The 55475-nt window shown below is 70.0% G+C and carries 54 protein-coding genes, 1 tRNA gene and 4 pseudogenes (2 of these 59 running past the window's edge); 34 read left to right on the forward strand and 25 right to left on the reverse strand.

Annotated features, from left to right (window positions below; all coding sequences use genetic code 11):
- Nucleotides 1-475, forward strand: the 3' portion of a protein-coding gene (locus tag PS467_RS24965) for an O-methyltransferase (protein WP_311037106.1). Its footprint begins 185 nt before the window's first position; 475 of the gene's 660 nt are visible here — the last part of the coding sequence; its start codon lies off the left edge, out of view; it ends in the stop codon at nt 473-475.
- 70 nt (nt 476-545) lie between these two features.
- A complete protein-coding gene (locus PS467_RS24970) occupies nt 546-1442 on the forward strand; it encodes an SDR family oxidoreductase (protein WP_311037107.1) in 897 nt (298 codons plus the stop codon).
- 115 nt (nt 1443-1557) lie between these two features.
- Here the strand turns inward: PS467_RS24970 and PS467_RS24975 are convergent, their stop codons facing one another.
- Together PS467_RS24975 and PS467_RS24980 are read right to left on the reverse strand one after the other, a co-directional pair.
- Nucleotides 1558-2034, reverse strand: a complete 477-nt coding sequence (locus PS467_RS24975; RefSeq protein ID WP_311037108.1) for a hypothetical protein — start codon at nt 2032-2034, stop codon at nt 1558-1560.
- A gap of 257 nt (nt 2035-2291) precedes the next feature.
- Nucleotides 2292-3050 carry a hypothetical protein gene (locus tag PS467_RS24980; RefSeq protein ID WP_311037109.1) on the reverse strand — a complete coding sequence of 253 codons (759 nt, stop codon included), beginning with the start codon at nt 3048-3050 and terminating at the stop codon, nt 2292-2294.
- A 210-nt stretch (nt 3051-3260) separates the two neighbouring features.
- Here PS467_RS24980 and PS467_RS24985 point away from each other — a divergent pair, with 210 nt between their 5' ends.
- From PS467_RS24985 to PS467_RS24995, 3 genes are all read left to right on the forward strand, one after another.
- Entirely contained in the window at nt 3261-4460 is a 1200-nt protein-coding gene (locus PS467_RS24985) for a sensor histidine kinase (RefSeq protein ID WP_311037110.1), read from the forward strand.
- Nucleotides 4453-5118: a response regulator gene (locus PS467_RS24990; protein WP_311037111.1), complete on the forward strand. Its 666-nt coding sequence runs from the start codon at nt 4453-4455 to the stop codon at nt 5116-5118. Before PS467_RS24985 ends, PS467_RS24990 begins: the two co-directional genes overlap by 8 nt.
- A 239-nt stretch (nt 5119-5357) precedes the next feature.
- Complete coding sequence (locus tag PS467_RS24995; protein WP_311037112.1) at nt 5358-6638, forward strand: serine hydrolase domain-containing protein; 1281 nt, start codon at nt 5358-5360, stop codon at nt 6636-6638.
- A gap of 175 nt (nt 6639-6813) precedes the next feature.
- Here the strand turns inward: PS467_RS24995 and PS467_RS25000 are convergent, their stop codons facing one another.
- Nucleotides 6814-7542, reverse strand: a complete 729-nt coding sequence (locus PS467_RS25000; RefSeq protein WP_311037113.1) for a TSUP family transporter — start codon at nt 7540-7542, stop codon at nt 6814-6816.
- Nucleotides 7543-7724: 182 nt separating this feature from the next.
- On the opposite strand from PS467_RS25000, the pseudogene PS467_RS25005 reads away from it, so the two are divergent.
- From PS467_RS25005 to PS467_RS25035, 7 genes and pseudogenes are all read left to right on the forward strand, one after another.
- A pseudogene (locus tag PS467_RS25005) lies at nt 7725-8567 on the forward strand (TetR/AcrR family transcriptional regulator); the annotation flags it as partial.
- Nucleotides 8568-9036: 469 nt separating this feature from the next.
- Entirely contained in the window at nt 9037-9924 is an 888-nt protein-coding gene (locus tag PS467_RS25010) for a beta-keto acid cleavage family enzyme (RefSeq protein WP_311037114.1), read from the forward strand.
- Between the two features lie 35 nt (nt 9925-9959).
- Nucleotides 9960-10976, forward strand: a complete 1017-nt coding sequence (locus PS467_RS25015; RefSeq protein WP_311037115.1) for a 3-hydroxyacyl-CoA dehydrogenase NAD-binding domain-containing protein — start codon at nt 9960-9962, stop codon at nt 10974-10976.
- Nucleotides 10973-11446, forward strand: a complete 474-nt coding sequence (locus PS467_RS25020; protein WP_311037116.1) for a thioesterase family protein — start codon at nt 10973-10975, stop codon at nt 11444-11446. The genes PS467_RS25015 and PS467_RS25020 overlap by 4 nt, the downstream gene beginning before the upstream one ends.
- 165 nt (nt 11447-11611) lie before the next feature.
- Nucleotides 11612-12460, forward strand: coding sequence for a class I SAM-dependent methyltransferase (locus PS467_RS25025; protein ID WP_311037117.1), 849 nt, complete (start codon nt 11612-11614; stop codon nt 12458-12460).
- 381 nt (nt 12461-12841) lie between these two features.
- Nucleotides 12842-13840: a helix-turn-helix domain-containing protein gene (locus PS467_RS25030; RefSeq protein WP_311037118.1), complete on the forward strand. Its 999-nt coding sequence runs from the start codon at nt 12842-12844 to the stop codon at nt 13838-13840.
- Nucleotides 13841-14113: 273 nt separating this feature from the next.
- Nucleotides 14114-14839, forward strand: coding sequence for a pentapeptide repeat-containing protein (locus tag PS467_RS25035; protein WP_432280627.1), 726 nt, complete (start codon nt 14114-14116; stop codon nt 14837-14839).
- A 93-nt stretch (nt 14840-14932) separates the two neighbouring features.
- Here the strand turns inward: PS467_RS25035 and PS467_RS25040 are convergent, their stop codons facing one another.
- Entirely contained in the window at nt 14933-16396 is a 1464-nt protein-coding gene (locus PS467_RS25040) for an FG-GAP and VCBS repeat-containing protein (RefSeq protein ID WP_311037119.1), read from the reverse strand.
- 419 nt (nt 16397-16815) lie between these two features.
- Between PS467_RS25040 and PS467_RS25045 the strand changes: the two genes are divergently transcribed.
- Nucleotides 16816-17262: a cupin domain-containing protein gene (locus PS467_RS25045; protein WP_311037120.1), complete on the forward strand. Its 447-nt coding sequence runs from the start codon at nt 16816-16818 to the stop codon at nt 17260-17262.
- Between the two features lie 7 nt (nt 17263-17269).
- On the opposite strand, the gene PS467_RS25050 is transcribed toward PS467_RS25045, so the two are convergent.
- Nucleotides 17270-18052 carry an aminotransferase class IV family protein gene (locus tag PS467_RS25050; protein ID WP_311037121.1) on the reverse strand — a complete coding sequence of 261 codons (783 nt, stop codon included), beginning with the start codon at nt 18050-18052 and terminating at the stop codon, nt 17270-17272.
- 251 nt (nt 18053-18303) lie between these two features.
- On the opposite strand from PS467_RS25050, the gene PS467_RS25055 reads away from it, so the two are divergent.
- A complete protein-coding gene (locus tag PS467_RS25055; RefSeq protein ID WP_311037122.1) occupies nt 18304-18504 on the forward strand; it encodes an SCO3870 family protein in 201 nt (66 codons plus the stop codon).
- Between the two features lie 163 nt (nt 18505-18667).
- Here PS467_RS25055 and PS467_RS25060 read toward each other — a convergent pair whose 3' ends face one another.
- A complete protein-coding gene (locus PS467_RS25060; RefSeq protein WP_311037123.1) occupies nt 18668-19741 on the reverse strand; it encodes a Glu/Leu/Phe/Val dehydrogenase dimerization domain-containing protein in 1074 nt (357 codons plus the stop codon).
- A 112-nt stretch (nt 19742-19853) separates the two neighbouring features.
- On the opposite strand from PS467_RS25060, the gene PS467_RS25065 reads away from it, so the two are divergent.
- The 15 genes and pseudogenes from PS467_RS25065 (at nt 19854) to PS467_RS25130 (ending at nt 31257) form a co-directional block, all read left to right on the forward strand.
- The gene (locus PS467_RS25065) at nt 19854-20318 is read left to right on the forward strand and encodes an Lrp/AsnC family transcriptional regulator (protein WP_311037124.1); all 465 of its coding nucleotides are present in this window, start codon (nt 19854-19856) and stop codon (nt 20316-20318) included.
- A gap of 117 nt (nt 20319-20435) precedes the next feature.
- On the forward strand, nt 20436-21218 hold the full coding sequence (locus PS467_RS25070) for a helix-turn-helix domain-containing protein (protein WP_311037125.1): 783 nt from the start codon (nt 20436-20438) through the stop codon (nt 21216-21218).
- Between the two features lie 200 nt (nt 21219-21418).
- Entirely contained in the window at nt 21419-22591 is a 1173-nt protein-coding gene (locus PS467_RS25075; protein WP_311037126.1) for a 4-hydroxybenzoate 3-monooxygenase, read from the forward strand.
- Between the two features lie 210 nt (nt 22592-22801).
- The gene (locus tag PS467_RS25080; protein WP_311037127.1) at nt 22802-23422 is read left to right on the forward strand and encodes a C39 family peptidase; all 621 of its coding nucleotides are present in this window, start codon (nt 22802-22804) and stop codon (nt 23420-23422) included.
- Nucleotides 23415-23786 carry a glutamate ligase domain-containing protein gene (locus PS467_RS25085; protein WP_311037128.1) on the forward strand — a complete coding sequence of 124 codons (372 nt, stop codon included), beginning with the start codon at nt 23415-23417 and terminating at the stop codon, nt 23784-23786. Before PS467_RS25080 ends, PS467_RS25085 begins: the two co-directional genes overlap by 8 nt.
- A gap of 319 nt (nt 23787-24105) precedes the next feature.
- On the forward strand, nt 24106-25326 hold the full coding sequence (locus tag PS467_RS25090) for a helix-turn-helix domain-containing protein (protein WP_311037129.1): 1221 nt from the start codon (nt 24106-24108) through the stop codon (nt 25324-25326).
- A gap of 175 nt (nt 25327-25501) precedes the next feature.
- The gene (locus tag PS467_RS25095) at nt 25502-26098 is read left to right on the forward strand and encodes a hypothetical protein (protein ID WP_311037130.1); all 597 of its coding nucleotides are present in this window, start codon (nt 25502-25504) and stop codon (nt 26096-26098) included.
- Nucleotides 26095-26979, forward strand: a complete 885-nt coding sequence (locus tag PS467_RS25100; protein WP_311037131.1) for a Scr1 family TA system antitoxin-like transcriptional regulator — start codon at nt 26095-26097, stop codon at nt 26977-26979. Before PS467_RS25095 ends, PS467_RS25100 begins: the two co-directional genes overlap by 4 nt.
- Nucleotides 26976-27149 carry a hypothetical protein gene (locus tag PS467_RS25105; RefSeq protein WP_311037132.1) on the forward strand — a complete coding sequence of 58 codons (174 nt, stop codon included), beginning with the start codon at nt 26976-26978 and terminating at the stop codon, nt 27147-27149. Before PS467_RS25100 ends, PS467_RS25105 begins: the two co-directional genes overlap by 4 nt.
- Entirely contained in the window at nt 27146-27289 is a 144-nt protein-coding gene (locus PS467_RS25110; protein WP_311037133.1) for a hypothetical protein, read from the forward strand. Before PS467_RS25105 ends, PS467_RS25110 begins: the two co-directional genes overlap by 4 nt.
- 247 nt (nt 27290-27536) lie before the next feature.
- The gene (locus PS467_RS25115) at nt 27537-28007 is read left to right on the forward strand and encodes a glycine-rich domain-containing protein (RefSeq protein WP_311037134.1); all 471 of its coding nucleotides are present in this window, start codon (nt 27537-27539) and stop codon (nt 28005-28007) included.
- Nucleotides 28008-28795: 788 nt separating this feature from the next.
- A pseudogene (locus PS467_RS42335) lies at nt 28796-28918 on the forward strand (restriction endonuclease fold toxin-2 domain-containing protein); the annotation flags it as partial.
- 41 nt (nt 28919-28959) lie between these two features.
- The gene (locus PS467_RS25120; protein WP_311037135.1) at nt 28960-29406 is read left to right on the forward strand and encodes a hypothetical protein; all 447 of its coding nucleotides are present in this window, start codon (nt 28960-28962) and stop codon (nt 29404-29406) included.
- Nucleotides 29407-29794: 388 nt separating this feature from the next.
- Nucleotides 29795-30934: a hypothetical protein gene (locus tag PS467_RS25125; protein ID WP_311037136.1), complete on the forward strand. Its 1140-nt coding sequence runs from the start codon at nt 29795-29797 to the stop codon at nt 30932-30934.
- Nucleotides 30901-31257, forward strand: coding sequence for an ASCH domain-containing protein (locus tag PS467_RS25130; protein ID WP_311037137.1), 357 nt, complete (start codon nt 30901-30903; stop codon nt 31255-31257). Before PS467_RS25125 ends, PS467_RS25130 begins: the two co-directional genes overlap by 34 nt.
- A gap of 748 nt (nt 31258-32005) precedes the next feature.
- Here PS467_RS25130 and PS467_RS25135 read toward each other — a convergent pair.
- Together PS467_RS25135 and PS467_RS25140 are read right to left on the reverse strand one after the other, a co-directional pair.
- Nucleotides 32006-33138, reverse strand: a pseudogene (locus tag PS467_RS25135) (IS630 family transposase).
- Between the two features lie 88 nt (nt 33139-33226).
- Nucleotides 33227-34153, reverse strand: a complete 927-nt coding sequence (locus PS467_RS25140; protein ID WP_311037138.1) for an NADP-dependent oxidoreductase — start codon at nt 34151-34153, stop codon at nt 33227-33229.
- Nucleotides 34154-34203: 50 nt separating this feature from the next.
- Here PS467_RS25140 and PS467_RS25145 point away from each other — a divergent pair, with 50 nt between their 5' ends.
- Nucleotides 34204-34830 (forward strand): TetR/AcrR family transcriptional regulator, encoded by a 627-nt coding sequence (locus PS467_RS25145; RefSeq protein ID WP_311037139.1) that lies wholly within the window; start codon nt 34204-34206, stop codon nt 34828-34830.
- 183 nt (nt 34831-35013) lie between these two features.
- Here the strand turns inward: PS467_RS25145 and PS467_RS25150 are convergent, their stop codons facing one another.
- From PS467_RS25150 to PS467_RS25220, 15 genes and pseudogenes are all read right to left on the reverse strand, one after another.
- Nucleotides 35014-36465, reverse strand: coding sequence for an AAA family ATPase (locus tag PS467_RS25150; protein WP_432280757.1), 1452 nt, complete (start codon nt 36463-36465; stop codon nt 35014-35016).
- Nucleotides 36466-36787: 322 nt separating this feature from the next.
- Nucleotides 36788-36863 (reverse strand) — tRNA-Arg (locus PS467_RS25155).
- A gap of 518 nt (nt 36864-37381) precedes the next feature.
- Nucleotides 37382-37537 carry a hypothetical protein gene (locus PS467_RS25160; protein ID WP_311037141.1) on the reverse strand — a complete coding sequence of 52 codons (156 nt, stop codon included), beginning with the start codon at nt 37535-37537 and terminating at the stop codon, nt 37382-37384.
- A 123-nt stretch (nt 37538-37660) separates the two neighbouring features.
- Nucleotides 37661-38026, reverse strand: a complete 366-nt coding sequence (locus PS467_RS25165; RefSeq protein ID WP_268973956.1) for a darcynin family protein — start codon at nt 38024-38026, stop codon at nt 37661-37663.
- A gap of 227 nt (nt 38027-38253) precedes the next feature.
- The gene (locus PS467_RS25170) at nt 38254-40041 is read right to left on the reverse strand and encodes an IucA/IucC family protein (protein ID WP_311037142.1); all 1788 of its coding nucleotides are present in this window, start codon (nt 40039-40041) and stop codon (nt 38254-38256) included.
- 206 nt (nt 40042-40247) lie between these two features.
- Nucleotides 40248-40802 (reverse strand): annotated as a pseudogene (locus PS467_RS25175) (GNAT family N-acetyltransferase); the annotation flags it as partial.
- Nucleotides 40803-40863: 61 nt separating this feature from the next.
- Nucleotides 40864-42171: a lysine N(6)-hydroxylase/L-ornithine N(5)-oxygenase family protein gene (locus PS467_RS25180; RefSeq protein WP_311037143.1), complete on the reverse strand. Its 1308-nt coding sequence runs from the start codon at nt 42169-42171 to the stop codon at nt 40864-40866.
- Nucleotides 42172-42197: 26 nt separating this feature from the next.
- Complete coding sequence (locus PS467_RS25185) at nt 42198-43784, reverse strand: pyridoxal phosphate-dependent decarboxylase family protein (RefSeq protein ID WP_311037144.1); 1587 nt, start codon at nt 43782-43784, stop codon at nt 42198-42200.
- A 246-nt stretch (nt 43785-44030) separates the two neighbouring features.
- A complete protein-coding gene (locus PS467_RS25190; protein WP_311037145.1) occupies nt 44031-44927 on the reverse strand; it encodes a siderophore-interacting protein in 897 nt (298 codons plus the stop codon).
- Nucleotides 44928-44989: 62 nt separating this feature from the next.
- The gene (locus PS467_RS25195; RefSeq protein WP_311037146.1) at nt 44990-46015 is read right to left on the reverse strand and encodes an ABC transporter substrate-binding protein; all 1026 of its coding nucleotides are present in this window, start codon (nt 46013-46015) and stop codon (nt 44990-44992) included.
- Between the two features lie 211 nt (nt 46016-46226).
- Entirely contained in the window at nt 46227-47198 is a 972-nt protein-coding gene (locus PS467_RS25200; protein WP_311037147.1) for a PDR/VanB family oxidoreductase, read from the reverse strand.
- Nucleotides 47195-47428 (reverse strand): hypothetical protein, encoded by a 234-nt coding sequence (locus PS467_RS25205; protein ID WP_311037148.1) that lies wholly within the window; start codon nt 47426-47428, stop codon nt 47195-47197. The genes PS467_RS25200 and PS467_RS25205 overlap by 4 nt, the downstream gene beginning before the upstream one ends.
- On the reverse strand, nt 47425-48501 hold the full coding sequence (locus PS467_RS25210; protein WP_311037149.1) for an aromatic ring-hydroxylating dioxygenase subunit alpha: 1077 nt from the start codon (nt 48499-48501) through the stop codon (nt 47425-47427). The genes PS467_RS25205 and PS467_RS25210 overlap by 4 nt, the downstream gene beginning before the upstream one ends.
- Nucleotides 48502-48637: 136 nt before the next feature.
- Nucleotides 48638-48916 (reverse strand): DUF4190 domain-containing protein, encoded by a 279-nt coding sequence (locus PS467_RS25215; RefSeq protein WP_268973964.1) that lies wholly within the window; start codon nt 48914-48916, stop codon nt 48638-48640.
- A gap of 7 nt (nt 48917-48923) precedes the next feature.
- Nucleotides 48924-49079, reverse strand: a complete 156-nt coding sequence (locus tag PS467_RS25220; RefSeq protein ID WP_268973965.1) for a hypothetical protein — start codon at nt 49077-49079, stop codon at nt 48924-48926.
- Nucleotides 49080-49257: 178 nt separating this feature from the next.
- On the opposite strand from PS467_RS25220, the gene PS467_RS25225 reads away from it, so the two are divergent.
- Nucleotides 49258-50034 carry a TetR family transcriptional regulator gene (locus PS467_RS25225; RefSeq protein WP_311037150.1) on the forward strand — a complete coding sequence of 259 codons (777 nt, stop codon included), beginning with the start codon at nt 49258-49260 and terminating at the stop codon, nt 50032-50034.
- Here PS467_RS25225 and PS467_RS25230 read toward each other — a convergent pair.
- Entirely contained in the window at nt 50000-51331 is a 1332-nt protein-coding gene (locus PS467_RS25230) for a M6 family metalloprotease domain-containing protein (protein ID WP_311037151.1), read from the reverse strand. The genes PS467_RS25225 and PS467_RS25230 overlap by 35 nt on opposite strands.
- Nucleotides 51332-51654: 323 nt before the next feature.
- On the opposite strand from PS467_RS25230, the gene PS467_RS25235 reads away from it, so the two are divergent.
- Nucleotides 51655-52305, forward strand: a complete 651-nt coding sequence (locus PS467_RS25235) for a TetR/AcrR family transcriptional regulator (RefSeq protein WP_311037152.1) — start codon at nt 51655-51657, stop codon at nt 52303-52305.
- Between the two features lie 184 nt (nt 52306-52489).
- Entirely contained in the window at nt 52490-53998 is a 1509-nt protein-coding gene (locus tag PS467_RS25240) for an MFS transporter (RefSeq protein WP_311037153.1), read from the forward strand.
- A 193-nt stretch (nt 53999-54191) separates the two neighbouring features.
- Here the strand turns inward: PS467_RS25240 and PS467_RS25245 are convergent, their stop codons facing one another.
- Nucleotides 54192-54692 carry a MarR family winged helix-turn-helix transcriptional regulator gene (locus PS467_RS25245; RefSeq protein WP_268977093.1) on the reverse strand — a complete coding sequence of 167 codons (501 nt, stop codon included), beginning with the start codon at nt 54690-54692 and terminating at the stop codon, nt 54192-54194.
- A gap of 127 nt (nt 54693-54819) precedes the next feature.
- Here PS467_RS25245 and PS467_RS25250 point away from each other — a divergent pair, with 127 nt between their 5' ends.
- Nucleotides 54820-55475 carry the 5' portion of a dioxygenase family protein gene (locus PS467_RS25250; protein WP_311037154.1) on the forward strand. The gene runs 127 nt beyond the window's last position, so 656 of the gene's 783 nt are visible here — the first part of the coding sequence; its start codon is at nt 54820-54822; the stop codon falls past the right edge of the window.

Consider the following 55475-nt stretch of genomic DNA (forward strand, 5'->3'; position numbering starts at 1 on the left):
GAAGCTGCTCTACAACCTGGTCCGCGCCGTCCGCCCGGCCACGGTCGTCGAGTTCGGCATGTCCTTCGGCATCTCCACGCTCCACCTGGCCGCCGCCGTGCGGGACAACGGCACCGGCCGCGTCATCACCACGGAGATGAGCAAGGACAAGATCGCGTCAGCCCGTGAGACCTTCACCGAGACCGGGCTGGACGACCTGATCACCGTGCTCGAAGGGGACGCCCGGGAGACCCTCGCCGCCGTCGAAGGTCCCCTGGACATCGTTCTGCTCGACGGCTGGAAGGACCTGTGCCTGCCCGTGCTGCGGCTGCTCGAACCGCGGCTGCGGTCCGGCAGCCTCGTCGTCGCCGACGACGTCGACCAGGGCCAGGGCCTGCTGCGGCCGTACCTCGAGTACGTACGCGACCCCTCGAACGGCTACCACAACGTGACGTTCCCCATCGAGGACGGCATGGAGATCAGCTGCCGCCTCTGAGCCACGCGACCGGGCCACCGCCCGCTACCAGGACCCGGTAGACCCGGTACCTCTACGAAAGAGCAGGAAGATGCACGTATTCGTCACCGGAGCGACCGGCTGGATCGGCTCCGCCGCCGTCGACCAGTTGCTCCACGCCGGACACAAGGTCACCGGCCTCGCCCGCTCCGACGCCTCCGCCACCGCGCTCGAGGCCAAGGGCGCCCAGGCGCTGCGCGGCGACCTCGACCACCTCGACAGCCTCCGCACCGGCGCCGCCGAGGCCGACGCCGTCGTCCACCTCGCCAACAAGCACGACTGGGCCAACCCGGCCGTGACCAACAAGGCCGAGCGAGACGCCGTACAGACCATCGGCGACACCCTCGCCGGCTCCCACCGGCCGTTCGTCCTCGCCTCCGGCCTGTCCTTCCTCACCCCCGGCCGGGTGGCCACCGAGCAGGACGCGTCCCCCTTCCACGGCCCCGATTCCGCCCGCGGCGGCAGCGAGAACCTCGCGCTCGACTTCGTGCCCAAGGGCGTCAACACGATCGTCGTGCGCTTCGCCCCCACCGTGCACGGCGACGGCGACCAGGGATTCATGGCCGGACTGGTGGCCACGGCCCGCGCCAAGACCCTTGCGGGCTACATCGACGCCGGGACCAACCGCTGGGCGGCGATCCACCGCGGCGACGCCGGACGCATCGTCCGGCTCGCCCTCGACAAGCAGGCCCCGGCCGGCACCATCCTGCACGCCGTCGCCGAGACCGGCATCCCCACCCATGACATAGCCGAGGTCATCGGCCGCGGACTCGACCTGCCCATCACCTCCATCCCGACCGACCGGGCCGGCGACCACTTCGGCTGGCTGACCAGGTTCTTCGGAACCGACATGGCCGCGAGCAGCGACACCACCCGCACCCTCCTCGGCTGGACCCCCAGCGGCCCCACCCTGGCCGAGGACCTCGACAGCGGCTGCTACTACCGCTGACCGCCCGACGCCCTGGCCCACACCCCCATGGGCCAGCCGCCGCCCCTACGGCCACCGCGACCACGACCTGCACCGAGACGGTGACGGGGCAGCGCGGAGGCGGTGGGAAGGCCGGTCATCCTCCATCGCCTCTCGTCAGCACGATGTCGGGACACACATCCGGATCCACGTCGTCGAACAGCACCGGGCGGGCACGATCACCTCCCACGGTCAGGAAGGCGATCGGGTCCGGATTCCCGGGCTCGGGCCCCTCGAAGAAGTCCAGCCTGATCTGCATGCCCTCGGCACCGCTACGCGACTCGTACTCCCAGGTGCCAGAACCCTCGAATGAGCCCAGGCTGTCGTCACCATGTTCGTAGCCGCCGTAACGCCAGCTCTTCACCCGGAAGCCGGAGGAAGCGAGGCGGATCTCCATACCGCCCGTCCCCGTATAGCGGCCGGGCAACGCGGACTTGCTGATGTCGGAGACCGCCTTGGGGCAGCCGTGCGAGGGCTTTCCGCCGATCGCGTTCATCAACCGCAGATAGCCCAAGGTGAGCAGCAGCAGGAGAACGCAGGAGAAAACCAGGCCGCGCGTGATCGATCCGTACATCCACCGCACCGTGTGACGGACCACCCCGGTTCCGGTCTTAGTAGGCATCTGGGTGCAGCCGCTCCGTATCTACCGTTGACAAAGGCTACCTGGCGGGAGCATGCCATCCCTGCCCGGATCGATCCTTGGCAGATCGTTGCTTCCGAGGCCACGCTCCAGCCGCCGGCAAGTTCAAGGCCAAGTCCATCGACACCGCGGCGCCCTGACCACGTCGGCGTCCGGGGCGAGCGACCTCACGACGTGGGTTGATGACCGCGCTACACGCGGCCGGTGTGGGCCGTTGACCAGCGCATCCCAGCTGTCAGGTGTTCAAGATAGGCCGGGTGGCGGACCGTCACCACGATGTCCACGTAGGGGCGTTCGTCGAATGAGCGGGTTTCCAGCAGCCGCCACACCCTCCAGTGCTCCAGGTCGGCCGGGTCCTCCCACGTCGCCATTTCCTCGCGCGACTCCCCGGGCTCCCAGGGCTCGTCCTCGTCTTCCAAGGCCGCCACCTCGCTCCACAGCGGTACGTTGCGGACCGTGCCGCAACGGTAGGTGGTCACTACATCAGCGGCCCGTTGAGAGAACGCTTCGCCGTTGTTCCTCGTCCACACCAGGTGGGATATTCCGTCGTGTCCTGAACCTCCGCCCAGCTCGTACACGTCTTTCGCCAGGGTTCGGGGTTCGAGCACGGTCCTGCCGTCGTCCCCCAGCAGATATCCGTCCGCATCGACCCGGAGCTTCTTGCCGAAGAGGAAGCCGTACAGCTCCGAGAACTCCTCCTTCAGCCGCATGCCTGCGACGATCTCCTTGCCCCGCTCCTCGGAGAAGGGGTACCGGTCTCCACGGGGCACTCCGTCGTCGTCGTTGTGCAGGTGTCCGTTCGTCAGCAGGAACCACGCGTCCACGAGCAGGGCCATGGGGAACGTGGGCTCGCTCGGGACCTGCCAGGCATCCGGGTTGATGAGATGCACCCGTCCGCGGAAGGTCGAGTCCTCGACAGCGTCGATGGAGACGGTGAAAAGATCAGTCATGGCGAGATGCTCATTCAGTCGGCAGGCGGGGTGGTCACCGATGTTCACCCCAGTGCCCGGACAGTAACCGCCTCCACTGACAACGATCCCCGCCGTCCTCCACGGCGGTTCCTGAGACTGACTGGGCCCAGCACGCACACCGGTCGGTGACGGCGCGAGTCGCTCTTTGGAGCGATGAGGAGCGGTGCGTGAGCGCATAGTGTCGGACGGATGAACGTGGTTGACGGCAAGTGGCCCAGGTGGGGCGCTGATGCCGGTTTGGTCGCCCTGGCGGTTCTGCCGCCGCTGCTGTCGCAGCCGTACGTCGACACCTCGGGGCCGGCGTGGTCGTCGCTCATCGGGTACGAGGCGGTGGCGGCGGTGGTTCTGGTGCTGCGGCGGCGGGTGCCGGTGACGGCCTTCGTCACCGGCTTCGGCGCGCTCTTGGCGGCGCTGGTGGGGAGCGCGGGCGAGGGGGCCAAGCTGACCCCGCTGGTCTTCGTGCCACTCGCCGTGCTGCTCTACAACCTGGGCAGCCGCGGTACGAGCTGGATACGTACCGTGTCGGCGCTGCTCGGCGGTGTCGTGATGGCGCTGCTCGGCCTGTGGGTGAACCGGATGACGGCCGGCGCCAGCGAGTTCCGGGGCGGCCTGGACGTTCTCGCCGTCCTGGCTCCGATGCCGCTGGCCTGGGCGATGGGTTTCGGCTCCCGCACCCGGCGTGCGCTGCTCGCCGCGGCCGAGCAGCGGGCGGCCGAGGCGAGGCGCGCACAGCTCCTGGAGGCGGCGCAGGCCACCCAGCGGGAGCGGGCGCGGATCGCCCGTGAGATGCACGACGTGGTCGCGCATTCGCTCACCCTGCTCGTCGTGCACGCCGAGACCCTGCGGGCCCGCGGCGACGAACTGCCCGACTGGGCCCGTGCCCAGGTCGACGGGCTGGCGGCGGCGGGCCGGCAGAGCAGTGGTGAGCTGCGTGATCTGCTGCGTATGCTGCGCGATCCCGCGGACGCGGCCCCCCTGCAACCGGTGCCCGGACTCGGTGAGCTGGACGCGCTGCTGGACAGCCACCGCGCCGCGGGAGGAACGATCGAGGTGCGGATGGGGACGACGGAGACCGCCCTGGAGTCGTTGCCCACTCCGGTGCGGACGGCCGGGTACCGCATCGTGCAGGAAGCACTGGCCAACGCCCGCCGGCACGCACCCGGGGCGCCGGTCCGGCTCACCGTCGACGGCACGGCCGGCCGACTGCGGTGCGAGGTGTGGAACAGCCGCGGGGTGCGGCGCGGCACGGCCGGCGCGGGGATCGGGCTCGGCCTGGTCAGCATGCGCGAACGGGTGGACGCGCTGGGCGGAGAACTCACCGCCGGACCGACCGGCGACGGCGGTTTCCGCGTCGTGGCCACGATGCCGTGGGAGAACGCCGATGCCTGAGCAGATCAGCGTGCTCGTGGTGGACGACGAGCCGGTCATCCGCGCCGGCCTGAGCGCGATCCTGGACAGTCAGGCCGATCTCACCGTGGCGGGCACCGCGGAGGACGGCGAGGGGGCCGTCGAGGCGTGCGCGCGGCTGAGGCCGGACGTACTGCTGATGGACATCCGCATGCCGCGCCGGAACGGGCTGTGGGCGCTGGCCGAGCTGAGCCGCCGGGGGCTCCTCGGACCGGGACGGAGCCAGGTGCTCATGCTGACGACGTTCGACCTGGACGAGTACGTCGACGACGCGCTGGCCGCCGGGGCGTCCGGATTCCTGCTGAAGAACAGTTCGTACGAGGAGCTGACCGGGGCGGTGCGGGCGGCGGCGGCCGGACACAGCGCGCTGAGCCCGGCGGTGACCCGCCGGATCATCGAGGGGCATCTCAGCGGCCGGCAGCGGCCCAGCGACCACGAGCTGGCCCGGCTGAGGGACCTCACCGAGCGGGAGCGCGACGTGCTGCGGCTGGTCGGGGACGGGCTGAGCAACGCCGAGATCGCCGACCGGCTCGTGGTGAGCCTGCACACGGTGAAGACGCACGTCAGCCGCATGCTCGCGAAGACCGGCTGCCAGAGCCGGGCGCAGGCGGCGGTGCTGGCCAGGAACACGCTGTCCTGAAACCATGCGCGGTGGACGGGGCGGCGCGCTGCCGCGCCCTCGTTGTCATCCTCGTCATTCCTCGTCATTCCTTCGAATGACCGGGCGTTCGTGGGAAGCCCGCCATCGAGCGATGTGCCGGGCGGCTGCCGCTGGCTGAATGGTTGCCGTGCGCGGGGCCCGCGGCCAGGCCGCTCAGCGGGATGAACGACCGGTCCCTCGACGCACGAAGCAACCATCATGCGCCGAAGGGAACTGCCATGTCCGCACACACGTCGTCTCGCCACCGAATCCTGCGCGCGGCGCTGGCAGTGGCGTTGGCGACCGGTATGAGCGCGGTGCTCATGGGCTGCTCGGACTCGGAGGCGAGCGCGGCGAAGACGTCGGACGCTTCGGCCGTGTCGTCCGACGAGCGGCTGGCCGACATCGCACAGAAGGCGGCGGACGAGGGTTCCCTGGGGGTGATCGTCCGGGTCGACCGCGGCAAGGGGGCGCCCGTGGAGATAGCGCGGCAGGCCGGCTGGACGAAAGACGATCACCGCATCGCCGCCGACGACCAGTTCAGGGTCGGGTCCAACACCAAGACGGTCACCGCGACCCTCGTCCTGCAACAGGTCGCCGAGGGCAGGATCGGCCTCGCCGACCCGGTGGAGAAGTGGCTGCCCGGACTGGTCAAGGGCGGCGCGGACATCACCGTCCGGATGCTGCTCAACCACACCAGCGGGCTGGGCGACTTCCTGTTGACACCGCAGTTCCTGCCCTCCCTCACCGGCCAGGAGCAGCGCACCTGGCGGCCGGAGGACCTCCTGGCCATCACCCCCGAGCAGGATCCGCCGGCCGAGCCCGGTGAGAAGTACTCCTACAGCAACGCCAACTACGCGGCCCTCGGGCTGATCCTGGAGAAGGCCACTGGGAGCAGCATGGCCGAGCTGATCGAGCAGAAGATCACCAAGCCGTTGGGGATGAAGGACTCGTTCCTGGCCACGAACGCCGACTGGCCCGCCGGGAAGCAGCACGTGACCGGCTACGAACCGGACGCCGAGCGCCTGAGGGACATCCTCTCCCCGACCGTGGAGCTGCCCGAAGGCGTCGGCTTCGAGGGCCCCGAACGTCCCGACAGCAACATCGACACCACCGCCATCGACCCGAGCTGGTCCTGGGCGGCGGGGGCCATGGTCTCCACCGCACAGGACTGGCAGCGCTTCCTGACCGCGCTGATGTCCGGCGAGCTGCTGCCCAAGGCCCAGATGAAGCAGATGCGCACCACCGTCGCCGCCCCCGAGGAAGGCGGCGGTTACGGCCTCGGCCTGATGAAGGTGAACACGCCCTGCGGCACCGTCTGGGGCCACACCGGCGGCCTGCCCGGCTACTCCAGCGAGATCTACACCGACGCGAGCGGACACCGCAGCGTCGCGGTCCTGACGAGCACGAACTTCGGCATCAAGGAAAAGGCGGCCGCGACCGCGAACAAGGCCCTCGTCGAAGCGGCGACCTGCCGCATGCTGGGCAAGCCACTGCCCTCGGAGACCCCCGGCGAGTGACCGTCGCGGCGCCGGTCGCCCTGGCGGACGGGCGGGCGGACCGAGGCCACCACGAGGAGCCGGCCGGTGGCCCCGCGGACGTCTCCGCCCGGACCGCTTTGCCGACGGGTCCGGCGGCGCCGTGCCCGTCCATGACTGCGAGAACCCCCACGGCCCGGCGGGCCCGCCCGCGCCCTCAGATCTCCAGCACACCCTTGACCAGCGTGGACCCCCCACCCGCCAACGCGAGCAGAAGGACGAGTCGGCGGGCAGCGCGCTCCGGGACGCGCGTGGCGAGCGCCTTGCCGATGACCGCGCCCACCACCAGCCCAGCCACCGCGAACCCCCATACGCCCGCGCCCAGCCGGGGAACCCCGTTGGCGGCGACGGAGAACGTGTTCACCACGACCCCGTAGAACTGCGCGTTCGGCACGAACTCGCGGACCGTCCACCCCGCGTTCAGCGCGTACAGGGACACCGGCGGGCCGCCCACCCCGGCGGACGAGTTCATGAAGCCACCGGCGGCGCCCGCCGCCAGCGCTCCTTTGAGCCCGCCCAGGGCGGGGGCGTTCGCACCGCACATCACCAGCAGGACGGCCAGGGTCACCAAGCTGCCCGTTCCGGCGAGGACGACGGGTTCGGGGAGGTGGGCGGCCACCCACGTACCGGCCGGAACGGTGCAGGCCGAGGCCACGACCATGGGGACCATCGCGCTGAGCCGCACCCGCCGCCAGTCCTCCGCGAGCCCCACCGCGCAGATGACACCGGCGGCGCAGTTGGTGAGGGCGACGCCCTGGGCCGGGCCGAGCAGCAGCACCAGCGCGGGCACGGCGAGGAGCGCGAACCCCATGCCCGTCAGCCACTGCACGGAGGCCCCCGCCATGACGATCCCACCGAGAAGCAACTGCGCGTACCAACCACTCATCGCACGGAGTTTCGCATCTTTCGGGAGAGCGGCCCTGCGCGCGTGCGGCTGCGGACCCTGGTCGACGGCCGCGTCTCCCAACTGACGCACTAGTCAGTGCACAGCACAATATCGGGTCGATATGGGCACCTCGCGCCTCGCATGCATTGCGTTTATCTCAACGTATCCGTACGGTGTCGGCCATGCGGCAACAGTTCGACGTGGCGGAACGCGTACGTCAGGTGATCGGTGCAGCCGGTTGCACCCAGCGCGAATTCGCCCGGCGGGTCGTGATGGACCCGTCCAAGCTCTCGCGTTCGCTCAGCGGGAGCCGGCGCTTCACCGTGGCCGAGCTGGCGCGGATCGCGGACGCCGGGAACGTGGACGCCGGGTGGCTGCTGGGCACCACGGCGGTCGGCGGGGCGGCGGCCGGGGCCGGCGCGCCCCGGCCGCCCGCCGCGCCCCCCGAGGGCGGGCGGCCGTTGCAGATCGTGCGGGAGACGGTGCGGCTCATCGCCGAGCGCGGCTTCCACGCCGTACGCGTCGCCGACATCGCCGCGGCCTGCGACACCAGCACCGCCACCATCCACTACCACTTCCCGGGCCGCGCCGAACTGCTCGAGGCCGCCGTGCGCTGGTGCATGGACGAGGACACCGCGCGCCGCGCCGCCCGGATCGCCGAGGCCGACGACGCCCGGGAGGAGCTGCGGCAGCTGATCGCGCTCCAGGTGCCGCACACCGAGCGGCAGCGGCGGCAGTGGCTGGTGTGGCTGGACCTGTGGGCCGAGGCCGCACGGTCCACGGCCATCGGGCGGCTGCACGCCGACTTCTACCGGCAGTGGCGGCAGACCGTCGCCGACGTGATCCGGCGCGGGATCGAGCAGGGGGTCTTCCGCGCCGTCGACCCGGAGTACAGCGCGCTGCGCCTGACCGCGCTGATCGACGGGCTCGCCACTCAGGTGCTGGCCACCGCGCCCGGTGCGGGCGGGACCAGCGCCGAGGACATGGACATCGCCTGCAACGCGTACGTGGACACCGAGTTGTCCGAGGCGACCGAAGTGACCGCCCGGCGGCCCGGAGCCGACCGGCCCGGACCGGCCAGCCGGCCCGGAGCGAAGCAGCCCGGACCGCCCGACCAGCCCGGAACCGACCGGCCCGGACCGGCCAGCCGGCCCGGAACCGAGCAGCCCGGACCGCCCGACCAGCCCGGAACCGACCGGCCCGGACCGCCCGACCAGCCCGGAACCGACCGGCCCGGACCGGCCAGCCGGCCCGGAGCGAAGCAGCCCGGACCGCCCGACCAGCCCGGAACCGAGCAGCCCGGACCGCCCGACCAGCCCGGAACCGACCGGCCCGGACCGGCCAGTCAGCCCGGAGCCGAGTAGTCGGGACCGGTCAGCCGGCCCGGAGCGAAGCAGCCCGGACCGTCCGACCAGCCCGGACCGTAGCCACGCGCTGCCGCGCGCCGCGAGGAAGTCGCCGCGCACCGCGAGAAAGGGAGAGAAGCCCGTGCCCATGAACGACAGCGTGATCATCACCTGTGCCCTCACCGGCGCCGGTGACACGGTGGGCCGCAGCCCCCACGTCCCCGTCACCCCCGAGCAGATAGCCCGCTCCGCCGTCGAGGCCGCGGAGGCCGGGGCGGCCGTGGTCCACATCCACGTACGCGACCCCGAGACCGGCGCCCCCGCCCGCGACCCGCGGCTTTACCGCGAGGTCGTGGAGCGGGTCAAGGAGACCGGCACCGACGTCGTCATCAACCTCACCGCGGGTATGGGGGGCGACCTGGTCATCGACCCCGAGCACCCGCTCACCCACCTCCCCGGCACCGACCTGGTCAGCGGCCTGGAGCGGCTGCCCCACGTCGAGGAGCTGCTCCCCGACATCTGCACCCTCGACTGCGGCTCGCTCAACTTCGGCGACGGCAGCAACCTCTACGTTTCCACCCCCGACATGCTGCGCACCGGCGCCAAGCGCATCCAGGAGCTGGGCGTCCGCCCCGAGCTGGAGATCTTCGACACCGGGCAGCTGTGGTTCGCCAAGCAGCTGCTGGCCGAGGGGCTGCTCGACGACCCGACCGTCTTCCAGCTCTGCATGGGCATCCCGTGGGGCGCCCCGGCCGATCCGGGCGTGCTCCAGGCGATGGTCGGCATGCTGCCCGAGGGCGCCCAGTGGGCCAGCTTCGCGCTGGGCCGGATACAGATGCCGTGGGTGGCGCAGTCCATCCTGCTCGGCGGCAACGTACGGGTCGGGCTGGAGGACAACCTCTACCTCAGCCGGGGCGTCAAGGCCACCAACGGCCGGCTCGTCGAGCGCGCGGTCCAGATCACCGAGCTGCTGGGCGCGAAGGTCGCCACACCGGACGAGGCCCGGCGACGGCTCGGCCTCAAGCCCCGCGCGTAATCCCCCCACCACCCGCTCCCCACCCGAGGATCGCCATGCCCTCACCACCCCACACCCCCGAAGAGGTCCGCCGCGTCGCCTGCGTCGGCGCCGGAGTCATCGGCGGCGGCTGGGCCGCCCACTTCCTGGCCCGCGGCTACGACGTCACCGCCTGGGACCCGGCCCCCGACGCCGAGGAGAAGCTGCGCCGTCTCGTGGCCGCCGCCTGGCCCGCCCTGGAGCAGATCGGCCTCGCCGACGGCGCTTCCCCCGACCGGCTGACCGTCGCCGCGACCGCCGAGGAAGCCCTGTCCGACGCACAGTTCGTCCAGGAGAGCGCCCCCGAGAAGCTGGAGCTGAAGCGGTCGCTGCTGGCCCGGCTGGACGCGGCGGCCCCGCCCGGTGTCGTGATCGCGTCCTCCACCTCCGGCTACCCGATGACCGATATGCAGACCGAGGCCGCCGACCCCGGCCGGCTCGTCGTCGGTCACCCCTTCAACCCGCCGTACCTCATACCGCTGGTCGAGGTCGTCGGCGGGGAGCGGACGGACGCCGCCGCGGTCGAATGGGCCGCACGCTTCTACAAGGTGGCGGGCAAGTCCGTCATCACCATGGAGCGCGAGCTGCCCGGTTTCATCGCCAACCGGCTCCAGGAGGCGCTGTGGCGCGAGGCGCTGCACATGGTCGCCAACGGTGAGGCCACGGTGAAGGAGATCGACGACTCGATCACCGAGGGACCGGGGCTGCGGTGGGCTTTCATGGGCCCCTGCCTCACGTTCGCCCTGGCGGGCGGCGAGGGAGGCATGGGACATATGCTCGACCACTTCGGACCCTCGTTGAAGTCTCCGTGGACCCGTCTCGAGGCGCCTGAGCTGGACGCCACGCTGCGTACGGCCATGGTCGAGGGCTGTGACGAGGCGGCCGGCGGCCGTACCATCGCGCAGCTCGTCGCGGAGCGCGACCAGGGCGTCATCGACGTCCTACGGGCGACCGGCCGGCTGCCGCGGCAGCGCACCGAGGGGACGGACGGCATCGCACGCACCACCAGCAGCAGCATGGGAGACGAGACATGAGCACCACGCTCCCCGACTACCGGCAGACCGTACGTCCCGAGTGGATCGACTACAACGGCCACATGAGCGAGGCGTTCTACGTCCTCGTCTTCGGCCACAGCACCGACGAGATGATGGTGGAGACCGGGCTGGACTCCACCTACCGGGAGAAGACCGGCTGCTCCCTCTACACCGTGGAGTCGCACATCCGGTATCTGCGCGAGGTCGACGAGGGCGCGGACCTCACCATCCGTACGCGGGTGCTCGGCGTGGACGAGAAGAAGGTGCGGTTCGCCCATGAGATGCACGTGGGCGAACCGGACGGCGCCCCCGTGGCCACGACCGAGCTGCTCGCGCTCCACGTCGACCAGAAGGAGGGCCGCTCGGCGCCGTTCCCGGAGGAGGTGCGGGAGCGGCTGACGGACCTGGTGGAGAAGAGCCCCGAGTGGGCGGGCCGGGGGATCGGCCCGGTTCCGGCCGAGGCGGGTTGAACGACCACCGGCGCTCCTGAACGCCCCGGCCCCGGAACCGTCCGGGGGCCGGGGCGTTACTCGTTCCGCACCCGTGTCCGCATCCGTTCCGCACCGGGTGAGGTTGAATGGCGGTGGAGGAACCCGACAGACGCGGGGGACGCGCGTACGAGGAGTGACGACGCCATGGCGGACGCCGGACCGGACGGCAAGGGCCGGCGCGTCGAGCTGAGCGGGGTGCCCGAGACCCTGCTGTGGAACCTCTATATGCGGGCCGCCGAGGCCCGCCGGCCGCGGACCGTGCTCGAGGACCCCAAGGCCGTGGAGCTGGTCGAGCGCATCGACTACCCCTTCGAGGAGACCTTCGGGCCGCCCAACCCGCTGCTGGCCCAGGGCCACGCGCTGCGGGTCCGCACCTTCGACGCCGCCGTACGGGCGTTCCTCGACGAGCATCCGGACGGCACGGTCGTCGCGCTCGCCGAGGGACTGGAGACGCAGTTCTGGCGGGTGGACAACGGACGGGCGCGCTGGCTGTGCGTGGAGCTGCCGGAGACCGCCGAGGTGCGGCGGGCGCTGCTGCCGGACGAGGAGCGGCGGCGCACCCTCGCCCGGTCGGCGCTCGACCTGTCCTGGCGGGACGAGGTCGATCCGGGGCGCGGAGTGCTGATCACCGCCCAGGGGCTGCTGATGTATCTGCGGCCGGCCGAGGTGCGGGACCTGATCGCGGGGTGCGCCGAGCGGTTCCGGGGCGGGGCGCTGGTCTTCGACGCGGTGCCGCGGTGGTTCAGCGCCCGCACGATGCGCGGCGGGTTGCGCACCGCGCAGGGCTATCGCACCCCGCCCATGCCGTGGGGGATGGACGCGGGCGAGCTGCCGAAGGTGCGGACGGCCCATCCGGCGATCACGGACGTACGCGAGGTGCCGCCGCCGCGCGGGCGCGGGTTCTACTTCGGGGCACTGGCGCCCCTGATGCGGTGGCTGCCGGCGGTACGGAACCTGCGGCCGACGATGACGGCGATCGCCCGCTTCTCCTGAGCCCGCGCCCCTCGGACCGCGCCCCTCGGACCGCCCCCCGGACCGCGCCCTTCTCCGCCACATCCACCCTGACGTGGCCGAAAACCTCATGCTGACGCCGGGCGAACACTAGTGGAACCTATAGACGTAGTCGCTCAACCGTTTTTCGAGGTCATGGCGCATGCCTAAAATCCCGCCTGTTCCGCTCATCGGGTGGTTCGGAAGTCTGTGCATGTGCTGTGGACATTCCGACGACGGTGTCCGTGTAGTCCGTGGAGGCATGGCCGTCCCGGCCGCGGGGCGGCATCGCATGCCTCCCAACGAGCGGGAACCTGCCGTATCCGCCACGACTACTGAACCCGGGTGAGGAGCTCGGCACGGGGGGCAGCGGAGGGAATCTGGATGCTTGAGACATTGGGTCTCGACCCGACTACCGAGAACGTCTACCGTGCCATACTCGGCCAGCCGCAGATGAGCGTGGCCGATCTTCACGACCATCTCGGCATTTCGGAAGAAACGTTACGTCTTGCTCTGGACCGACTCAGCGCGCTCGCCCTGGTGCGGCCGTCCCTCCACGATCCGCAGCGCTTCCGGATCGTGGACCCCGAAGTGCCCATGCGCCTTCTGCTCGCCCGCCAGGAAGAACGTCTCGCCCAGGAACACCAGCGGATCGAGCAGACCCGCCTCGCCGTCAGCAAGCTCATGGTCGACTTCGCGGCCACGCAGTCCCGGAAGAACGCTCCGGGTGTCGAGCAACTCGAGGGAATCGAGGAGATCAGGGAGCGGATCAACGTCCTGAGCCATTCGGTGCGCACGGAGGTCATGGCCCTCGCTCCGGGCGGTGCGCAGAGCGCCGCGAGCATCGAGGCGGCCCGGCCGCAGGACGCCGAACTCCTCCGGCGGGGCGTGCTCATGCGGACCGTCTACCTGGACAGCATCCGTAACAACCCCCTGACCATGCAATACGCGAACTGGCTCCGCGAACAGGGCGGCCAGGTGCGGACGGCGCCGTCGCTGCCGATCCGCATGACCATCCTGGACCGCGAGATCGCCGTCGTTCCCACGGACGGTGAGAACAGCGCTGCCGGAGCCCTGGTCCTCAACGGGACCGGGGCCCTGGTGGCGCTGACCGCGTTCTTCGAGAACATCTGGGAGAGCGCCCTGCCGCTGGGCAACGAGCCCAACCGCCGTGACGAGCGCGGCCTCGTCGGCCAGGAGGCGGAGGCGATCAGGCTGCTGGGGCAGGGGCTGACGGACGAGGCGATAGCCAAACGCCTGGGCGTCTCCCCGCGCACCGCACGCCGGATCGCCGCCGACCTGATGGAGAAAATGGGCGCCCGCAGCCGGTTCCAGGCAGGCGCCCGTGCCACGGCCATGGGGTGGATCACCGGAACCGAGTAGCGCGTCCTCCGGTACGGCATCCGGTCACGGAACGGCACCGCCGGGCGGCAACAACCAGCCACCCGGCGGTGCCGTATGCCGCGTACGCCGTCGGCGAGCGGTGAGTCGCCCCCTCAGGCTCCGGCGCGGCTTCCAGGGCCGGTTTCCGGGATGCGCGCCGATTGGGCAAAACCGCGCGGTCGGCGTCAGCATGGGGCGTCCCCCCGCCCGTACCGGCGCCTGTCAGGGCTTCGGGACGGGGACGCCTGCCCCGCCGCCCCCGGAAGGACACCCGTGCCGACCCCATCCCCCTCCCGGTCTCAATCCCGGTCATCCCGCCGGGACTCGGCCACACCCCCGCGACCGCGCCCCCTGGACGCACTGCCGTACGCGCATCGGCTCTCGCCGTTCAGCGGCGAGATCGAGCCCGAGGGCGTCTACGAGTGGCTCCACTTCGACGGCTCCGCTCTCGAGGACCTCGACGGCGAGAGCTCCCGCTTCAGCGAGTCGGCCTTCTCCTCGGTGACCTTCACCGGCGGCGGTTACCGGCGCTCACGCTTCGACGACGTCTGGCTGAACGCGGTCCGCATGGTCGGCACCGATCTGTCGGAGACCACCTGGCTGAACAGCGAATGCTCCGCCGGCATCCTCGCGGGCACGGAGATCCACAGCGCCGGGATGCACCGCGTCGTCTTCCACGGCTGCAAGTTCGACTCGGTCAACCTGCGCGGTGCCGCGCTGCGGGACGTGGCGTTCGTCGACTGCCTCTTGCGCGATGTGGACTTCGGCGGGGCGACCCTGACCGGCACATCGTTCCCCGGCTCGACCCTGGACGGCGTGCACCTCCGCAAGGCCACACTGGCCGACGTCGGTCTCCACGAGGCGGCCGGACTGCACATCGCCTCCGGGCTGGAAGCCCTGAACGGCGCGACGATCAGCTCGACCCAGCTGCTCGACCTGGCACCCGCCCTGGCCCAGGTCATCGGCCTCACGGTGCGGGACGGTGCGGGCCGGCCGTGATACGCCGGTGGCCCGGCCCGGACGAGCCGGGCCAGGCCACTGACGCCCACTGACGGCGCCGTGCACGACGCCGTCGCGCACGGCGCCGCCGTACTACTTCGTCGCGGGCCCGGACAGCTCCGTGCCGAAGGCGGCCTTGGTCGCCGGGGAGCCGAGGTCACCCGGCCCGATGAGGGCGGAGCCCTCGGCGGTGAGGCCGTCGCCGCCCGCGTACAGGAGGGCTACCGCGCCCGCGCCGTCGGTCCGCTTCGGGACACCGATGGCCAGGTCGGGCTTGCCGTCGCCGTTGTAGTCGGCCGGCGAGACGGAGTCGCCGAAGTGGTCGTTGCCCTCCATGGAGCCGGGGACGCCCTCGGTGTCGAGGGAGAAGGTCTGCGCACCCGCGTCGGTCAGCCACTCCTTGGTGCCCTTGAGCACGGTGATGGCGCCGGCGTCGTTGTAGCCACCGGGGGCCTCGGCGGCGGTGTCGCTGACGACGAGGTCGTCGTAGCCGTCGCCGTTGATGTCGGTGAGCTGGGAGGCGGTGCCGTTCTGCGCCTCACCCTTCCAGGTCACCGGGTTGGCGGTGTCGAGCCCCGAGGCGGTGCCCGGGTAGGTCCGCAGGCGGGCGTCGTCCGGACCGTCCGAGAAGCCGGTGTCAATGACGACGTCGTCCTTGCCGTCGCCGTTGACGTCACCCACCACGGCGCGGTACGAGGCGAACCACAGCGCCACGTCCTCGCCCAGCGGCGTGCTCTTCAGCCCCCCGGACGAACCGGGCAGCACGCCGAGCGTGCCCTCGTCGGCGGGGTCGTCCTGGTAGGCGACGGTGACCAGGTCGGCGAAGCCGTCCCCGTTGATGTCGCCGGACGACAGGTGCTCGATGCCCGCTCCGCCACCGGGCGGGGTGACGGCGGACATCTTCGGGGTGGCGGTGTCGCGCAGGTTCGCCGCGCCGTTGACGACCTGGACCTTGTCGCCGTCGGAGATGGCGATGTCGTCACGGCCGTCGTGGTTGTAGTCGCCCACGGCCATGGTGTCGCCGAAGTACCGGTAGGCGGTGGCCGTCGGCGCGTGGAAGGCGATCGCGTCGCTGGAGAGGCCGTCCTTGGAGCCGAAGACGACCGTGACGGAACCGGCCCGCGCGGCGTCGCCGATGGACTCGTAGTTCGCGGCGACGATCAGATCGGTGTAGCCGTCCCCGTCCACATCGCCGCGCACCACGGCCGAGCCGAAGTGGTCCCCGGCCTCGGGCGTGCCGGGCACTCCCGGGCTGGCCTGCGTCAACGTGCTGTGCCGGGCGGTGTCGACACCGCCCTGGGCCCCGTAGGTCACGGCCACGTAGCCCGCCTTGGACTTCCCGGAGACGGTGCCGTCGGGCGCGCCCACGCCGAGGTCGGCATAGCCGTCCCCGTCGATGTCGCCCGTGGTCTTACCTGCCGCGGCGGCTGCGGGGGAGGGCTGGTTCTGGTCGGTTCCGTCGCCGTTCGACACCACGGCACTGGCTCCGGCGGCCACGGCGGCGGTCACGGCGGCGCCGACCGCCACACCGACCACAGCTCTGGTCCTGTTGCGCACAAATCCTCCATGTAGTAACGCATCGGGCGCCCTCGATCCCCGGCCGCCACATGTCTCCCCCGGCAGCGGGAACGGAAGGGTCGTGGAATGAGAGCTCTCTGGAAGCTGAACGGTTGCAGAACCCAAGGAAAACGAGACAGGGTCGTAATCTTGGCCCCGCCCCGCCAACTCCCTTGCGGACCAGCGTGTTTGTCGCCAAAGGCGACCCCTTGTCCCGTTGCGGTCCGACTCGTCACCGCCTCCGCTCCGTCAGTCCCCGTCACCGACCGTGACGGGCCAGAGTGCGCCGCGCACCGCACCGGCGCACTCTGGACGCACGACGTACGACGCACGTACGACGCACGACGCACGAACACGACCTGACCGGATCGCAGTCCGCGCACCGGAACGACGCCCGCATCACCACGGGAGGTCTCACCATGTCGCACCACGAGTCGGCGGTAGGCGGCCCGGAGAGCCGGCCGCGCTCGGAAGCGTGGAAGACGGCGCTCACCGTGCTCCAGTCGGTGAAACCGCCGTTCGTACCGGAGGGGGCGGAGGCGATGACGGTTCTCGTCGCCTACCCGCCCGGCGACCCCGGCGCCCCTCCGCACCGCCACTCGGGGCCCGCTTTCGGCTACATGCTGGAGGGGGAGATGCTCTTCGAGCTCGAAGGCGAGCCGGAGCGGGTGATCAAGGCCGGGGAGACGTTCTGGGAGCCGGGCGGCGATGTCATCCACTACCAGGACGGGAACAACCGGACCGACTCGTGGAGCCGCTTCGTCGTCACCATGCTCTGCGCGCCGGGCCGCCCCATGCTCACCGTGGTCGACGACGAAGAACTGGCCCAGCGCCGACACCTGCGAGCCCCCCGCCCCACCAGCTGACCCGCCCCTACAACTCCTCGCCGGGAATCGCCAGGTAGGTCTCGCGCAGCGTGCTCAGCACCGGGTGCTCGACGGCCATGGCCGTGTCGTCGATGGCCGACAGCGCACGGACGCCGATGGACGTATTGGTGGCGAAGGCGGCCCGCATCTCCTTGGCCTGGCCGACGGTGACGGCGTCGACCTGGTGCCCCACCCGCTCCCGCAGAAGCGCCATGGTGACGCCGGGCAGGACCGGCGCCGCCGGCCACACCACCGTGCCGTCGCCGTCGATGAAGCCCACGTTCCAGGTGCCCCCTTCGGACACGCGCCCGTCGGCCCCGACGAACAGCGCGTCGTCGAACCCGCTGAGCTGCGCGGTCCGGCGGGCGTGCAGGGGTCCGAACAGCCCGGTGTGCTTGACCTCGGGAAGGTCGCGCTCGTACCGCACGGTCATCGCGCGCAACGGGGGCGGAGACATCGCACCGGCCGCCCGCACGGTCACCAGAACGCGCGGCTGGCCGGCGGCCGCGGGGTGCCCCATGTCCACCGTGGGGTCGTAGACCGTGACCCGAACGACACACGGCCCGCTCCGCCCGCCGAGAGCCTGCCGGACCTGATCCCGGACCCGCCCGGTGTCCAGGCCGGCACCCCACACCGTCGCGCAGTCCCGTTCGAGACGTTCCATATGCAAGGCCAGGCCCCGGACCCGGCCGTCGGCGTCGACGCGCATCGACGTGAAGTGGCCCAGATTCGTGAGCGCCAGGGGCATCAGGTCATCTGCGGTCACGGGCCGTCCGTCGAGTGTCGCCATACCGCCCAGCATGTCAGCGCGCCCCGCGGCTCCGGCCGCCGCAAGACCTTACTCCGGCGCGCGGAGACCTCGGCTGAGAGGAGCCTGAATGACCGACGGCGAACTGGTCCGCGACCGGCACCCCGCAGATCGTCCGCGCACGGCGTACCGCGTTGATCAAGACCCGTAATTCGAGGTGTGAGCAGGGGAGTTGACGACAGGCAAGTAGACTCCGCATTGCCCAGCCGTCTCGCAGCTTGGAGGAAGTGACCATGGCGAAGGTCCCGTTCGGTTCCCTGTCGGCCGCGATCGCGGCGCTCGGAACGGTGCTCGCTTTCTTCGCGCTCCAGCTCCGCGCAGACGGCTACGAGCAGTACGTCGAATCCGTGGCCAACTTCAGCGTCGTGATGTTCGTCACCGCGGCTCTGATCGTGGTGACGTGGATCCGTGACGGTCGGCCGCACTCGGACTGAGTTCTTCATCGGCCGCGCATCCCTCCATGCCCTCGGCCAGGAGCCGATCGGCGAGGGCGTTGCGGAAGTCCCCGTCCTGCTCGGTATCGGCGACCGGCGACGAGATCCGGTGCGAAGCCCGACGGCGGCGTCGCACCGGGTACCGCCGGGGGAACCGAGATCCTCATAGGGGATGGTCCAGCGAGGTCGTGGGGGAGCTGGTGGCGTCGGCGGCGGCCCGTAGGCGTTGCCGGGCCAGTTCGCCCGCCGCCTGCGCCGGGGTCCGGCCATGGTGCTGCGCGGTGTCCAGCAGGTGGTCGACGGTCTCCTCGATGGCATCGACCCGCGCACGGGCGTCGTCCGCACCGACGTGGTGGAGTTCGGTGCTGATGGCGTGGATGACGCCGCCCGCGCCGGCGACGAAGTCCGGTACCCAGATGATGTCGCGCTGGTGCAGCAGATCGGCGACATCCGGCGTGGCGAGCTGGTTGTTCGCCGGGCCGACCACGGCACGGCAGCGCAGCTCCGCCGAGGTCTGCCGGGTCAGGACGGAGCCGAGTGCCGCGGGGACCACGATGTCCACGTCCGCGGCGATGATCTCCTCGGGCGACTGCCAGACGGCGCCGAGCTCGTCGCTGACCGTCCGCTTGCCGGGGTCGATGTCCGTCACCGTCAGAGTGGCTCCGTCGGCCACGAGAAGGCGGGCCAGGCCGGCGCCCACGCGGCCCAGGCCGATCACGGCGAGACGGCGGCCCGCCAGGCTGGAGGTGCCGTACAGCCGCCGGCTGACGGCCCGTAGTGCGGCGAGCGTCCCCTGCGCGGTGTGCGGGGACGAGTCGCCGCTTCCCCCCAGATCCTTCGGCCTGCAGAACACGTGGGGGGTGGATTCCCCGATGACCGCCATGTCGGCGGGGCCGGTCCCGACATCCGGTCCGGTGGCGTACGCACCGCCCAGCGACGCGATGACCTCGGCCGCGTCACGCAGCACGTCGCGCCGCCGGTCGGGCCTGAGTTCCAGCCCTTCCGGCAGGGCTACGACGGCCTTCCCGCCGCCGCTGGACAGCCCGGCCACGGCGAACTTCGAGGTCATCGCGGCCGACAGGCGAAGGGCGTCGGTGAGACCGTCCCGCCAGTCGGCGTAGTGCCAGAGCCGGAGGCCGCCGGCCGCCGGACCGAGTGCCGTGGAGTGCACAGCCACGATCACCGGCAGACGGGAGCGCCGACCCGTGTGCATCACGACCTGCTCGTGATCGAGCATGGGACCTCTCCCTTTTCATTCATCCGGTTCGATGACGCCATGCTGCACAAACGTCTTCTCCGGCACCCGCCTGACCGAACGTATGGCAGATATTCGGGTACGGTCGTCGACCATGGACGAACTTGATTCGGAGATTGTCCGGCTCCTCCAGACAGATGCACGGCGGTCCAACCGCGAACTCGCCCGGCAGCTCGGCATCGCCCCCTCGACCTGCCTGGAGCGGGTCCGGGCACTCCACCGCCGGGGCGTCATCCGCGGCTACCACGCGGACATCGACCCCGCCGCCCTCAACCGCGGCGTTCAGGCGCTCGTCTCCGTTCAGGTGCGCCCCCTCAGCCGCGCCGTCATCGACGCGTTCAAGGGCTACGCCAGCGGTCTGCCGGAAGTGCTGCACACCTTCGTGCTCTCCGGAGGCGACGACTTCCTGCTGCACGTCGCCGTACAGGACCTCGACCGGCTGCACGCCTTCCTCACGGACCGGCTCAGCAAGCGCGGCGAAATCACCGGCTTCCGCACCTCGGTCATCTTTCAGCAGGTGAGCAACACCGCCCCCACCCGGCTTCCCGCGCCGGACTAGGCACCGCCCCGGGCGGATCGAGGGGTGGGGAGCGGGCGGTGCGGAGGACGGTCGGCCCGCCGGCGCCTCTTTCCGGGTGAGCCATGGGCGGCAAAAACACCGGTAAAATGACGCCCGATGCCGGAAACCCGCCAGCTCTCACCAACGCCCTCCGCACCGGACGAGCCGCTCTTGCAGGGAGGTGCGTGGCTGCCGCACGGCTATCAGCTCGACTCTCACTCGCACGCCCAGGGGCAGCTCGTATACGCCGCTGCCGGCGCACTGGCCACCGCGACCGAACGGGGCACCTGGGTCGCCCCGGCCAACCGTGTCACCTGGACACCGCCGCGCTTCGCCCACTCCCACCGCTTCTACGGCCGGACCGACGTGCGCCTCGTCGCCGTCCCGCTCGATCTGTGCGGCGAGCTCGTGGACCACCCCAGCGTCTTCGTGGTCAGCCCCCTCCTGAGGGAGGCGCTTCTGGCGCTGACCGACAAGCCGGAGAGACGGCCCGGCGCGCACCGGCGGCTGCTCGCCGTGGTCGTGGATCAACTCGCGGACGCCGCCGAGCACTCCCTGCACCTGCCCGAACCCCGTGACGACCGGCTGCGCGCCGCCACCGCTCTCCTCCACGAGGATCCCGCCCGGCCCGCCACCCTGGCCGAGCTGGGCCGAACGGTGGGCGCGAGCGAGCGCACCCTGAGCCGCCTGTTCCACACGGAACTGAGCATGAGTTTCCACCGCTGGCGCACCACCCTGCGCATCCACCACGCCCTGGCTCACCTCGCCGACGGCATGTCCGTCACCGAGACCGCGGTGGCGTGCGGCTGGTCCAATCCCTCCAGCTTCATCGACGCCTTCACCGAAGTCATCGGCCAGACGCCCGGCCGCTACCAGGCGGATCTTCGTAACCGCCGGTAGCAGTGGTCACCCCGCAGGTGTGCCGAGCGCCCACCCGCGAGGTTGGCGGCTTTCCGGCACTGGCCGTCCGGACACCGGTGGTTCGCAAGCCTCCGCCCGTTTCACAGTAAGAGCCGTACGCCGCACCACCACCGCGGCACCGTCGTTCGCGCCACCGGCGTGTCCGACCACCGCTTTGAGCACGAAAGGCTCGCACCCCCATGGCAGAGACACGCGAACACACGGCTGTCGTCATCGTCGGGGCCGGCGTCGCCGGTCTGACGCTCGGCAACTTCCTGCTGCGCAACGGCATCGACTGCACCGTGCTGGAGAAGCACCCCCGCGCCTATGTCGAGCAGCGCCAGCGCGCAGGGACCATCGACACGTTCGGGGTGCGGATGTTCCGTGAGTGGGGCCTGGAAGAGGTGCTGGAAGGCGACCCCATCCCGCACAGCGAGGGCGGCTTCTACATCGACGGACAGGCGATGCCGATCGACGTGGACGACGACGACAACGACAGCCTCTACTGTCCCCAGCAGACCCTGGTGCGCAACCTCACCGACGTGTTCCTGCGTGACGGCGGAGACCTCCGCTACGAAGCCGTCGACGTGGCCCTGGAAGACATCACCGGCGAGCGCCCCGTCGTCCGCTACCAGGACGCCGACGGCACGGCCAAGGCCATCGTCTGCGACGTCATAGCCGGATGCGACGGCTTCCACGGCGTGAGCCGGCGCACCATCCCGGCCTCCGCACTGACCGAGTACTCCCACGCGTACGGGTACTCCTGGCTCAGCGTCCTGGCCGCGGTCCCGACCAGCCCGTCCGGCATGGCGATCCACTCACTGGGACTCGCCGGCATGATCCCCCGCGGCCCGCACGCCAGCCGCGTCTACCTCCAGTGCGCCGTCGACGACACCCCCGAGCAGTGGCCCGACGAGCGCATCTGGAGCCAGCTGGAAGCCCGCTTCGGCACCCCCGTGTCAACCGGCGAGATCATCGACAAGCGGATCGTGCCGCTGCGCAGCGTGGTCTTCGACCCGATGAGTCACGGCAACCTCTACCTCCTCGGAGACGCCGCCCACATCGTCCCGCCGATGAGCGCCAAGGGCATCCACCTCGCCCTCCACGACACCGAGATCTTCGCCCGCGCCGTCATCCGCCGGCTCAAGGAGGGCGACCGAAGCCTCCTCGACAGCTACTCCGAGACCTGCCTGCCCCACATCTGGAACTACCAGGCATTCGCGACCTGGATCACCGACACCATGCACAACGCCGGCTTCACCGGCTACGAAGGCGAATTCCGCAAGCAGATCGCCCGCGCCGAACTCCAGCGCCAGTTCACCTCGGACGCGGCGAACAAGCTCTTCAGCGAACTCACCGCCGGAACCAACTAGCCCACGCCCCAGCGGCTTCACCGGCGCGCTCGGCGTCGGCTCTCTGCTGGAGCGCACCATCCTGACATCCCCTGCCCCGGCCTTCCGGGACGCGGCAGCCTCGCCACCACGGCGCATGCCGGCGGCATCCCGTACTCCGAGCTGGTGCACCGTCTCGTACGGGCCGCGTTCACCAAGCCGGCGTACGTGCCGTAGGCAAGACTGGGGCGCATGAGCGTCCCGACGATCACTCATCCTGTCCCGTACTACTCACAGTGGGAGTCCGCGTCTTGGGTACCGGATTTCCTCTCCGGTACCAAGGACGCGGCGGATGACCCGCTGTGGCAGAAGTCCGGCGCCGGCTCCCCGCAGGAATACGCCTTCTGGGCACCGCGCATGTGTGGTGTGGCGTGTCTGCGGATGGCGCTGGACTTCTGGCGGCATCCGGTGCCGCCCTCTGTGCCGCTCGTGCGCGAGCTGTGCGAGGCCGGCGCCTACGTCCGCGAGGGGAACACGGTGAAAGGGCTGATCTACCAACCGTTCGCCGATCACGTACAAGCACGTTGGGGATTGGAGGCCCGCTCCGCCCCCGACCTGTCCGCCGAGCAACTTCCGGAGATCATCGCCAGTGGGCGCCTGGCCATGCTGTCTGTACACAACACGATCCGTACACCCCGAGCAGAACCACCGAGCAAGGGCGGACACCTGGTGCTCGCCATCGGCGTCAGCGAGGAGGGCGTGCTGCTGCACAACCCCTCAGGGCTTCCCGACCTGTCCCAAGAAGCCGCAACGGTGTCGTGGGCCCGCTTGGACCACTTCTTCGCGGGGCGGGGCGTGATCCTCGGTGACTGAGGAGAGCGACGCCAGGACCACGGAGAACGGACCCCGCACGCGGCGGATCGCCGTGCTCGGCGAGATGTACGAACTCGGAGACGAGGCGGCACAGGCGCATTGGACCATCGGCCAGGAGGCCGGCCGGCTCGGCATCGACATCGTGATCGCGGTGGGCGGGGCGATGGCCAAGCAGCTCGCCCTCGGGGCTGCTCAAGCTGGCGCCGATACCGCCATCGTCAGCGACAACGAGACGGCTACGGCTCTCCTGGAAAAGATTGTCCAGCCTGATGACGTGGTCCTGATCAAGGGATCGCGGGGCGGGATGCGATGGCAGATCGCCCAGGCCCTCACCGGGCAGAAGATCACTGGTCTCCTGAGCTGATCTCGCGTGCCGGAAGCTGGTGGAATCGATCAAGGAGCGCGTCGATGCGGGTGGGGCGTCCAGCTATATCGCCGCCGCCCATCAAGACCTCCGTCCCATCCCGGCTTTCCAGCGTGGTGGGCGTGGTACTCGGCGGACGCGCTGTCTGGAGTTCGGTGAGTCTGTCGGGGATGGCCACGGGCCGGACGATAAGCCGATCGCCTCACTCGTTCCTCGTCTGAGTTTCGTGCCCGGCGAGGGGGATCTTTCGCGTTCAACCTCCCCTGCCCTTGCTCGCGCGGCGTACCGTGACCAAAAGACCTTCTGGCGGGGGTACATCATGAGCAGCAAGACCATTGGTGACCGCCTCAGCGAGCTCCGGCGCTACCGCGACGTCACCCAGGAGCAGCTGGCCGAACGGTCAGGCGTCCACGTCGACACCATCCGGAAGCTGGAGCAGAACGTCCGGCAGTCGGCGCGCCTGGGCACTCTTCGGAAGCTGGCGAGGGCCCTCGATACTGAGCTGGATCGACTATTGGGGCAGCCCACCGTGACCACAGAACTCCCTGATGACGACGGCGGGCTGATCGCCTTGCGCGACGCGATCCAGGACATCAGCGCTCTGCCAGGCGTGCCTTCTGACGATCTCGACGAGGCCCTGCCCTCCGCCGAGTCGTGGATGGGCCAGGTCCGGGCGGCCACCACGCTCTACTGGGAAGGGGCGTACAGCGAGCTCGCGCGATGCCTCCCTCTCCTCCTTCGGGACGGGCGCGCAGTGGCCCGGGAGACGACCGGCTCGCTCGTCGAGCAGGTCTGGAACCAGCTCGCGCTGTCGTACCAGCTCGCGGCCAGCCTCGCGACGCAGTCAGGGCACCCCGACTGGGCTTTCGAAGCCGTGGAGAAGCAGCTGCATGCGGCACAGCGCGCGTCCGATCCGCTGATGGAGGGGATGGGTGTCTCCACCCTGTCGTGGGTGCTGCTGAGGCAAGGCCGATGGGAGGAAGCACAGTCCATCGCCGAGCGGAAAGCCGACGCGCTGGAGCCATCCATGCGGCGCGGTACGAGCGCTCAGTACGCGGTGTACGGGAACCTCTTGGTGGCGGCGGCCACACCTGCCGCACGGCGGGATCAGAAGGATGAGGCCGATGAGTACCTCAACTTCGCTGAGGCTGCGGCCGTCCGGTCTGGCGCCGTGCGCGTGTACGGGACCGCCTTCTCTCCGGTCGACGTCAAGACGCAGATCGTCAACATCGCCATGGCAGGCAGCGAGCCAGAGGTGGAGAAGGCTCTGGAGGCGTCCAAGGAGGTGCGCCACAACTTGATCAAACGTCCGGTGCATCTGGCCGCCCACCGCCTGGACGTGGCTCAGGCTCAATATCAGGCGGGCGACAGCGAGGCAGCGCTGGACACGCTGCTGGAAGTGGAGGCTGACCAGCCCGAATGGATCCGCTATCAGATGCTTGCGCGGGCCACCGTTTTGGAGATGCGTGAGGAGGAGCGGCGGCGGAACTCCAGGCTCCGGGGGCTGGCCGCCCGACTGGGAGTTGAGCCTGCTCTCTGACCAGGACGTGATGTCCTACTCGCGCCATAATCGGGTCAGCGTCTGGTGCTCTTCGTCACTGGGCTGTGATCGCGCACGCACCTAGCGTGATCTGCATCGCGGCGGCGCTGGTCCCGTTCCCGCCAGGACACCGGTCAGCGCCGCCCCTCGCAGATCATCCGCAGGGGAGCCCGACGTGACGACCAGAGCCTTACCGTGGACACTACCGAACAACGCGGACGTCGAGGCGTTACCCGTGGGCAAATGGTGGGACGCCATCTCCGCGCCCACTCCTGTCGCCGACCGCGCCCTGGAGCTGCTCGGGCGGGACTCGGGCGCCGTCATCCAAGACGACACCTACGGCAAGACCTACTGGCTGATCGGAGTCGGCACCGCCCGCAGCTGGTGCATGCGCCAGGTCCGCGTCCTCACCGAACTCGCCGACGAACGCACCCTCCTCGGCGTACCGCCCGCATCCTGGGGAGCCGAGCACCGGACGCACTGGCGGATCCCGCTCGGCCCGAACCGGTACTTGACCGACACCAATCACCTGGCCCCCGCCCTGGGCCAGGCCCTTTACGACGTCCTCGGCCCGAGGCCGAACGGCCGGCAGCTGTGCTACCGATGCCAGCTGCCCACCGACGAGCCGGTCATCGTGGAAGTCCACCACAGCGTCAGCGGCGCCGGCCGCACCACCTACGCCTGCCCGTCCCACGCCTCTACGTACCAGCGTGACCCGGTCGCCGAGGCCGCCGCCAGGCGCCGCGCCCTCGAACAGGGCAGGACCCGATGACAGACAGCCTCACCATCCCGGGCCGTGGACCCGCGCCCCTGGTCCTGGGCGCATACCTGCGGTCCCTACGGCTCGCCAAGGGCCTTACGCCCACCGCCGCAGCCGACGCCATCCGCAGCTCACCATCCAAGATCAACCGGATGGAAACCGGCCAGGTAGCACAGCGATGGGAGGACGTATCCACCCTGACCAGGCTCTACGGCGTGACCGACATGGACACCATCACCGGCGCAATGCGGTGGACAGGCTGGCAGTCGACAGACCCCGAACGCTTCCCGGGCCCCATCCGCGATGACGCCGAGGGCTGGATGGACCGGCTGCGCGCGTGCGAACACCAGGCGTCCGAAATCTGCGTCTACGCCTCGGTCACCATGCCCCGCATCGTGCAGACCACCGGATGCCCCGTGGACCGCCTGACCCTGCTGACCTCGTCGGCCCAACCCCCGCGGGTCCCGGTGCATACCGCGCTCGCGGACCAGACGCAGGACGTCACCGTGCTGCTCGACGGGGCGATGCTGCTGCGGACGCTCGGAAATCCGCTGGCGATGGCAGCGCAAATGGCCTACTTGCAGCGACTGGCAACCTCCCCACATGGCCCGCGCGTCGTGGTGGTGCCCCTTCGGACAGGGACCGTACCGCCCCCGGGCACCCTGCACCGCTTCCACCTCCACGGGCAGGAGGTGTTCGCCGAGGAGACATGGAGCGCGGTCTACGCCAGCGGAACGGACGGCCAGGCGGCGCGCGACCGCCTCGCGGCCGGACTCCAGGCCGCCAAGGATCCCGAGGCGAGCGCCGCTCTGCTGGACGCAGCACGTCGGCGGTTCGAGCTGCTGGCCGAGGACCCGGCGTCCGATCCTCTCCTCGAGGAGGTGGCGGTATGACCGCGAGTCTGCTGGGCTCGGCTGCCGAGACCGAGTGGCGCGCAGCCCTGGAGCACGCCGCGGGCTGCCCGGCCTGCCGGGCGCCCGGCACCAGGTGCGAGACCGGGGAGCACCTGCTGGCCGCTTACGAGGAGGCCGCACGGCAGGCCCGGTCAGGAGCTGCTGGATGAGGCACCGCCGGCAGCCTCCCGCCGAACGAGCGGCGCTGCTCGCCTTCCGAGCCGCCCGGATGGGCCTGCTGCTCAGCGTGATCCTCGCGCTGCCGGCGCTCGCGGTCTACCTCTGCGTGGCCGGGGACCCGGCCCGATAGACCGGGTGGGTCGCTGGTGTTCCGGGCCCCCGTACCGGAAGCGCCGGCGCCGGCGGTCCACCCTCCCGGACACCCTGCGGCCGGTGCAGCCAGCCACGGCCGCCGGCCGCAGGGCAGGCACTCCGGCCCCGACCTGGGACCGCGGGCCGGAGCCCCCTCACAGAAAAGCCCCCGCCCCGGACGCGCGCTTGGACGGCCGGCGACCGGGACGAGGACCACGCACCACTCCAACGAGAGAGAGGCACGCATGACCGACGTTACTGCGTTACTCGAACGCCCCAAGCGGGACGGAGTGATCCGGACCGTCCTCAACAACAACCCCGGCATGGAAGCGGAGATGGCCGAGCGGATCGTCGACGAGGCCGTCAAGTTCACCGCGACCTGCGCCGCGTTCCCCAACGCCCGGCTGCGCCCGTCGCGGGTGGTCGATGAGGGCTGGCACGCCCTGATCCTCCACACCCGCGTCTACAGCGAGCTGTGCGAGGGGCTCGGCCGCTTCGTGCACCACAAGCCGGAACCGCCGGACCCGTCCCGGCACAACGCGGGCAAGCTGACGCGCACCCAGGAGATGATCGCTCGGGCGGGGTTCACGGTGGATGACACGCTGTGGCTGGCGCCGACCGACCAGACCATCCCGGTCGCGGCCGACTGCGAGCACAGCGAGCCCGGCGGCGAGAACACATGCACTGGCGACTGCAGCAACACCGGCCCGAACTGACCCAGCAAGAGGAGCTGACACCCGTGCACGCCATCCGTACTCTCGACAACAGGAGGTGACCATCGTGTCGCAATGGGTGAATCCTCGCGCTGTCGAGACCGTGCGGTTCGCGAGCCAGTTCCAGGCGCCCGCCGCACTCCCGGATGACGCCTGCGGGTGCTGGACTGGGCGCCGGCGGCGATGGGGCACGGCTCAGCGCCCTCGACGGCGGCTCGCGGCAACCGTGTTCGCTGCCCCCGACGGGGCGCTCTACGCCGTGCCGTGCAGCCGGTGCGGCGGCAAGGGCGTCGTTTCGTAGGGCAATGGTACGGAAACGCCCGTCCGTGTGTCGCTCTCGCGATGCGCGGACGGGCCTGCCCAGAGCACCCGGTCTGCCGCCGTTCCTGGCTCCGTTGATCCGCGTCCCGACCTTGGTTCCGGCTGCCTATCGCCCTCCCAAGGGCCCGCGTGTCCAGCCGATTCCCCCGGGCACGCCACCCGACCCCCGCTTTCCGCCCCTCACGCCCGGACAGCAGAAGAACTTGCGATGTCTCGAGTGGCAGGCCGGCGGAGATCGCCTACCAGAAGCGCAAAGCGCGTGGCCGGCTATTCGGAGTACGAGGTCCCCATCCCGGGTGGACGGCTGCCGCGATCTCGACGGGATGGCCATCGAGGCCAAGTACATCAACAAACCAAACCAGCGCTGCTACCGCTCGCTCGACGACCTCCGTGAGAACCATGAGTAGAGGAAGGACTTCCTCTACCGCTCGCACCGCGATGAGCTCAAGAAGTACGCCGCTGCGCTCAACGACCCGAGGAACACGGAGATGCGAGGAGCCGAGAAGGTGACGGATAATCAGGAACCCGTCCAGTACTGGCGCGCCATGATGACCGCCTACGGTGTTGAGGGCCACGCCCGCTACGCACCCTGACCGCCGCTGCCCCATCATCGCCCAGGAAGCACAGCGCCACGATGGAACCGGAAGAGATCGCCGAACTCCGCACCATGTACATCTTCACCCCGCCGGAGGGGCAGAACTGGGGCCTGACCTACGAGGGTCTTGAGGCCCTCCTGCGCGAGCGTGACCCCGAGGAGTTCATCCGCGTCGACGACAACTCCGACGGCCCGGTCAGCGGATCGTCTATGCACTTCGGGATCACCCTGGACGACGAAGAGCTTGAGAGCATGGCCCTGCTCTCCCCGGAGGGAGTCTCGGTCAAGGACTGCACCGTACACACGGCGGCCGCCTTCGCCATCTGGCTCTCGAACAACGTGGTGCCGACGGGCGTAGCCGTTATGTTCAACACGGAATGGGGCCTGGAAGCCGAACTGCCGGACACCCCAGTTCCAGAAGCCACACGCCCGCGCGTCGCGGCCACGTTCATGGAGCACCTCAAAGACACCGGAAAGCTTGACTGAACCCGGAGGCCGATGGCTCCCCGCGCGACCGATGAGCCGTTCGGCGGTCACGGGGGCCGGTCGGCACGGCGACTGGCGGCGCTACCGCTTGGGTCGTACAGCTTGGATACCCGGAGCTCAGCCGCTAACTCGGCCACATCCTGTGCGGCGTGCTCGTCGAACGTGTGCCGGGGCGTGGTCGATCGCCCTCGGACTGTGACCCGTCCTCGCTGCTCGCGGCCGATAGACGGGGTGGGTCGCTGGTGTTCCGGGCCCCCGTACCGGAAGCGACGGCGCCAGCGGCCGACCCTCCCGCCTAGAAAGCGCCAGGGCGGGCCGCACATCAATCGAACCTGAAACATCGGCCACGGCGCGGCCCAGTCGCGCCCACCCACTGAGGGAGACCGTGGTGACCACACGCCTCGTATCGCCGAACACCGTACTCGCCAACGCCCTGACCAACGCCGAAGATGTCCTGGCGCCCCGCATCCACACCAAGCCGCCCAAGCGCGTCGCATTCATGGTCGGCACGCAGATCAACGGCGTGCCCCATCTGGGGACCTCGCTCGTACAATCCCTCACCTTCGCCGCCGCTGCCCGGGTCCGGGACCGCTTCGGAATCCCCGTCGAGGTCACGTTCGGTGCACTCGACAACGCGCCGCACGAGGTCATCACCGACCCAGCAACAGGGCACCGGTACCAGCGCGCCTATGCGCACGCCCTCGGCCAGGACGTCCTCGCTGCCCAGGTCGAGGACCTGTACTGGCCACTCTTCGACGCACTATCGGACAGGCTCTCGGTCCCATACTCGGTCGAGACGTACTCGCGGCAGCAGCAGACCGAGCAATTCCGGTGCACCTGGTTACGTGCGCACCGCCGCATCGATGCCGCCCGCTGGTGGCTCGACCCAGCGAACGGCGTACCGCACGTCCGCGTGCCCTGCCCGGCACCCAGCTGCGGATGGGCGGAGAAGTACGCGGAGCGGACCCGCATTCTCCTCGGAGCTGACCACGCCGAGGTGCACGCCGTCTGCCTCCACCACGGCCCGTACGAGGTCGCCATCTCACCGGCCGGCGGCGGGTACCTCGACCTTGCGACGCTGTACCGGAACCTCGTCAAGGAAGTTGCCGCCGCAGCCGCGAGCGACCGTCTGTCCGTCATGGTCAAGGGCGGCGACTGGGTGTTCGGCTCGCAGCTCGTCGACGGAGCGCTGCAGGCCGTAGGGCTCACCCCCGGGCAACTGCCCGCCCGCCTGTTCTGCCCGCAGGTGGTCACCGATACGGGCGCGAAACTGTCCAAGTCGCTCATCCGCGAAGGCCAAGCGCCCTTGCCCGACGGCGCCGCCCCTTGGATGCTCGACACCCGAATGTGGTCGGGATCGTTGTCCGAGTACGTCGATCGGCTGCTCGCCATGGCCGAGGTGCTGCTGTCCGATCCCCGGCACTTCTTCCGCTGGTACTCGGCCGGTGAACTCGGCCGCCTGATGTCTGACCCGATGAGGAGCGAAACCGCGCCATGTCCCACGCCGCCACCCGCGTGCACGAGCTGAACCTGTACCGCAGGTACTTCGACCTGGTATCGGCCGGCCGGAAGAGGATCGAGGTACGGGTGCGGTACCCGCACCTGGAAGACCTCGCCGCCGGGCATGTGATCCGCTTCCGAATCAAGGGCACCGACGAGACGTGCGACGTGCTCGTGAAGCGCGTCACCGCATACGACGACTTCGAGGCACTGCTCGACGGCGAGGGCCCGTCGAACATCAACCCCACGTCGAGCCGTGATCAGCAACTCGCAAACATCCGCAGCATCTACCCGCCGGAGAAGGAAGCACTCGGCGCGCTCGCGATCGAGATCGAGCTGCTCAACGAGTAAGTCGCCGCCCCCTTCCACTCCGCCCCGCCCGCGCGTCGCCCCCGACGCGCGGGCGGGGTCGCCCAGAGCCTCCTTGGGGGTAACGGCCGGTACCCGACGTCGATCGATCAGATCGCGAGGCTGACTCGCGCGCTGGACGTGCCGTCGTACCGCCTGTTCCACGACTGTGATCCTTGAGCCTTGCTCGGTCCGTGCGCTGCCCAACTAGATGCCGACTACTTCAGCGACTACCGGCACGTACGGTCTACACCCCCGTCGCGGCCCATGATCGCTTGGGAATGTGGCCATCTATGTGGCATCCGGTCGTGGAGAAGGCCCCTCGTTCGAACGAACGAGGGGCCTTGCGACTCATTGACCTGCTGCGCAGAAGGTGCCCCCCCGGCAGGATTCGAACCTGCGACACCCGCTTTAGGAGCATGATCATATGTTTACTGATCCGTCCTCCGCAGGCTTGATGTTTCGCTTTTTTGCAGGTCAGTCGCCTGGTGAGGACAGTTTGGGGTAGTGATCTTTCGCGATCCTTCGCGGGGCTTCTTGGTCCTGCTGTTCCCATCAAGTTCCCAACTGAGGCCGGGGGACTGGCTTTCGAGGGTCGGCAAAAGCGTCTCCCCAGGTCCGTTGCCTAGCCGGGTTCCATTGAGCACCGCAGATGCTTTGGGAGGCACGACCAGGCTCGCTCTCTCGGCCCGGGAGTTGAGCCAGTGGCCGTTTCCGCAGGTCAGCTGCCTGACTGCAGGCTAGTGCCGCATCAGGCAACGTTTGCCCTGTCGACGACTTTGCGCAGGTGTTCGTCTGCGGCGTGCTTGTTCCGCCAGATGATGTAGCGGCGGATCATGCTGCCCTGCTCCTTGTGGCTGGCGTGGTCGGTGCCGTCCAGCGTGAAGTAGCGCAGGGCGGTGAACTGGGCCTCGATGCGGTTGAGCCAGGAGCTGTTGGTCGGTGTGTAGGCGAACTCGACGTTGTTGGCCGCGGCCCAGTCTCCGACGCGGGTGTCCTTCTTCGTGGTCAGGTGCGGGGAGTAGTTGTCGAGCACGATCGCGATGCGGATCTCGGCCGGGTAGAGGCTGCGCAGGTAGCGGCAGAACTTCAGGAACCTCGTCCGGTTCTTCCTCGGCTTGATGTGGCCGTAGAGCTTGTCTTTGCCCAGGTCGTAGGCGGCGAACAGGTGCCGGACTCCGTGCGGGCGGGTGTAGGTCGCCCGTCTGCGGGGCCGGGGCTCGCGGTCGGGGTCCTTGTGCTTCCCGCCGCGCTCGGCCCACTGCCGCCCAGGATGGGGCTGGAGGTTGAGCGGCCCGAACTCGTCCAGGCATAAGACGACTTCAGGTTCGCCTTCCTCGGGTATGACCTCGCCGTCGGCGAGCGCGTAGAGGTGTTCGACCCGGGCCTTCCTGGCCGCGTAGTCGGGGTCGCGGGAGGTCTTCCAGGTCTTTATGCGTTGAAACGACACGCCCTCCTCGCGAAGCAGGACCCGAAGGCCCTCATGGCTGATGTCGTCGACCACCCCCTCGGCGACCAGGAAGTCGCCAGCTTGGCCAGGCTCCAGGTCGAAAACGGCAGGCCGTGCTCGGCCGGCTTGGACTTGGCGATCTTCTTGATCTCGCGGCGTTCGGGAAGGGTGAAGGTCTTGGGCCGACCGCCCTTGTACTTCGGGTAGAGGGAGTCGAAGCCGTCGGCATTGAAGTTGTGGATCACGTCCCGGACCCGGTCCGCGCTGGTAAACGTCCCCGCGGCGATCTTCGCCACGTACATGCCCTGAGCGGACAGCAGCACCATCTGGGCCCGCCGCCAGGTCACCACCGGCCCCGTGCCTCTGCGGATGATCCGCAGCAGGCGCCTTCCCTCGTCGTCATCGATCTCGCGGACACGCACTCGTTCTGCCACTCACACAGCCTGGCGACACCGCGCCGTCCGGACCAGCATCCGAACGGCGCGTCACATCACCACAGTGCAAAGGTGCTCTGATGCGGCACTAGAGGGTAAGTACGATCTTTCCTCGGGCGTGGCCGGTCTCGCTCAACTGGTGTGCTGCAGCCGCGTTCTCGAGGGTGAAGGCGGCCGCTACCGGCACAGTGAAGCGGCCCTGCTGGGCGAGAGCGGCGGCCGCGGCGAGTCCTTCGACGGCCTGCGGGTCCGCGCCGGGGCCCGCCGAGCGTGACAGGTGGACCCCGTACTTCGCGGCGTTCAGGTCGGCGACCGTTATCACCCGGTCCGGGCTTCCTGCGAGGTCCACCAGATCGGGCAGCGAGCCGGATCCGGCGCAGTCCAGGACGACGTCGACTCCGTCCGGTGCCAGGGCGGTGACCCGTTCGCCCAATCCGGGGCCGTAGGTGGTCGGTGTCGCCCCCAGTCCCGCGACGAACGCATGGTTGCGTGCGCTGGCCGTACCGAAGACGTGCGCGCCGCGGGCCGCCGCGAGCTGGATGGCGACAGTGCCGACCCCGCCCGCGGCGCCCTCGATCAGCAGGGTCGTGCCGTCGGTGACCTTCAGCCGGTCGAGGGCGCGCGTGGCGGTTTCGATGTTCGCGGCGGCGCCGGCCTGCTCCCAGCTCAGCGCGTCCGGCTTCGGCGCCCAGGCTGCCAGGACGGCGTACTCGGCGTTCGCACCGCCGCGCTCGGCGAGATCGATGATGCCGAAGACCTCGTCGCCCGGCCGGACACCGGTGACGCCTGGGCCGACCTCGTCGACCACACCCGCAGCGTCCACGCCGAGGACGTGGGGCAGGCGCAGCGGCATCATGTCGCGGAACCGGCCTGAGCGGAGGTAGCAGTCGGCGGGAGTGACGCCAGAGGCCTTTACGGCCACCCGGATGCGGCCTGGTCCCGCGTGCGGTTCCGGCATGTCGGCGACCTCGAGGACGCTTGCGGCACCGTACTCGGAGAATTGCAGTGCTCTCATGGCGCCGGACGCTATCGGAGCACCCCGTCCGTTTAGCTAAAGTGAGAGCGGTGACGAACCGTTTGCCTCACTCCCTGCGCGCCGATGCCCGGGACAACCGCGAGCGCATCCTCGCTGTGACTCGCACCGTATTCGCTGCGGAGGGGCTGGACGTGGCGATGCGCGAGATCGCGCGGCGTGCCGAAATCGGCCCCGCGACCCTCTACCGGCACTTTCCGACCAAAGAGGCGCTGGTCACCGAGGTCTTCACCGAGCAGATGGCGGCCTGCACCGCCATCGTCGACGAGGGGCTGGCCGATCCGGACCCATGGCGCGGCTTCTGCCGGGTGATTGAGAAAGTGTGTGAACTGCACGCACAGGACCGGGGCTTCACCGCTGCGTTCGTCTCGGCTTTCCCACGCGCGATCGACTTCGCTGCAGCCCGGGAGCGGGCACTGCGCAAGGTCGCCGAGCTCGCCCGCCGGGCCAAGGCGGCGGGCAAACTGCGCCCGGACTTCGTCCTGGACGACCTGATCATGGTGCTCATGGCCAACGGCGGCATCCGAACCACATCGCCAGCCGCTGCGGTGGCCGCCTCTCGGCGCTTCGCCGCGCTGCTAATACAGAGCATGCAGACCGAGCCGGTCAGGCCGCCGCTGCCCCCCGCAGTCCGGCTGCCGCTGGCAGTTGTGACCTAGCGTGCACCGGACGGGCACGCTCTGGAGGAGCGCCTACGCGCAGTCGTCAACAGGGCAAACGTTGCCTGATGCGGCACTAGCTCGTTCTTGGTCCGTTCGGGAACTGCTCAGCCTGGGTCGCCTCCCGGCGCGCTTCCATCCGGAGGCCATGTTCCCCGTACAGGGGCGGTGACTACGACCGGGTCAGTCGCCGTGGTAGAGGCGAATTGGATCGATCAGCTGGATGGCGGGGTCGTTCTCTGCGAGGTGGCGCAGTTCGTCGGTGAAGCCGGTGCCGCTGTAGCACTGCAGCCGGGTGACGTCGGTGGCGGTGCCGCGCGCGGTGAGGAGAGCACGGATGTGCTGGAGACGTTCGAGGTGGCCCTTCCCCATGACGTCGTTCCATTTGGCTTCGCCGATGGCGAGTAGTGTTTCGCGACCGTTGTCGGTCTCGCCATGGACCGCGACGCCGACTTCGTGGCTGGTCTTCGCGGCAGGATCATTGACGGTCCCGCTGGCGACCCTTGTGACCTGGCCGCCGTGGGTTGCGGGGGATGCGTGCCAGCGGGCCCATTCGCGGCAGACCTGTTCGAAGTGCGGGCCGACAACCTTGCTGCGGAAGGTGGACTGGGCTCGGCGCCAGACGGCGGGGGCGCGTCCGGGGCGTTCCAGATCGCCCCAGGCGGGGCGCATGACCGCGTGGTAGAAGGCGATGAGAGGTTCGGCGATGCGGTAGGCGGAGCGGTTGCGGCGGAAGGCGTCGGCCTCGTGGGTGATCATGCCGACGTCCTGGAGGACGCTGAGCGGGTGGGCGAGGTCGGTGGACTTGCGGCCGAGGTAGTCGGCGATGCCGCCGCGTGCGGTGTTTCCGGCGGCGATGGCGGCCAGGACGGAGTGGTAGAGCGCGGTGTCGTGGAGTTCGGGTTCCTCTGCGAGCAGGTAGCGGGCCTCGCGGAAGAGCGGACGGGCGGGATTGAGGACGGCGCGGGTGACCCAGGCGTCGAAGTCGTGGGGCCCGGCGGGGGTATCGCCCTGGGTGAACTCGCGGCGGTAGGCGGGGGTGCCGCCGACGATGGCGTGGGTGAGCAGTGCGGTGCGCGGGTCGGTGATCTCCCAGAATTCGGCGGCGAGGCGGAAGTCCAGGGTGGGGACGACGAGTTCCAGGCCGGCGCGGCCGCGCAGCGGGGCGTTGCCGACGAGGAGTCCGCCCATGAAGGACAGGGCGGAGCCGCACAGCAGGAGCCGTACGGGGGTGTTGGTGTGCTGGGCGGCGGGGTCGAGGGCGCGCTGGATGATCGAGGGGAGGGCGGGGGAGGCCTTGGCGAGGAAGGGGAATTCGTCGATGACCGCGACGGTGGGGCCGCCCCTGTCGGCGATGCGCATGAGCTCGGTGACGGCCTCGTCCCAGTGGGCGAAGCGGAACGGGGTGGGCTGGTCGCGGTGGCGGGCGAGGGCTTCGCCGAACTGGCGCAGGGCGTCGGTTTCGGTGGTCTCGGTGGCGGTGAACATGAAGCCGCCGCTTGCCCGTGTGACGGCGTCCAAGAGGAAGGTCTTGCCCTGGCGGCGGCGGCCGGAGACCACGCCGAGTGTGGCGCGCGGTCCGGGCAGGGCGGCGAACCGGGTCAGCTCGGCCCACTCGAAGTCGCGGTCGAACATCTCGGCGGGTTTATCCACTGCCCACCCCGTATGGATAGGTCCGCTTATTATATCTGGACTTATTCAAGAACACCCCCTGTGGGTGCCCGGCGTGGGGCCCGGGTGGGGCGAGGGCAGGGGCCGAGGTGCAGGGGCGGGGTCGAGTGGAATGACCCCCGAACTTCCGACACCTGGACGCTGGATTTTTCGATCCAGGGGAAGCGGCCATGGTGATGAAGCGGAGGCGGCCATCGTGCCGTTCCCGTCAGGTTCCCATCTGGGATAAAAACGACCCTCCGTTGCGCTCACGGAGGGTCGATATGTCCCATTACCTGGTATTTTCTGGTGCCCCCGGCAGGATTCGAACCTGCGACACCCGCTTTAGGAGAGCGGTGCTCTATCCCCTGAGCTACGGAGGCCGGGGCTTGTGGACGGCCTGGTCGAAAATCTAGTGACCGATCTTCGTTCTGGCCGGACAAACCCGCAGGTCAGGCGGTCCGCGTTCCGATTGCTGAGGTTTCCCGGCAACAGGGGGCGGCGGAGATCCCGACTGACCCCTCACAGGGTAGCGGATGCGCTCGCTGTGATCCGCCCCCGTATTGCGATTCGCTCGGAGAGCCGGGTGACGTGGGGTTTCGCGGGGGATGAGCGTCGTGGAGCGAGGTGGTTGGCGGCATTGACGGTGTCCGCAGTCCTGATGTGGCGGTTGTCTCCGCAGTCATGCCGGGTCCTCATGGGTGCTCGCGCTGGTTGGCTGCGTCGAAGGCAGGGCCAGGTTCGGGCTCGGGCCAACGCCCGGGTCGTGGGGCGCTGTTGGCGGTGGGGGGGGCGAGGCCTGCCAGCTTGGCGGGCTTGGGGCCGGCGGCGGGTTCCGCTTCCGCGGTTGTGCGATCTTGGGCCCGGCTTGGGGGCGGCGTTGTGGTGGTGAGGGTGGGCGTCAGCGGATGGTGAGGCGGCGGCGTTCGAGGTCGGTGGCGACGGCGTAGGCGCCGCCGCCGGCGATGGTGAGGACCCAGTAGAGGCCGGGGGCGGCCCGGAGGTCGCCCGCACCGGATGGCGGCAGGCGCTCGTGGTCTTCGTGGGGTTCGGCCATCCGGGCGCCGAGAAGATCCGGACGAGCCTCCGCCGCCTGGACGAACGTCCGCCGGACACGGCCCCGGAGCCGACGTCCCCGCCGCCGCGGTGATGGCGGCGGGCGGGCCGTTTCGGTGGTGGGTCAGGTGGCGATGGTGGTGACGGCTTCGGTGTTGTAGGTGCGGGCGTAGCCGTTCTCGGCGCCGACGAGGATGTCGACGACCTCGAAGTAGCGGTCCCAGAACGGGGTTTCGCGCAGGGCGTCGATGAGGAGCTGGTAGGCGTTGTGGTCGTCGGCTTCCCAGACCCAGACGTCGGTGACGCGGGTGGAGTAGAACTCCGTGTCGTAGAAGCGCGACCGGACGCCGGTGGTCTTGGCCTTGACGGCGGGCACGACCTGGGTGGAGAAGGCGTTCACCCGCTCCTGGGGGGTCATGGCGAGCCACTCGGGTGTGGTCTTGACGAGCATGAAAGCGGTGACCGGGGGTGCGGTTTCCGTGGTGGACATGAAGGGGTGCCTCCAGGGCAGCAGGTGATGACGGTCGTGAAGACCTCGTGGGTCGTACCGGATCGGTACGCCTCTCATCCTGCGGAGGACCACGGTGTTGCCACAATGGAAACTTCGGCAAGGGATTGTTGCCGGAGGCGGAATGATGCTGGTCACTGGCCGGAGCGAGCTGTCGGCGGGGGCAGGACGCTCTGGCCAGTGGCGCGCACGGGGGGTAGGGCGGTGCGTCAGTCCGCCGGGCGGAAGTCCGCTATCGGGTTCTTCAGGGTGCCGATGAGCTGGAGGGCGCCGGCGGGGTCCTGGAGGTCGACCATCTCGCGGTTGTTGCGGAGCTGGAGGCGGTTGAGGCAGGACAGGGCGAAGTCCTCGGCGAACATGTCGTACTGGGCGAACTTGTCCGACAGGTGGGGGACGGACCGCTGGTAGGCCCGCACGCAGTCGGCGACCGTCCGCCAGAAGGCGTCCTCCTCCAGCAGACCCTCGCTGACCAGGATGCCGTTGAGGAAGCGGAGGAAGCAGTCGAAGACGTCGGTGAAGATCGACAGCAGCTTCTTGTCCTCGGGGACGTCCACGCGGATGCGCTCGACGGCCGGGGGGAGGACCGCGGTGGAGTCCATGACGGCGATCTCCTCGGCGATGTCCTTGAAGATCACGCGCTGGACGGCGCCGTCCTCGATCACCAGGATGACGTTCTCGCCGTGCGGCATGAAGACCAGGTCGTAGGCGTAGAAGCTGTGCAGCACCGGGGTGAGGTAGGCGTCCAGGTAGCGGCGCAGCCAGGTGGCCGGGGTGAGGCCGGATTCCTCGACGAGGGCGCTGACGACGGAGGCGCCGTGGGCGTCGGTGTGCAGGAGGGAGGCCATGGTGGCCAGGCGCTGGCCGGGTTCCAGGGACGGGACGGGGCTCTCGCGCCACAGGGCGGCGAGCATCTTGCGGTACGGGGAGCCCTTGGCGGTGGCGGCCTCGTACTGGCGGTGGTGGTAGCCGATGGCGGCTCGTTCCCGGATGATCGAGAAGCGGGCGGCGCGGAAGACCTCGTCGGAGGCGATCAGGCCGGCCAGCCAGTCGTTGATGGCCGGGGTCGCCTCCATGTAGGCGGCGGAGAGGCCGCGCATGAAGCCCATGTTGAGGACCGACAGCGCGGTTTTCACGTAGTGCTTGGACGGGTCGCTGGTGTTGAAGAAGGTACGGATCGACTGCTGGGCGAGGTACTCGTCGTCGCCGGGGCCCAGGCACACCAGGTGCTGCCAGGCGACCTCGGCGGCGAAGCTGACCGACAGCTTGTTCCACCACTGCCAGGGGTGCACCGGCAGCAGGCGGTAGTCGGCCGGGTCCAGGCCGAGGCCGGTGAGGGTCTCCGTGAAGCGGGCCAGGGTCCGCTCGCTCAGCTCGGAGTGGATCAGGGTGTCGTAGTCCAGGTCCGCCGAGGAGGTGAAGGTGGCGCGGTCGCGGCGGGCGGCGAGCCAGATGAGCTGGACGGGGCTCGCGGTCTCGGGGGCGTAGGAGAGGTACTCATGGATGCCGAAGCCGAGGCGGCCGTTGTTGGCGACGAAGCAGGGATGGCCCTCGGTCATCCCGGTTTCGATCTCCTGGAAGCCGGACTTGGCGAGCTGGGCCGCGCCCACCGGCTCGGCGGCCAGTTTGTAGGCCGCACCGGAGAGGGTGGAACTGATCTCCTCGAGGTAGACGGGGAGGATGTCCTGGCTGAGGCCGAGCCGCCCGCGCAGTTCGAGGAAGAAGTCCAGTGCGTCCAAGGGGAGTTCGGCGCCGGTGCGGTCGTGGCGGGTGATGCTGTCCGCCTCGACCAGCCAGTGGTCCAGGGAGAGCACCTGGGCGGCGAAGCGGTAGGTCACCGCCCCGTCGTCGCTGGTCACGGCGTAGCGGCCGTCGGGGCCGAGCTCGGGGGCGAGCAGCCGTTCGTGGGTGAACTCGGCGAGGGCCTTGCGGATGAGGAGGCGGCCCGCCCGGTCCCACAGGTCGGGGGTGAGGTGGGCGACGGCGTCGCGGGGGCTCATCGGGTCACTCCTTGGGCGGCGCGGGCGGATCGGGCCGCTTCGGTGGTGCGGGCGGCTTCGGCGGGCTGGGCAGCGCGGGCGGTGCGGTCGGCTTCGGCGGTGCGGGCCGCTTTGGCGGGCTGGTCGGCTTCGGCGGACTGGGCAGCGTCGGCGGACCGGGCCGCCTCAGCGGATCGGGCGGTCGTCCGGGCGGCTTCGGCGGCCAGAGCGGTGCGGGCGGCCTCGAACCGCTCGCGGGTGCAGACGCTGAGGTAGGCGTCTTTCTCCGGTTTGGCGATCTGCTCGACGATCTCGAAACCGACGGCCGCGTTGAGCGCGTGCACCGCCGTGTTGCGGACGTCGGGCTCCACGACGACGCGCCGGACGGCCGGCTCGGCGAAGCAGAACTCCATCACGGTGGTGATCACGGCCAGGGTGAAGCCGTGCACCGGGGTGTCGGTCGGCGCGCACAGGAAGTGCATGCCGACGTCGCCCGGCCGGGGCGGGTAGAGGCCCACGAGTTCCACCTGCGCCGGGTCGTAGCGTTCGGCCAGGAACGCCGGGCGGCCCTCGTGCAGGCCGATGTACGCGTCGTGGTGCGGATGCTCCGCGATCCTGCGGTACTCGGCGGCGACCTCCGCCTCGTCCGCCTCCTGCATCATCCAGAAGGACGCCTTGGGGTGGGTCACCCAGCGGTGCAGCAGCCCGGCGTCGGCCGCCGGGTCCAGGGTGCGCAGGGCGAAGGTGCCGAGACGGGCGTCAGTGCGCTCGAAGAGGCTCATGACACGGTCCCTTCGTGTGCGAAGAGGCTCATGACACGGTCCCTTCGGGGTGCGAAACGGCTCATGACACGGTCCCTTCCGGTGCGCCGAACTCCTGGAAGGCGATGGACTTCTCCACCGGATAGTGCTCACGCCCCAGGAGCTCGCGGATGATCCATGAGTTGCGGTACGGGCCCATGCCCAGGTCCGGGGAGGTCAGGCTGTGGGCATGGGTGGCGCCGTTCTGGAGGAAGATGCCGCGTCCGGTGATGTCGATGCTGTAGTTGCGGGCGACGTCGAAGCGGCCGTGGCGGTCCCAGCGGATGCGGTCGCGTACGGGGTCCAGGAATGCGGGCACCTGGTAGCGGTAGCCGGTGGCCAGGACGAGTCCCTGAGTGGTGAGCGAGAAGTCCCGCTCCTGCTCGGCGTGGTGCAGTCCCAGGGTGTACGTGCCGGTGGACGCGTCGTACGAGGCGTCGGTGAGCGCGGTGTTGGTCAGCAGCCGGGTGGGCACCGGGCCGCTCACGCTCTTCTGGTAGAGCAGGTCGAAGATGCCGTTGATGAGGTCGGCGTCGATCCCCTTGAACAGGCCCTTCTGCTCACCTTCCAGCCGGTAGCGGGTGTCCTCGGGAAGCGCGTGGAAGTAGTCCACGTACTCGGGCGAGGTCATCTCCAGGGTGAGTTTGGTGTACTCCAGCGGGAAGAAGCGCGGCGAGCGGGTCACCCAGTTCAGCCGGTAGCCGTGGATGTCGATCTCGGCGAGCAGGTCCTGGTAGATCTCGGCCGCGCTCTGGCCGCTGCCGACGATGGTGATGGACTCCTTGGCCTGGAGCGCCTCCTTGCTCTCCAGGTACTGCGCGTTGTGCAGCAGATCGCCGCCCAGGCCCCGGCACACCTCGGGGAGGTACGGCGGGGTGCCGGTGCCCAGCACCAGGTGGCGGGCGCGGTGCGTGGTGGTCTCGCCGGTGGCGGAGCGCAGGGCGCGCACCGTGTAGAGGCCGTCGGCCTCGTCGTAACGGACGCCGGTCACCTCGTGGCCGAAGCGGACGGAGGAGAGCTTCCCGGCGGCCCAGCGGCAGTAGTCGTTGTACTCGGCGCGCAGCGGATAGAAGATCTCGCGGATGTAGAAGGAGTACAGCCGCCCGGATTCCTTGAGGTAGTTGAGGAAGGAGTACGGGGAGGTGGGGTCGGCCAGGGTCACCAGGTCGGCCATGAACGGGGTCTGGAGGGTGACGCCGTCCAGCAGCATGCCCGGATGCCAGTCGAAGTCCGGCTTGCTCTCCAGGAACAGTCCGTCGAGTTCGTCGATCGGCTCGATGAGGCAGGCCAGGCCCAGGTTGTAGGGGCCGAGCCCGACCGCGATGACGTCATGGGTGTGCGGGGTGGGCACGAGGGTCTCCGGCGGGGTGAAGGCGCTCAGCTGGCGCGCGAGTGGCGGGGGCGGCTGAGCTCGGGCTCGATGTGCAGGGCCAGGTACTGACCCGCGTGCTCGGCGAGGAGATCGAGGACGTGACGGATGTCGCTGACCGAGGTCTCCGGGTTGAGCAGGGTGAATTTCAGATGGTGACGGCCGTCGACGACCGTTCCGGCGACGACCGCCGCACCGGAGGCGGCCAGCGCCTCGCGGGCGTGCAGATTGGCGCGGTCGACGAGGTCCGGGTCGCAGGGCCCGTCGGACGGCGGGACGTAGCGGAAGACGAGCGTGGACAGCTGGGGCTGGGTGACGACCTCGTAGCGCGGATCGGTGTCCAGCAGCGCCCATGCCTCGGCGGCCCGGTCCACCACCTCGTCGAAGAGCGCCCCGACGGCGTCCGCGCCCATGATCCGCAGCGTCAGCCACAGCTTGAGCGCGTCGAAGCGGCGGGTGGTCTGGATGGACTTGTCGACCTGGTTGGGGATGAGGTTCCGGACGCTGCGCTCGGGGTTGAGGTAGTCGGCGTGGTACGTGGCGTGGCTGAGCGTGGCGCGGTCGCGGACCAGGACGGCGCTGGAGCTGACCGGCTGGAAGAAGGACTTGTGGTAGTCCACGGTCACCGAGTCGGCGCGCTCGATGCCGTCGAGCAGCCCGCGGCGGGTCGGGGAGACCAGCAGCCCGCAGCCGTACGCGGCGTCCACGTGCAGCCAGGCACCGTGCCGGGCGCACAGCTCGGCGATCTCGGGCAGCGGGTCGATGGAGCCGAAGTCGGTGGTGCCGGCGGTGGCCACCACGGCCATGACGATCAGGCCCTCGCGACGGCAGCGGTCCAGCTCATGGGCGAGGGCGACGGTCCGCATCCGGCGGTCCTGGTCGCAGGGGACCGGGATGACGGCCTCGTAGCCGAGCCCCAGGATGGCGGCGGCCTTCTGGATGGAGAAGTGGCTGGCCTGGGAGGTGAGGATGCGCAGCCGCGGCAGGATCGCGGATTTGGCGATCGTCCGGCCGGCCGCGGTGGCCTCCTTCTCCACCAGCGTGCACGCCTCGTCGCGGGCGAGCAGCATGGCCTGGAGATTGGACTGGGTGCCACCGCTGGTGAAGATGCCGTCCGCGGCCTCGCCGAGCCCGATCCGCTCGGCGGTCCAGTCGATCAGCCGGCGCTCGATCAGGGTGCCGCCGGCGCTCTGGTCCCAGGTGTCCAGGGAGGAGTTGACGGCGGACAGGACCGCCTCGCCCAGCAGCGCGGGGATCACCACGGGGCAGTTGAGGTGGGCGAGATAGCGCGGATGGTGGAAGTAGACGGCGTCCTTGAGGTAGACGCTCTCCAGCTCCCTCAGCGCGGCGTCCGGATCGCCCAGCGGCCGGTCCAGGTCGATAGCGGAGATCTCGGGGGCCAGCTCGGCGGGGGTGATACCGGTGAAGGGGCGCTCGACTCGGGCGACGGTGGAGGCCACCAGGCCGACGCCGTCGGTCACGGAGCGCCGATAACGCTCCGCCGTACGGTCGTTGAAGAGGTGGGCCCTGCCATCCGCCGCCCCGGGTATCGGCTCCGGCGACGGGTCCTCAGCGGTCTGCGCGAGGAAACTCACGGTCTGTCCCTTCTGGAAATGTGCATGCGGGCGGGCGGCTTCGCGGGCATGCGGCTGGTGGGGGAGAGGGGGTGGTCAAGCGGCTGACGGCCTGGTGGCGTGCGGCGACGCTGGACGCGGCGGCGGGGCGCGCGGGGGCACGCGGGGGCGCCACCCGAGCGGTCGGCCGCCCGTCGTCCAGTCGTCGGTGTCGTCAGGGGAGGAAAGGGAGAGGGAGAGAGAAGGGAGGAAGGAGGGGCGCGGGGATCAGTCTTCGGCCTTCGGGCGGGCGCCCGATACGGCTTCCTCGACAAGCTGTTCCTCACAGGCGCCCAGGCGCCAGTAGCCGGTGAAGGTCACGGCCTTGCGGTCGAAGCCGCGTTCGCGCACCAGATGGCGGCGCATCTCCTTGACGGTTCCGGCCTCGCCCGCGATCCAGGCGTACGGCGTGCCGGAGGGCAGTCCGGTGGCGCGTACGGCGTCCACGAGCGGGGCGGAACGCGGGGTGCCGGGGCTGACGGTGTTCCGGACCAGCCAGGTGATCTCGGCGTTCGCCGCGGTGCGCAGCTCCTGGATGTCCTGGGCGTGCTGGACCTCGAGCCACACCTTGGCGGGCAGGCCGGCCGGCAGCCATTCGAGGATGCCCGCGATGGCGGGCAGCGCGGTCTCGTCGCCGCTGATCAGCACCCAGTCGGTGCCGGGCGGTGGCCGGAAGTCGATGCCGCCGTTGTCCTCCACGACCGGGCCCAGCAGGGTGACGCGGTCGCCGGCCTCGGCGCGCGCGGCCCAGCGGGCGGCCGGGCCGCCGTCGTGGTGCAGCGCGAAGTCCACGTCGATCTCGTCCGGGTCGCGGCGCTGCCCGCGCACGGTGTACGAGCGCATGATGCCGCGTACGGCCGGGTCCATCGCCCGCCAGACGGGGAACCAGCTCTCCCCGGCCTCGACCGGCACCACCGGGGCGGTCTGGCCCGGGTGCGGCAGGAAGAGTTTGATGCGCTGGTCGCGGCCTCCGCTGACGAAGTCCTTGAGACAGCCGCCGCCGAAGGTGATCCGCGCCATGGACGGCCCGAGCGAGCGGGTGCGTACGACCCGCGCGTCGAAGAAGCGGTACGGAACGGCGGTGGTGGGCGTGGTGGTGGGGGCTGCGATGGTGGCGGTGGTCATGGGAGGAGGGTCTTCCCTTCGCTTGCCGTGGGGAGGCCGGGTCAGCGTGGTCGACTGACCGTTCAGCTGACCTTCTTGGCGTCCTGGATGGCCTTGGTGAGGGACTCGACGAGGGGGGCGGCACCGGCGTACGAGAAGCGCGGCTCGCTGCTCCAGGGGGTGATCTGGTCGGCCTTGACCGCCGGGAGCTTGGACCAGGTCGGTTTGGCGGTCAGGTCCTTGGGCTGGAGGGTCGCCGTACGGTTGTCGAGGAAGAGCACATCGGCGTCGTACTTGTCGGCGTTCTCCCAGCTGAGGCTCTCGAAGTAGCCGCCCTTGTCGGTGTTGTCGGGGACGACGAAGTCGACGCCCAGCTCGCTGAAGTAGATCAGGTCGGTGTTGATCTTCGGGTCGGAGACGTAGAAGAGGTCGGCGCTGGCGGAGCAGGCCATGACCTTGATCTTGTGCGACTTGACGGTTTTGCGCAGCGTCTCCGCCGCCTTCTCGAACCGTGCCTTGGCGGCGGTGACCTTCTTGGCCTTCGGGTCGGCGCCGAGCGCCTCGGCCAGTTCGGCGTAGCGCTTGATGGGCTCGAGCATGGAGATCCGGCCGGTTTTGATGGCGAGGCTGGGGGCCAGCTGGAGGATCTTCTCCTTGCTGTCGTCCGGGAGGTAGAAGAGCGCACCCGGGTCGTACATGTTGGTGATCAGCAGATCGGGGTTGAGCGAGGCGTACTTCTCGACGTTGAACTGGCCCCAGGTGTTGCCGAGGGAGGTCGCCTGGTCGACGGGGAAGTCGCCCGCCTGGACGTCCGGCTTGCCGTTCTTCAGCGTGGTCGGCCCGAAGACGCCGGTGATCTGCTTCTCGACGCCGAAGTCGTAGAGGGCGGCCGCCGCGCCGATGTAGGCGACGATGTGCTGGGGGCGGCCGTCGAGGCTGATCTTCTTCTTGCGGTCATCGGTGAAGGACCAGGAGCCGCCGCCGTCATCGCTCCCGGAGCCCGAGCCCTTGTCGTCGCCGCAGGCGGTGAGCAGGGCTCCGAGTCCGATGGCACCCCCCGCGGTGAGCAGACCGCGGCGGGAGAGGGGGAGGGCTCTGGCCTGGCGCATGAAGGTGCTCTCTCTCGATGCATACGGGGGCATGGCCACGGGACGGCGACCCGAGGACGTAGTTAGGTTAGCCTAACCAACCCGTTTGTCCAGGGGGCGGGGGCGTTCCGAACCTCACATCGAGAAGTTCACGCGGTGGTTCAGCGCGGATTCACAGGCCCAACACACATAGGCCCAACACACATAGGCCCAACACGCATAGGCCCAACGCTCATAGGTCCAGCACCAGTCGGGAGCCGCGGCAGCGGGAGACGCAGATCATCATCGTCTCGCCCGTAGCGCGTTCCTCATCGGTGAGCACCGAGTCCCGGTGGTCCACCTCCCCTTCGACGACATCGGTCTCACAGGTTCCACACGTGCCCTCCTCGCAGGAGTACAAAACCGGCACCCCCGCCGCCTCGACCGTGCGCAGCACGCTGCGCTCCGGCTGCACGGTGAGGGTCAGTCCGGAGCGGGTGAGCACCAACTCGAACGCGCCGCCCGCCGGTTCGGTCTCCGCGTCGGTACGGGGGGAGGGCTGGAAGCGCTCGGTGCGCAGGGCGCCGTCCGGCCAGTCGCGGCACGCCTCCTCGGCGGCCTGGAGCAGCGGTTCGGGACCGCAGCAGTAGACGAGGGTGCCGGGGCCGGACCGGGCGGTGAGATACGGCGCGAGGTCCAGCAGCCCCTCCTCGTCCTGCGGCACCAGGCGCACCTTGTCGCCGTGGCGGGCGGCGAGCTGGTCCGCGAAGGCCATCGAGGCGCGGGTGCGCCCGCCGTACAGCAGCGTCCAGTCGGCGCCCGCGGCCTCGGCGGCGGCCGTCATGGGGAGCAGCGGCGTGATCCCGATGCCGCCCGCGATGAACAGATAGCGGGCCGCCGGACGCAGCGCGAAGTGGTTGCGCGGCCCGCGCACCCGCACCTCGGTCCCCTCGGCGAGGGTGTCGTGCACCCGGGCGGAGCCGCCGCGCCCGGCGGGTGCGCGGAGCACCGCGATCCGCCAGGAGGCGCGGTCGGCTGGGTCGCCGCACAGCGAGTACTGCCGGGTCAGGCCCGTGTCGAGGATGAGGTCGAGATGGGCGCCGGGCTCCCAGGCGGGGAGTTCACGGCCCGTCGGATGGCGCAGCGTGAGCGCCACCACGTCCGACGCCACCTCGTCCCTACGGGCCACCACCAGGGTGTCCGCGTATTCGCCGCCGGGCTTCATGGCGTCCTTCCCTTCTCGTCGTGGCTGGTGGAGTCGTGGCCGGTGGGGTGGTGGCTGGTGGGGTGGTGACCGGTGGAGTCGTGGCCGGTGGGGTGGGCGAGCATCCAGCCCCACAGTTCGACCGGGTCCTCGGCGGTGCGCTCGGCGCCGCAGTGGCAGATCCCGTGCAGCACATCGGTGCCGGGCAGCCAGTCGATCCGGTACACCTCGGCCGTGGGCGCGCCGGTCATCGTTCCGCCACGGCGGCGGACCGCGCGGTGCCGGTGGGCTCCTCGCCCGCCGCGGCGAGGCGGGCGAGGATGCGGCGCGCGGCCAGGCCGCCGGTGTCGATGTTGATGCTGAGCTCCTGATAGCCCGCGCGCTCGGTGTCCAGGGCCTGCTGAAGCTGGTTCAGCGCCGCCACGTCCTGGAGCACCACCGTCCGGTTGAAGTCATGGAGGAAGGTGGTCACCTCCTCGTCGTCCTGTGCGAAGTCCCGTGAGACGGCCCAGAAGTCGTACACATGGCGGTCGGTGGACGGGGTGATGGCGTAGGTGATCTCCACATGGAAGGCGTTCGGATCGGAGCCGTCCGGTTCCGGCACCACCCCGACCGGGGCGATCCGGCTGTGCAGCAGATACAGACAGGGCGCGTGGTACTCGATGTCCTGCCAGCGGGTGATACGGCCGTCGATCCCGGTGGAGCGGGCGTAGAAGGGCGGACACTCGGCGTCGTCCATGTGGCGGCTGACCCGTACGACGCCCGCGCCCTCGTCGACCTCCGTGGTGATCGGGGTCTCGGCGACCTCGGGGGTGCCGATGTAGCCGCCGTGCAGATAGGTCTCGTGGGACAGATCCATCAGATTGTCGACGAGCAGGCCGTAGTCGGCGTCGATCGGCTCCATGCCACCCACGGTCGTCCAGCGCGGATCGGCCAGCCAGGGCGCGCGCGGCACCGAACGGGCGTCGGCGAGCTCCGGGTCGCCGATCCACACCCACACCAGCGAGTCCTGTTCGACGACGGGGTAGGAGCGGACCCGGGCGGTGCGCGGGACGCGCTTCTGGCCCGGTACGAACACGCAGGTGCCGCCGGTGTCGTAGGTGAAGCCGTGGTAGCCGCAGACGACCGTGTCACCGTCCAGACGGCCGGCGGTGAGCGGATAGCGGCGGTGCACACAGCGGTCGGCGAGCGCGACGACCCTGTCGTCGGACTCGGTGCGGTAGAAGGCGATGGGCTCGTTCAGGATGGTGCGCCCCAGCAGCTCACGGCCGATCTCGCGGCCGTAGGCGGCGACGTACCACTGGTTCCTCGCGAAGGCGGTCATGCGTGCCAGCGTGGTGACGCCCGTCACGCATGGGCAACGGCCCTTCCGCTGAGTGGAAGGGCCGCTGAGCCGAAGGGCCGCTGGGCGGACGGGCCGCGCGGGGTGGTGTCGGCGCCGGGGCGCCGGGCGGGGCGGGTCAGCCGCCGAACTGCCAGAAGACGGAGTGGTTCAGCGTCAGCAGGACGATGAGCAGGACCACGTCCGCGATGCCGAGCGTGATGCCGAGCAGCGCCCGGCCCTTGCGGGCGGTCTCCCGGGCGATCGCGAGCGTCCCCAGGACGATCGCGCAGGGCCCGAAGACCGCGTTGAAGAGCAGCAGGCCGATCAGGCCGAGCACGAAGGAGGCGACGGCCATGCCGTCGGCGTCCCTGCGCGCCCTGGCCGGTGAGATGCGGGACGGTGCGGTGAGTGCCATGGGTGACTCAGCTCCCCTTGTGCCCGATGCGTTCGCGGATGAAGAAGATGAGCAGCCAGGCGCCGATGACGCCCGCTGCGGCCAGGAAGAGGGGGAGCGGGGTGTGCGCCGCCGCCCCCAGCAGGACCCCCATCAGGGCGAGTGCCGCGACGATGAAGAGCATCTGTGCCTCTCTCGAAGTGACGATCCGGATGCGGTTGGCGTGCGAGTGGTCGTGTCGTGCGGTGAACGGTCGGTCGCTCGTGATTCGGTGAACAGTTGGAATCACAAGTGTTCACTGAGTTCTAGAGTACCCCGCCGGGGCCTGGAAAAAATCAGCGAACAGCTGTTTACTGAATGATATGAGTCACACGCCCGGGGTCCGGCAGGCCCAGAAGGAGAAGACCCGGCGCGCCCTGATGGACGCGGCGTTGCGGCTGCTGGAGGACCAGAGCCTGAGCAGCCTGGGGCTGCGGGAGGTCACCCGGGCGGTGGGGGTGGCGCCGGCCGCCTTCTACCGGCACTTCCGGGATCTGAGCGATCTCGGTGTCGCGCTGGTCGAGGAGTGCCTGGGCAGTCTGCACCACATGATCCGCGCGATACTCGCCGGTCAGGACGGTGACGAGGAGCGGATCGACGCCACCGTCGAGGCGGTCGCCGAGCATGTCCGCCGCTATCCCGCCCATATCCGCTTCATCGCGCGTGAGCGGCACGGCGGGGTGCGTGCCGTACGGGAGGCCATCGCCGCCGAGCTGGACCGGTTCGCCGACGAGGTGGCCGCCGCCTTCGTCCCGCAGCTCTCGCCGGAGAGCTGGCCGCCGGAGGATGTCCGGATGCTCGCGGAGCTGTATGTGGACCACATGGTGATGACGGCGACGGCGTTCCTGGAGGCCCAGGCGGGTCACGGGGAGGCCCAGGCGGGTCACGGGGAGGCCCAGGCGGGTCACGGGGAGGCCCAGGCGGGTCACGGGGAGGCCCAAGCGGATCATGGGGAGGCTCGAGCGGATCAGGGGGAGGTCCAGGCGCGTCAGGAGGATGCCCGGTCCGGCCGTGCGGAGGACGAGCGGCGGGTGGCCGACACCGCGCGCAAACAGCTGCTGCTGATCAGCCTCGGGCGCCGCCACTGGCGCGACGGGTGATCTCCACGAGGTAGTCACCGGCCGCGTCCTGGCCGGTCACGCGGACGCGCACCCGTATGCCGTTCGCCTCCGCGCCGAAGGTCTCGCCGGGTGCGTAGGGCGCGTCGCTGAGTCCGGGGTGGACATTGCGTTCCCGGGTGCAGCCGTGGCCGTGCGGGGTGGAGTCCATGACGGTGATGGGGCCGCCGCCGGAGTCGACCCCGGTGTCCACCCGGGAGATCAGCACACCCGGCTTGCATATGCCCTCGTCGTTGCCGCCGTCTGCCCGCGCCTCGATCGCGTAGCCGGTGGTCGGCGAGACGGGGACGAAGACGAGTTTGGTCCCCTCCGGCCCGCCCAGCGGGGACAGGGAGTGCGCGAAGACCCCGGAGCGGGCGGCGCAGGCGATCTGTCGCGGGCCGAGCCAGCCGAGCTTCCACTTGTGCCAGGCCATCAGGTCGTTGCCGGCGCCCCAGTCCTCGGACATCACGTCCCAGTGGCCGGCCTTGTCGCCGCCGTCCCGGGTGTAGAGGTCGGGCAGCCCGAAGACGTGGCCGTTCTCATGCGGCAGGACGCGGAAGCCGGTGTGGCGCAGCGAGCCGGAGCCGTCGTCCTGGCGGCTGTAGACGAACGAGACGTTGGCCAGCGGAACGCCGTCGGCGGTCGGGGCCTGCTGGTTGGCGGCGTAGGTGACGGACAGTACGGCATGTGCGGCGGGCGGCCCCGCGTTCGGAGTGACCAGGACGTTCACCAGGTCGTAGCGGCGGAAGTCCACCTTGGGGTCGGCGGCCTCGGCGATGTCGGCGACCAGTTTGCGATAGCCCGGATCGAAGGGGCTGCCGCGTTTGATGCCGTACGCGCGGAACGAGCGCGGCATCCGCAGCCAGTGGGTGATCGGCATCTCGGGGCGGTAGTCCAGCCGTCCGTACGAGCTCTGCGCGAACCACCGGGTGGTCTGGGGGAAGAACTCCTCGAACCGCTGGCGGGCGGTGCCCTGGCCGTGGACGTCCGGGAAGTCGATCATGAGGTTGAGGGCGTGGACCGTGCCGGTGCTGCGGCTGTAGCCGCGGCCGGTGGGGATGCCTTCGGACATCTGCAGCCCCGGCCCGGGGCCGAGGGCGCAGGGGGTGAGCGAGCCGAGGGCCGGTCGCGCGGAGGGCGCCGGGGCCAGCTCGGGGGGTGCGGGGGGTCCGGGACGCGGAGTCGCCGCCGGGGTGACCACCGCCACCGTGAGTACGGCGGCAGTGGCGAACGCGCCGCCTCGGCGGGGCCGGCGTATTCGTATGCGGGAGCGGGTGGTCCCATGCGTCTGGTTCATTGCCGACCACGGTGTGCCGACGCGGGCCGGGGCGCCCGTGGGGGGCCGCCGGGCGGGGGAATCAGCTGCTCCGTCGGGGTGATGGAGGGCGCCGGACAGGTGTGAGGCAGGTCACCTGCGGACGCAGAAATTCCGGGGAGTGATTCCCCGTTTAACCGAGTGATCGCGCAAACGGGGACTGAATCCCCGGAAAGTTGAACTTCGTCACTTCGCGCCTCATACCTCGTAGCTCATGCCTCGAGGCCGGGGACCTGGCAGCGCCGCCGAGTCACCGGAGAAACCGTGCGCGCGGATGCCGTACGTACGCAGAAAGGAGTGCTGTCATGACCGCCGATACGACGACCGCGAAGTCCGCACAGCCCCGGCTGCGCGCGGACGCCCTGCGCAATCGGGAGCGCATCGTCGCGGCCGCCCGTGAGGCGATCGTCGAGTACGGGGCGCACAGCCCCCTCGATGAAATCGCTCGACGGGCGGGAGTCGGCAATGCCACTATCTACCGGCACTTCACGGACCGCCGTGAGCTGATCCACCATGTGGCGCTCTCGGTGATGTCCCGCGCCGCCGACCAGGCCGAAACCGCCCTGGCCGAGGAGGCCGACGCCTTCTCGGCGCTGGGGCGCTTCGTCCACGCCGCGGCGGACGAGCGCATCGGCGCGCTGTGCCTTCTGCTCTCCGACGGCATCGACAAGGAGCACCCTGATCTCATCGCCGCCCGCGACCGTCTGACCGCCGAGGTCGAGGCCCTGATGGGGGCCGCGCGAGCCGAGGGGCAACTGCGCGCCGACATCGGTGTCGGAGATCTCATGGTCGCGCTCAACCAGCTCACCCGGCCGCTGCCCGGCAGTGTCTGTGTGAACTTCGACGTCTTCGTGCACCGGCATCTGCAGCTGTTCCTGGACGGTCTGCGGGCCCCGGCGCGCTCCGAACTACCCGGTAAATCCGTGACCTTGGAGGATCTCCAGCGGCGGCCGTGACGTAGATCGCACTCGGCGGCTTCCGTACCACCGCTTATTCCACGCGCGTTCACAAGTCTTCTGTACGTGTGTACGTGCGTTGTCGTCTCTCGCTACCTGTTACCCAACGTCTTGAGCCGGTCCGATGACGACCGGCCACACTCGTCCCATTTATCACTCTCCGCACCGCTAGGTAGGCCCATCCATGCCTGAAACGGCTTCATACGTGGACCCCAGACGCTGGAAAGCGCTGATATTCATCGCTCTGGCCCAGCTGATGGTCGTGCTCGACGCGACCATCGTGAACATCGCGCTGCCCAGCGCCCAGGCCGATCTCGGCATCTCCGACGGCAACCGGCAGTGGGTCATCACGGCCTACGCCCTCGCCTTCGGCGGACTGCTGCTGTTCGGTGGCCGGATCGCCGACCTGTGGGGTCGTAAGCAGACCTTCCTCGTCGGTCTCCTCGGCTTCGCGGCCGCCTCGGCCATCGGCGGTGCCGCGCTGAACACCGGCATGCTGCTGGGCGCGCGTGCGTTGCAGGGTGTGTTCGGCGCGCTGCTCGCCCCCTCGGCGCTCTCGCTGCTCGCGGTGATGTTCACCGACCCCAAGGAGCGCGCCAAGGCGTTCGGCGTCTTCGGTGCCATCGCGGGTGGTGGCGGTGCCGTCGGCCTGATCCTCGGCGGTGTGCTCACCGAGTACATGGACTGGCGCTGGACCTTCTTCGTGAACATCCCGTTCGCCGTCATCGCCGCGGTCGGCGCGATCGCCGTGATCCGCGAGCCGGTGGAGAGCCGCAACTCGTCCCGGCTGGACATCCCCGGTGTGCTCCTGGCCACCTCGGGTCTGGTCGCGCTGGTCTACGGCTTCACCCGCGCCGAGTCCGACGGCTGGTCCGCGGGTCCGACCGTCGGTCTGTTCATCGCCGCGGCCGTGCTGCTGATCGCCTTCGTGGCCGTCGAGTCGCGGGTGAGGGCTCCGCTGCTGCCGCTGCGTGTGGTCGCCGACCGGAACCGGGCCGGTGTCTACGCCTCGCTGGGTCTGGCCGTCATCGGGATGTTCGGCCTATTCCTCTTCCTCACCTACTACATGCAGGTCGTCAAGGGATTCAGCCCGGTCAAGACCGGTTTCGCCTTCCTGCCGATGGTCGCGGGCATGATCACCGGCTCGACGCAGATCGGCGCCCGGCTGATGACCCGGGTCCCGGCGCGGCTGCTGATGGGTCCGGGCTTCCTGGTCGCCTCGGTCGGCATGCTGCTGCTGACCCGGATCGACCTGGACACCTCGTACCCGGCGCTGATCCTGCCCGGGTTCCTGCTGCTCGGCCTCGGTATGGGTACCGCGTTCATGCCGGCGATGAGCCTGGCCACGCACGGCGTCGAACCGCGTGACGCGGGTGTCGCCTCGGCCATGGTCAACACCTCGCAGCAGGTGGGCGGCGCCATCGGCACCGCGCTGCTGAACACCATCGCGGCGAGCGCCACCACCGACTACGCCAGGTCGCATATGGCGGCGGCCCCTTCGCGCAAGGCGCTGGAGCTCCAGTCGATGGTGCACGGCTACACCACCGCCATCTGGTGGGCGGTCGGCATCCTGGCGCTGGCCGCGGTGCTGGCCATCACGCTGGTCAACGCCGGCCGGCAGGACGGCGGCGGCGCGGTCGCGGGCTCCGGGGACGGGGCGGCGGAGGACGTCGTTCCGGTCCTGGCGCACTGACGCCGGGAACGATGGGCGAAGCCCCGCTCCCTCTGGATTCCAGGGAGCGGGGCTTCCGCTTGAATGCCGGGATGCCGGGATGCCGGGATGCCGGGGCGGCGTCGGCGCGGCCAGGGCGGGACCTGGGGTCGTCAGCGCCTGGGGTCGTCAGCGCCTGGGGTCGTCAGTGCAGCCAGGGCCCGGCCCCAGGGCGTCAGCGCAGCCAGGGGAGGTCGGCGCCCTCCGGCTGAAGACCGTCCGCGATGATCCGGCATATCTCGCCGAACTGCTCGACCTGCTCGGGGGAGAGCCGGTCGAAGATGGCCAGCCGTACGGCGGAGACATGACCGGGAGCGGTCTTCCGCAGCACCTCGAACCCCTCGTCGGTCAGGACCGCGTTCTGCCCGCGCTTGTCGTCGGGGCAGTCCTCGCGCCGGACCCAGCCGTCCTTCTCCATCCGGGCGATGGCATGGGACAGCCGAGAGCGGGTGATCTTGGCGACCTGGGCCAGTTCGGTCATCCGCATCCGGTGGCGAGGCGCCCAGGAGAGCGCCACGAGCAGCCCGTAATAGACATGAGGCATGCCCGCGTCGCGCTGTAGCTGGCGGTCGAGGTGATCCTCCAGCAGCATGCTGGCGTGCCTGTACGCCAGCCAGCTGCGCTGCTCGTCATCGGTCAGCCAACGCGGCGCGTCGGCGTCTGCGGGGGTTTTCATGGCGTCGTCCACGCGTCCATTCTAGGTATTGCTCTTTGAATTTTAAACAAGTGTGCGGTACAGTTGGCATGCTGATTGCTTGATACTTCAAGTAGATTGTCGAGCTCCGCACTGCCGAGGAGTCTTCATGTCCGCGCTCGACGGGCGCATGCCCGCCCTCTACCTCAGCCATGGTGCTCCGCCGCTCGCCGACGATCCGGTCTGGCCCGGACAGCTCGCCGCCTGGGCCGCGGGCCTGCCCCGGCCCAAGGCCATTCTCATGATCTCCGCCCACTGGGAGGAGGCGCCCCTGGCCATCGGGGCCACCCGACAGGTGCCGCTGGTCTATGACTTCTGGGGCTTCCCCCAGCACTACTACCAGGTGCGGTACGCCGCCCCCGGCGCCCCCGAGCTGGCCGAGCGGATCCGCAAGACGCTGCGCACGGCGGGCACCCCCGTCCAGGACATCCCCGACCGGGGGCTTGACCACGGCGCGTATGTGCCGCTGGTCGAGATGTATCCGGAGGCCGACATCCCGGTCCTCCAGGTGTCGATGCCGACCCTCGATCCGCGGAAGCTGATGGAGATCGGACGGAAGCTGGGGCCGCTGCGGGACGAGGGCGTGCTGATCGTCGGCAGCGGCTTCTTCACCCACAACCTGGCCGCACTGCGGCACTCGGGCCCGACGCCGCCCGGCTGGTCGACCGAGTTCGACGACTGGGGGCAGCGGGCCCTGGACGCCCAGGACGTCGACGCGCTGCTGGACTTCGAGCACGCGGCGCCGGCGGGGCAGCTCGCCCATCC

This window comes from Streptomyces luomodiensis, from assembly GCF_031679605.1.
GTDB lineage: Bacteria > Actinomycetota > Actinomycetes > Streptomycetales > Streptomycetaceae > Streptomyces > Streptomyces luomodiensis.

What these genes read in the sequence shown, in the direction of transcription:
- PS467_RS24970 (WP_311037107.1), top strand. Translation starts at nt 546, where the DNA reads ATGCACGTATTCGTCACCGGAGCGACCGGCTGGATCGGCTCCGCCGCC.
- PS467_RS24975 (WP_311037108.1), bottom strand. Translation starts at nt 2,034, where the DNA reads ATGTACGGATCGATCACGCGCGGCCTGGTTTTCTCCTGCGTTCTCCTG.
- PS467_RS24980 (WP_311037109.1), bottom strand. Translation starts at nt 3,050, where the DNA reads ATGACTGATCTTTTCACCGTCTCCATCGACGCTGTCGAGGACTCGACC.
- PS467_RS24985 (WP_311037110.1), top strand. Translation starts at nt 3,261, where the DNA reads ATGAACGTGGTTGACGGCAAGTGGCCCAGGTGGGGCGCTGATGCCGGT.
- PS467_RS24990 (WP_311037111.1), top strand. Translation starts at nt 4,453, where the DNA reads ATGCCTGAGCAGATCAGCGTGCTCGTGGTGGACGACGAGCCGGTCATC.
- PS467_RS24995 (WP_311037112.1), top strand. Translation starts at nt 5,358, where the DNA reads ATGTCCGCACACACGTCGTCTCGCCACCGAATCCTGCGCGCGGCGCTG.
- PS467_RS25000 (WP_311037113.1), bottom strand. Translation starts at nt 7,542, where the DNA reads ATGAGTGGTTGGTACGCGCAGTTGCTTCTCGGTGGGATCGTCATGGCG.
- PS467_RS25010 (WP_311037114.1), top strand. Translation starts at nt 9,037, where the DNA reads ATGAACGACAGCGTGATCATCACCTGTGCCCTCACCGGCGCCGGTGAC.
- PS467_RS25015 (WP_311037115.1), top strand. Translation starts at nt 9,960, where the DNA reads ATGCCCTCACCACCCCACACCCCCGAAGAGGTCCGCCGCGTCGCCTGC.
- PS467_RS25020 (WP_311037116.1), top strand. Translation starts at nt 10,973, where the DNA reads ATGAGCACCACGCTCCCCGACTACCGGCAGACCGTACGTCCCGAGTGG.
- PS467_RS25025 (WP_311037117.1), top strand. Translation starts at nt 11,612, where the DNA reads ATGGCGGACGCCGGACCGGACGGCAAGGGCCGGCGCGTCGAGCTGAGC.
- PS467_RS25030 (WP_311037118.1), top strand. Translation starts at nt 12,842, where the DNA reads ATGCTTGAGACATTGGGTCTCGACCCGACTACCGAGAACGTCTACCGT.
- PS467_RS25045 (WP_311037120.1), top strand. Translation starts at nt 16,816, where the DNA reads ATGTCGCACCACGAGTCGGCGGTAGGCGGCCCGGAGAGCCGGCCGCGC.
- PS467_RS25050 (WP_311037121.1), bottom strand. Translation starts at nt 18,052, where the DNA reads ATGGCGACACTCGACGGACGGCCCGTGACCGCAGATGACCTGATGCCC.
- PS467_RS25055 (WP_311037122.1), top strand. Translation starts at nt 18,304, where the DNA reads ATGGCGAAGGTCCCGTTCGGTTCCCTGTCGGCCGCGATCGCGGCGCTC.
- PS467_RS25060 (WP_311037123.1), bottom strand. Translation starts at nt 19,741, where the DNA reads ATGCTCGATCACGAGCAGGTCGTGATGCACACGGGTCGGCGCTCCCGT.
- PS467_RS25065 (WP_311037124.1), top strand. Translation starts at nt 19,854, where the DNA reads ATGGACGAACTTGATTCGGAGATTGTCCGGCTCCTCCAGACAGATGCA.
- PS467_RS25070 (WP_311037125.1), top strand. Translation starts at nt 20,436, where the DNA reads ATGCCGGAAACCCGCCAGCTCTCACCAACGCCCTCCGCACCGGACGAG.
- PS467_RS25075 (WP_311037126.1), top strand. Translation starts at nt 21,419, where the DNA reads ATGGCAGAGACACGCGAACACACGGCTGTCGTCATCGTCGGGGCCGGC.
- PS467_RS25080 (WP_311037127.1), top strand. Translation starts at nt 22,802, where the DNA reads ATGAGCGTCCCGACGATCACTCATCCTGTCCCGTACTACTCACAGTGG.
- PS467_RS25090 (WP_311037129.1), top strand. Translation starts at nt 24,106, where the DNA reads ATGAGCAGCAAGACCATTGGTGACCGCCTCAGCGAGCTCCGGCGCTAC.
- PS467_RS25100 (WP_311037131.1), top strand. Translation starts at nt 26,095, where the DNA reads ATGACAGACAGCCTCACCATCCCGGGCCGTGGACCCGCGCCCCTGGTC.
- PS467_RS25105 (WP_311037132.1), top strand. Translation starts at nt 26,976, where the DNA reads ATGACCGCGAGTCTGCTGGGCTCGGCTGCCGAGACCGAGTGGCGCGCA.
- PS467_RS25110 (WP_311037133.1), top strand. Translation starts at nt 27,146, where the DNA reads ATGAGGCACCGCCGGCAGCCTCCCGCCGAACGAGCGGCGCTGCTCGCC.
- PS467_RS25115 (WP_311037134.1), top strand. Translation starts at nt 27,537, where the DNA reads ATGACCGACGTTACTGCGTTACTCGAACGCCCCAAGCGGGACGGAGTG.
- PS467_RS25120 (WP_311037135.1), top strand. Translation starts at nt 28,960, where the DNA reads ATGGAACCGGAAGAGATCGCCGAACTCCGCACCATGTACATCTTCACC.
- PS467_RS25130 (WP_311037137.1), top strand. Translation starts at nt 30,901, where the DNA reads ATGTCCCACGCCGCCACCCGCGTGCACGAGCTGAACCTGTACCGCAGG.
- PS467_RS25140 (WP_311037138.1), bottom strand. Translation starts at nt 34,153, where the DNA reads ATGAGAGCACTGCAATTCTCCGAGTACGGTGCCGCAAGCGTCCTCGAG.
- PS467_RS25150 (WP_432280757.1), bottom strand. Translation starts at nt 36,465, where the DNA reads ATGTTCGACCGCGACTTCGAGTGGGCCGAGCTGACCCGGTTCGCCGCC.
- PS467_RS25160 (WP_311037141.1), bottom strand. Translation starts at nt 37,537, where the DNA reads ATGGCCGAACCCCACGAAGACCACGAGCGCCTGCCGCCATCCGGTGCG.
- PS467_RS25165 (WP_268973956.1), bottom strand. Translation starts at nt 38,026, where the DNA reads ATGTCCACCACGGAAACCGCACCCCCGGTCACCGCTTTCATGCTCGTC.
- PS467_RS25170 (WP_311037142.1), bottom strand. Translation starts at nt 40,041, where the DNA reads ATGAGCCCCCGCGACGCCGTCGCCCACCTCACCCCCGACCTGTGGGAC.
- PS467_RS25190 (WP_311037145.1), bottom strand. Translation starts at nt 44,927, where the DNA reads ATGACCACCGCCACCATCGCAGCCCCCACCACCACGCCCACCACCGCC.
- PS467_RS25195 (WP_311037146.1), bottom strand. Translation starts at nt 46,015, where the DNA reads ATGCGCCAGGCCAGAGCCCTCCCCCTCTCCCGCCGCGGTCTGCTCACC.
- PS467_RS25200 (WP_311037147.1), bottom strand. Translation starts at nt 47,198, where the DNA reads ATGAAGCCCGGCGGCGAATACGCGGACACCCTGGTGGTGGCCCGTAGG.
- PS467_RS25205 (WP_311037148.1), bottom strand. Translation starts at nt 47,428, where the DNA reads ATGACCGGCGCGCCCACGGCCGAGGTGTACCGGATCGACTGGCTGCCC.
- PS467_RS25210 (WP_311037149.1), bottom strand. Translation starts at nt 48,501, where the DNA reads ATGACCGCCTTCGCGAGGAACCAGTGGTACGTCGCCGCCTACGGCCGC.
- PS467_RS25215 (WP_268973964.1), bottom strand. Translation starts at nt 48,916, where the DNA reads ATGGCACTCACCGCACCGTCCCGCATCTCACCGGCCAGGGCGCGCAGG.
- PS467_RS25220 (WP_268973965.1), bottom strand. Translation starts at nt 49,079, where the DNA reads ATGCTCTTCATCGTCGCGGCACTCGCCCTGATGGGGGTCCTGCTGGGG.
- PS467_RS25225 (WP_311037150.1), top strand. Translation starts at nt 49,258, where the DNA reads ATGAGTCACACGCCCGGGGTCCGGCAGGCCCAGAAGGAGAAGACCCGG.
- PS467_RS25230 (WP_311037151.1), bottom strand. Translation starts at nt 51,331, where the DNA reads ATGAACCAGACGCATGGGACCACCCGCTCCCGCATACGAATACGCCGG.
- PS467_RS25235 (WP_311037152.1), top strand. Translation starts at nt 51,655, where the DNA reads ATGACCGCCGATACGACGACCGCGAAGTCCGCACAGCCCCGGCTGCGC.
- PS467_RS25240 (WP_311037153.1), top strand. Translation starts at nt 52,490, where the DNA reads ATGCCTGAAACGGCTTCATACGTGGACCCCAGACGCTGGAAAGCGCTG.
- PS467_RS25245 (WP_268977093.1), bottom strand. Translation starts at nt 54,692, where the DNA reads ATGAAAACCCCCGCAGACGCCGACGCGCCGCGTTGGCTGACCGATGAC.